This window comes from Azorhizobium oxalatiphilum, assembly GCF_014635325.1.
In the GTDB taxonomy this organism is placed as follows: domain Bacteria; phylum Pseudomonadota; class Alphaproteobacteria; order Rhizobiales; family Xanthobacteraceae; genus Azorhizobium; species Azorhizobium oxalatiphilum.
The window spans coordinates 228,374-284,284 of the sequence record NZ_BMCT01000008.1; the positions used below are offsets into that span (position 1 = coordinate 228,374).

Annotated in this window: 50 protein-coding genes (2 of these 50 only partly in view); 13 read left to right on the forward strand and 37 right to left on the reverse strand. The window is 68.3% G+C overall.

Annotated elements, in window-relative coordinates:
* The 4 genes in view from IEW24_RS22920 to IEW24_RS22935 are tightly spaced (each overlapping or abutting the next) and all read right to left on the reverse strand, a layout consistent with a single transcriptional unit that may run on beyond the window.
* A protein-coding gene (locus IEW24_RS22920; protein ID WP_188583050.1) for an ABC transporter permease crosses the window boundary here: on the reverse strand, nt 1-416 show its 5' portion. It extends 385 nt beyond the left edge of the window; 416 of the gene's 801 nt are visible here — the first part of the coding sequence; it begins with the start codon at nt 414-416; its stop codon lies beyond the left edge, outside the window.
* Complete coding sequence (locus tag IEW24_RS22925) at nt 413-1,282, reverse strand: ABC transporter permease (protein WP_188583052.1); 870 nt, start codon at nt 1,280-1,282, stop codon at nt 413-415. Before IEW24_RS22925 ends, IEW24_RS22920 begins: the two co-directional genes overlap by 4 nt.
* Complete coding sequence (locus tag IEW24_RS22930; protein ID WP_188583054.1) at nt 1,279-2,370, reverse strand: ABC transporter ATP-binding protein; 1,092 nt, start codon at nt 2,368-2,370, stop codon at nt 1,279-1,281. The genes IEW24_RS22925 and IEW24_RS22930 overlap by 4 nt, the downstream gene beginning before the upstream one ends.
* Nucleotides 2,367-3,410 (reverse strand): extracellular solute-binding protein, encoded by a 1,044-nt coding sequence (locus IEW24_RS22935; RefSeq protein ID WP_188583056.1) that lies wholly within the window; start codon nt 3,408-3,410, stop codon nt 2,367-2,369. Before IEW24_RS22935 ends, IEW24_RS22930 begins: the two co-directional genes overlap by 4 nt.
* Before the next feature lie 228 nt (nt 3,411-3,638).
* Here IEW24_RS22935 and IEW24_RS22940 point away from each other — a divergent pair, with 228 nt between their 5' ends.
* On the forward strand, nt 3,639-4,355 hold the full coding sequence (locus IEW24_RS22940; protein WP_188583058.1) for a GntR family transcriptional regulator: 717 nt from the start codon (nt 3,639-3,641) through the stop codon (nt 4,353-4,355).
* Between the two features lie 140 nt (nt 4,356-4,495).
* Here IEW24_RS22940 and IEW24_RS22945 read toward each other — a convergent pair whose 3' ends face one another.
* The 3 genes from IEW24_RS22945 to IEW24_RS22955 all read right to left on the reverse strand — a co-directional run bounded on the left by IEW24_RS22945 (nt 4,496) and on the right by IEW24_RS22955 (nt 11,129).
* On the reverse strand, nt 4,496-7,792 hold the full coding sequence (locus tag IEW24_RS22945; protein ID WP_188583061.1) for a hybrid sensor histidine kinase/response regulator: 3,297 nt from the start codon (nt 7,790-7,792) through the stop codon (nt 4,496-4,498).
* Nucleotides 7,793-7,871: 79 nt separating this feature from the next.
* Nucleotides 7,872-10,184 (reverse strand): putative bifunctional diguanylate cyclase/phosphodiesterase, encoded by a 2,313-nt coding sequence (locus IEW24_RS22950; protein ID WP_188583063.1) that lies wholly within the window; start codon nt 10,182-10,184, stop codon nt 7,872-7,874.
* Nucleotides 10,185-10,331: 147 nt separating this feature from the next.
* Nucleotides 10,332-11,129 carry an SDR family oxidoreductase gene (locus tag IEW24_RS22955; protein WP_188583064.1) on the reverse strand — a complete coding sequence of 266 codons (798 nt, stop codon included), beginning with the start codon at nt 11,127-11,129 and terminating at the stop codon, nt 10,332-10,334.
* Between the two features lie 119 nt (nt 11,130-11,248).
* Here IEW24_RS22955 and IEW24_RS22960 point away from each other — a divergent pair, with 119 nt between their 5' ends.
* Nucleotides 11,249-12,040, forward strand: coding sequence for a hypothetical protein (locus tag IEW24_RS22960; protein ID WP_188583066.1), 792 nt, complete (start codon nt 11,249-11,251; stop codon nt 12,038-12,040).
* Between the two features lie 12 nt (nt 12,041-12,052).
* On the opposite strand, the gene IEW24_RS22965 is transcribed toward IEW24_RS22960, so the two are convergent.
* The 6 genes from IEW24_RS22965 to IEW24_RS22990 form a co-directional block, all read right to left on the reverse strand.
* Nucleotides 12,053-12,817, reverse strand: coding sequence for an SDR family NAD(P)-dependent oxidoreductase (locus IEW24_RS22965; RefSeq protein ID WP_188583069.1), 765 nt, complete (start codon nt 12,815-12,817; stop codon nt 12,053-12,055).
* 132 nt (nt 12,818-12,949) lie between these two features.
* A complete protein-coding gene (locus IEW24_RS22970; protein WP_188583071.1) occupies nt 12,950-13,381 on the reverse strand; it encodes a PCC domain-containing protein in 432 nt (143 codons plus the stop codon).
* Nucleotides 13,371-13,937 carry a PPC domain-containing DNA-binding protein gene (locus IEW24_RS22975; RefSeq protein ID WP_188583073.1) on the reverse strand — a complete coding sequence of 189 codons (567 nt, stop codon included), beginning with the start codon at nt 13,935-13,937 and terminating at the stop codon, nt 13,371-13,373. The genes IEW24_RS22970 and IEW24_RS22975 overlap by 11 nt, the downstream gene beginning before the upstream one ends.
* Nucleotides 13,934-15,571, reverse strand: a complete 1,638-nt coding sequence (locus IEW24_RS22980) for an acyl-CoA synthetase (RefSeq protein ID WP_188583074.1) — start codon at nt 15,569-15,571, stop codon at nt 13,934-13,936. The genes IEW24_RS22975 and IEW24_RS22980 overlap by 4 nt, the downstream gene beginning before the upstream one ends.
* The gene (locus IEW24_RS22985) at nt 15,568-16,737 is read right to left on the reverse strand and encodes an acetyl-CoA acetyltransferase (RefSeq protein ID WP_188583076.1); all 1,170 of its coding nucleotides are present in this window, start codon (nt 16,735-16,737) and stop codon (nt 15,568-15,570) included. The genes IEW24_RS22980 and IEW24_RS22985 overlap by 4 nt, the downstream gene beginning before the upstream one ends.
* Nucleotides 16,734-17,600 (reverse strand): IclR family transcriptional regulator, encoded by an 867-nt coding sequence (locus tag IEW24_RS22990; RefSeq protein WP_244644620.1) that lies wholly within the window; start codon nt 17,598-17,600, stop codon nt 16,734-16,736. The genes IEW24_RS22985 and IEW24_RS22990 overlap by 4 nt, the downstream gene beginning before the upstream one ends.
* 198 nt (nt 17,601-17,798) lie before the next feature.
* Between IEW24_RS22990 and IEW24_RS22995 the strand changes: the two genes are divergently transcribed.
* Together IEW24_RS22995 and IEW24_RS23000 are read left to right on the forward strand one after the other, a co-directional pair.
* Nucleotides 17,799-18,818, forward strand: coding sequence for a TRAP transporter substrate-binding protein (locus IEW24_RS22995; protein ID WP_188583081.1), 1,020 nt, complete (start codon nt 17,799-17,801; stop codon nt 18,816-18,818).
* A 5-nt stretch (nt 18,819-18,823) separates the two neighbouring features.
* On the forward strand, nt 18,824-20,719 hold the full coding sequence (locus tag IEW24_RS23000; RefSeq protein ID WP_188583303.1) for a TRAP transporter large permease: 1,896 nt from the start codon (nt 18,824-18,826) through the stop codon (nt 20,717-20,719).
* A 110-nt stretch (nt 20,720-20,829) separates the two neighbouring features.
* Here the strand turns inward: IEW24_RS23000 and IEW24_RS23005 are convergent, their stop codons facing one another.
* The 15 genes from IEW24_RS23005 to IEW24_RS23075 all read right to left on the reverse strand — a co-directional run bounded on the left by IEW24_RS23005 (nt 20,830) and on the right by IEW24_RS23075 (nt 35,530).
* Nucleotides 20,830-21,954, reverse strand: a complete 1,125-nt coding sequence (locus tag IEW24_RS23005) for an MFS transporter (protein ID WP_188583083.1) — start codon at nt 21,952-21,954, stop codon at nt 20,830-20,832.
* Nucleotides 21,951-22,100, reverse strand: a complete 150-nt coding sequence (ccoS, locus tag IEW24_RS23010) for a cbb3-type cytochrome oxidase assembly protein CcoS (RefSeq protein WP_188583084.1) — start codon at nt 22,098-22,100, stop codon at nt 21,951-21,953. The genes IEW24_RS23005 and ccoS overlap by 4 nt, the downstream gene beginning before the upstream one ends.
* The gene (locus IEW24_RS23015; protein WP_188583086.1) at nt 22,097-24,316 is read right to left on the reverse strand and encodes a heavy metal translocating P-type ATPase; all 2,220 of its coding nucleotides are present in this window, start codon (nt 24,314-24,316) and stop codon (nt 22,097-22,099) included. Before IEW24_RS23015 ends, ccoS begins: the two co-directional genes overlap by 4 nt.
* Before the next feature lie 215 nt (nt 24,317-24,531).
* Nucleotides 24,532-25,062: a FixH family protein gene (locus IEW24_RS23020; RefSeq protein ID WP_188583088.1), complete on the reverse strand. Its 531-nt coding sequence runs from the start codon at nt 25,060-25,062 to the stop codon at nt 24,532-24,534.
* A 106-nt stretch (nt 25,063-25,168) separates the two neighbouring features.
* Complete coding sequence (ccoG, locus tag IEW24_RS23025; RefSeq protein ID WP_188583090.1) at nt 25,169-26,653, reverse strand: cytochrome c oxidase accessory protein CcoG; 1,485 nt, start codon at nt 26,651-26,653, stop codon at nt 25,169-25,171.
* Between the two features lie 221 nt (nt 26,654-26,874).
* Nucleotides 26,875-27,756 carry a cytochrome-c oxidase, cbb3-type subunit III gene (gene ccoP, locus IEW24_RS23030; RefSeq protein WP_373870125.1) on the reverse strand — a complete coding sequence of 294 codons (882 nt, stop codon included), beginning with the start codon at nt 27,754-27,756 and terminating at the stop codon, nt 26,875-26,877.
* Nucleotides 27,756-27,911: a cbb3-type cytochrome c oxidase subunit 3 gene (locus IEW24_RS23035; RefSeq protein WP_188583094.1), complete on the reverse strand. Its 156-nt coding sequence runs from the start codon at nt 27,909-27,911 to the stop codon at nt 27,756-27,758. Before IEW24_RS23035 ends, ccoP begins: the two co-directional genes overlap by 1 nt.
* A 3-nt stretch (nt 27,912-27,914) precedes the next feature.
* A complete protein-coding gene (gene ccoO, locus IEW24_RS23040; RefSeq protein WP_188583096.1) occupies nt 27,915-28,655 on the reverse strand; it encodes a cytochrome-c oxidase, cbb3-type subunit II in 741 nt (246 codons plus the stop codon).
* Nucleotides 28,656-28,666: 11 nt separating this feature from the next.
* Nucleotides 28,667-30,322 (reverse strand): cytochrome-c oxidase, cbb3-type subunit I, encoded by a 1,656-nt coding sequence (gene ccoN / locus IEW24_RS23045; RefSeq protein ID WP_188583098.1) that lies wholly within the window; start codon nt 30,320-30,322, stop codon nt 28,667-28,669.
* A 175-nt stretch (nt 30,323-30,497) separates the two neighbouring features.
* Nucleotides 30,498-31,634 (reverse strand): ABC transporter permease, encoded by a 1,137-nt coding sequence (locus IEW24_RS23050; RefSeq protein WP_188583100.1) that lies wholly within the window; start codon nt 31,632-31,634, stop codon nt 30,498-30,500.
* Nucleotides 31,631-32,590: an ABC transporter ATP-binding protein gene (locus tag IEW24_RS23055; protein WP_188583102.1), complete on the reverse strand. Its 960-nt coding sequence runs from the start codon at nt 32,588-32,590 to the stop codon at nt 31,631-31,633. Before IEW24_RS23055 ends, IEW24_RS23050 begins: the two co-directional genes overlap by 4 nt.
* Nucleotides 32,587-33,570 carry an HlyD family secretion protein gene (locus IEW24_RS23060; protein ID WP_188583104.1) on the reverse strand — a complete coding sequence of 328 codons (984 nt, stop codon included), beginning with the start codon at nt 33,568-33,570 and terminating at the stop codon, nt 32,587-32,589. Before IEW24_RS23060 ends, IEW24_RS23055 begins: the two co-directional genes overlap by 4 nt.
* On the reverse strand, nt 33,570-34,208 hold the full coding sequence (locus tag IEW24_RS23065) for a TetR/AcrR family transcriptional regulator (RefSeq protein WP_188583106.1): 639 nt from the start codon (nt 34,206-34,208) through the stop codon (nt 33,570-33,572). The genes IEW24_RS23060 and IEW24_RS23065 overlap by 1 nt, the downstream gene beginning before the upstream one ends.
* A 96-nt stretch (nt 34,209-34,304) precedes the next feature.
* A complete protein-coding gene (locus IEW24_RS23070; protein ID WP_188583108.1) occupies nt 34,305-34,541 on the reverse strand; it encodes a hypothetical protein in 237 nt (78 codons plus the stop codon).
* Between the two features lie 71 nt (nt 34,542-34,612).
* A complete protein-coding gene (locus IEW24_RS23075) occupies nt 34,613-35,530 on the reverse strand; it encodes a pirin family protein (RefSeq protein WP_188583110.1) in 918 nt (305 codons plus the stop codon).
* Between the two features lie 503 nt (nt 35,531-36,033).
* On the opposite strand from IEW24_RS23075, the gene IEW24_RS23080 reads away from it, so the two are divergent.
* Nucleotides 36,034-38,088 (forward strand): M23 family metallopeptidase, encoded by a 2,055-nt coding sequence (locus tag IEW24_RS23080; protein WP_188583111.1) that lies wholly within the window; start codon nt 36,034-36,036, stop codon nt 38,086-38,088.
* A 171-nt stretch (nt 38,089-38,259) separates the two neighbouring features.
* On the opposite strand, the gene IEW24_RS23085 is transcribed toward IEW24_RS23080, so the two are convergent.
* Complete coding sequence (locus IEW24_RS23085; RefSeq protein ID WP_188583114.1) at nt 38,260-39,258, reverse strand: class I SAM-dependent methyltransferase; 999 nt, start codon at nt 39,256-39,258, stop codon at nt 38,260-38,262.
* Nucleotides 39,259-39,462: 204 nt separating this feature from the next.
* Nucleotides 39,463-40,338, reverse strand: coding sequence for a LysR family transcriptional regulator (locus IEW24_RS23090; protein WP_188583116.1), 876 nt, complete (start codon nt 40,336-40,338; stop codon nt 39,463-39,465).
* Nucleotides 40,339-40,453: 115 nt separating this feature from the next.
* Here IEW24_RS23090 and IEW24_RS23095 point away from each other — a divergent pair, with 115 nt between their 5' ends.
* Complete coding sequence (locus IEW24_RS23095; RefSeq protein ID WP_188583305.1) at nt 40,454-41,467, forward strand: zinc-binding alcohol dehydrogenase family protein; 1,014 nt, start codon at nt 40,454-40,456, stop codon at nt 41,465-41,467.
* Nucleotides 41,468-41,544: 77 nt separating this feature from the next.
* Here IEW24_RS23095 and fdxA read toward each other — a convergent pair whose 3' ends face one another.
* From fdxA to IEW24_RS23110, 3 genes are all read right to left on the reverse strand, one after another.
* On the reverse strand, nt 41,545-41,880 hold the full coding sequence (fdxA, locus tag IEW24_RS23100) for a ferredoxin FdxA (RefSeq protein ID WP_188583118.1): 336 nt from the start codon (nt 41,878-41,880) through the stop codon (nt 41,545-41,547).
* Nucleotides 41,881-41,952: 72 nt separating this feature from the next.
* The gene (locus tag IEW24_RS23105; RefSeq protein WP_188583120.1) at nt 41,953-42,240 is read right to left on the reverse strand and encodes an RNA-binding S4 domain-containing protein; all 288 of its coding nucleotides are present in this window, start codon (nt 42,238-42,240) and stop codon (nt 41,953-41,955) included.
* Between the two features lie 81 nt (nt 42,241-42,321).
* Nucleotides 42,322-45,711, reverse strand: coding sequence for a helicase-related protein (locus IEW24_RS23110; RefSeq protein ID WP_188583122.1), 3,390 nt, complete (start codon nt 45,709-45,711; stop codon nt 42,322-42,324).
* A 342-nt stretch (nt 45,712-46,053) separates the two neighbouring features.
* On the opposite strand from IEW24_RS23110, the gene IEW24_RS23115 reads away from it, so the two are divergent.
* The 3 genes from IEW24_RS23115 to metW are packed head-to-tail and all read left to right on the forward strand — an operon-like array spanning nt 46,054 to nt 48,326.
* Nucleotides 46,054-46,407 (forward strand): hypothetical protein, encoded by a 354-nt coding sequence (locus tag IEW24_RS23115; protein ID WP_188583124.1) that lies wholly within the window; start codon nt 46,054-46,056, stop codon nt 46,405-46,407.
* A 54-nt stretch (nt 46,408-46,461) separates the two neighbouring features.
* Complete coding sequence (gene metX, locus IEW24_RS23120) at nt 46,462-47,673, forward strand: homoserine O-acetyltransferase MetX (protein ID WP_188583126.1); 1,212 nt, start codon at nt 46,462-46,464, stop codon at nt 47,671-47,673.
* Between the two features lie 2 nt (nt 47,674-47,675).
* Nucleotides 47,676-48,326: a methionine biosynthesis protein MetW gene (gene metW, locus IEW24_RS23125; RefSeq protein ID WP_188583128.1), complete on the forward strand. Its 651-nt coding sequence runs from the start codon at nt 47,676-47,678 to the stop codon at nt 48,324-48,326.
* Nucleotides 48,327-48,359: 33 nt separating this feature from the next.
* Here the strand turns inward: metW and IEW24_RS23130 are convergent, their stop codons facing one another.
* Nucleotides 48,360-48,758 carry a RidA family protein gene (locus IEW24_RS23130; protein WP_188583129.1) on the reverse strand — a complete coding sequence of 133 codons (399 nt, stop codon included), beginning with the start codon at nt 48,756-48,758 and terminating at the stop codon, nt 48,360-48,362.
* 188 nt (nt 48,759-48,946) lie between these two features.
* Here IEW24_RS23130 and IEW24_RS23135 point away from each other — a divergent pair, with 188 nt between their 5' ends.
* Nucleotides 48,947-49,588 (forward strand): TetR/AcrR family transcriptional regulator, encoded by a 642-nt coding sequence (locus IEW24_RS23135; RefSeq protein ID WP_188583131.1) that lies wholly within the window; start codon nt 48,947-48,949, stop codon nt 49,586-49,588.
* 7 nt (nt 49,589-49,595) lie between these two features.
* Here IEW24_RS23135 and IEW24_RS23140 read toward each other — a convergent pair whose 3' ends face one another.
* Nucleotides 49,596-50,732 (reverse strand): leucine-rich repeat domain-containing protein, encoded by a 1,137-nt coding sequence (locus tag IEW24_RS23140; protein ID WP_188583132.1) that lies wholly within the window; start codon nt 50,730-50,732, stop codon nt 49,596-49,598.
* A gap of 114 nt (nt 50,733-50,846) precedes the next feature.
* Complete coding sequence (locus IEW24_RS23145) at nt 50,847-51,614, reverse strand: class I SAM-dependent methyltransferase (RefSeq protein WP_188583134.1); 768 nt, start codon at nt 51,612-51,614, stop codon at nt 50,847-50,849.
* Between the two features lie 189 nt (nt 51,615-51,803).
* Here IEW24_RS23145 and gloB point away from each other — a divergent pair, with 189 nt between their 5' ends.
* A complete protein-coding gene (gene gloB / locus IEW24_RS23150; protein ID WP_188583136.1) occupies nt 51,804-52,577 on the forward strand; it encodes a hydroxyacylglutathione hydrolase in 774 nt (257 codons plus the stop codon).
* Between the two features lie 81 nt (nt 52,578-52,658).
* Nucleotides 52,659-53,102: a cupin domain-containing protein gene (locus IEW24_RS23155; protein ID WP_188583138.1), complete on the forward strand. Its 444-nt coding sequence runs from the start codon at nt 52,659-52,661 to the stop codon at nt 53,100-53,102.
* Nucleotides 53,103-53,201: 99 nt separating this feature from the next.
* On the opposite strand, the gene IEW24_RS23160 is transcribed toward IEW24_RS23155, so the two are convergent.
* Complete coding sequence (locus tag IEW24_RS23160) at nt 53,202-54,590, reverse strand: MFS transporter (RefSeq protein WP_188583140.1); 1,389 nt, start codon at nt 54,588-54,590, stop codon at nt 53,202-53,204.
* 272 nt (nt 54,591-54,862) lie between these two features.
* Here IEW24_RS23160 and IEW24_RS23165 point away from each other — a divergent pair, with 272 nt between their 5' ends.
* A protein-coding gene (locus tag IEW24_RS23165) for a lipase family protein (RefSeq protein ID WP_188583142.1) crosses the window boundary here: on the forward strand, nt 54,863-55,911 show its 5' portion. Its footprint extends 292 nt past the window's final position; 1,049 of the gene's 1,341 nt are visible here — the first part of the coding sequence; the start codon lies at nt 54,863-54,865; its stop codon lies beyond the right edge, outside the window.

A 55,911-nucleotide genomic window follows, 5' to 3' on the forward strand; every position in this document is an offset into this window, starting at 1 on the left:
TGCGCCAGCAGCAGCGCGCTCCAGGCGGCGTTGAAGCCGACCATGCGGAAATATTGCAGGAGCGCGATGCCGAGCACGAGGCCGGGCATCATGAGCGGCGACACAAGAAAGGTGCCGATGGCCTCCGCCCCCGGCAGGCGCCCCTGCGCGATGGCGATGGCCGCCAGCGTGCCCAGCACCAGCGCCAGAAGCGTGGAGAAAGCGGCGAGCTGGAGCGAGAGTGAGAGGGCGGGCCAGAAGCCATCCATCTGGCCGATGCGGGTGTACCAGCGCAGGGATGCGCCATCCACCGGCAGGTCGAACACCGGCGTCGGCGAGAAGGAGGCCGCCGCGATGACGATGAGCGGCGCCAGCAGGAACAGGGCGGCGCCGATGGCCATGGCCCAGGCGAAGAGAGTGGCGAGACGATTGATCATTTCGCCCCTCCCAGCTTGGCGAGGCGGGCGCTGACGGCCACCGTGGCGACCGCGATCACCAGGAGCACCACGCCGGCCGCTGCGCCGAAGGCAGGCTGGCGCGCCAGCAGATAGGCCTTGGCGATGGTGGTGGAGAGGGTGGGATAGCGCTCACCGATGAGCAGGGTCGGCACCACATAGGCCGAGACCGCCAGCGAGAAGACGAGGGCCACGCCCGCCACCACGCCGGGAATGGTGAGCGGCACCACCACGCGCACGAAGGCTTCCACCGGCGAGGCGCCGAGCGTCGCGGCTGCATCCGACAGGCGCGGATCGAGCTGGGCCACCACGGTGTAGACGGGCAGGATCATGAAGGGCAGGAATATGTTGACTGAGCCCACGATCAGCGCCGTCTCGGTGAAGATCATGCGGATGGGCTCGGCGGTAATGCCGACCGCCATCAGCAGCGTGTTCACGAGGCCGTCGCTGCGCAGCAGGATGGTCCAGGCGAAGGCTTTCACGATGACGCTGGCCGCCAGCGGCAGGAACAGGCAGGCCAGAAGGAAGCTGCGCACCGGGCCGCGCGCACGGGCCAAAGCGAAGGCGGCGGGATAGCCGATGAGAAGCGCGATGCCGGTGGTGTAGAGGGCGAGGCGCACCGAGTTCCAGATCACGCCGAGATAGAAGGAGGTGCCGAGCAGCTTGCCGTATTCGACGAAGGTGAGCCCTTCCGCGCCGGTGAGGCTGGCGGCCAGCAGCTTCGCCAGCGGCAGCGCGAACAGGAAGATCAGGATGAGCACGGCGGGGGCGGCGAGCGCCACCGCCACCAGCCGCTCGCGACTGGGCCGGGCCGGAGCCTTGGCGAGGGGGAGGGCGGCGTCCGTCATGCCGCCAGCTCCGGGGTGGACAGTTCGGGAGCCGGGAAGGCGAAGGTCTCGCGCACGGGCCAGCCGAGGCGGATCTCCGCGTCCGGTGCCAGATGGGCGGCTTCCTGTCCGGGCAGCTCGGCGAGCAGGGTCTCGCCGCCGGCCCCCACTTCCACGAGGCTGCGCGAGCCCTGGAAAACGATGGAGCGCACCCGGCCGTTCACCGCATTGCCCTCATCGCCCGTGGCGGGGCGCAGATGCTCCGGCCGGGTCGCGACGATGACGCGCGAGCCGGGGATGAAGCCGCCGGTGGCGACCAGCCGGCCCACGGGCGTGTCCACCTCAACGGTGCCGTTGTCTTCCGACACCACGGTGCCGGGGATGCGGGTGGAGAGGCCGACGAAATTCAGCGTGAACAGGCTCGCCGGGCGCTCATAGATGAGGCGTGGCTCAGCCAGCTGCTCGATGCGCCCGCCATTCATCACCGCGACGCGGTCGGACATGGTGAGCGCTTCGTCCTGATCGTGGGTGACGAAGATGGCGGTGGCGTCGATGTCGCGCAGCATGCGGCGCATCTCGCCCTGCATCTCCTCGCGCAGCTTGCGGTCGAGCGCCGAAAGTGCCTCGTCGAACAGCAGCACGTCCGGCTCCACGGCGAGCGCGCGGGCGAGCGCCACGCGCTGCTGCTGACCGCCCGAGAGCGCCGAGATGGGCCGCTCCGCCAGATGGCCGAGATGGACGAGGGCAAGCGCCTTCTCCACGGCGGCGCGCACCTCCGCCTTGGGGCGGCGGCGCACATTGAGGCCGAAGGCGACGTTGCCGGCCACCGAGAGGTGGGGAAACAGCGCGTAATTCTGGAACACTACGCCCACGTTGCGCTTGTGGGGCGGCACGCGGGTGACGTCGCGCCCGGCGATGGAAACGCTGCCCGTGTCGGGCAGCGCGAGGCCGGCGATGAGCCGGAGCAGGGTGGTCTTGCCGCAGCCGGACGGGCCGAGCAGCGTCACCAGTTCGCCCCGCCGGATGGACAGGTCCACCCGGTCGAGGACGGTGGTCGCGCCATAGCGCTTGGAGGCCTGGCGGACGACGAGGTGATCGCGTTCGCTCATGACATCTCCTTGATCCAGCGGTCAACCCAGCCCGCGCGCTCCTTGGCGACGAAGGCCCAGTCGGGGGCGAACAGCGAGGCGGCGCCGGGGAAGCCGGCGGGCGCGGCCACGGTGGCATTGGTGGGGGCGACGAAGGCCTTGGTGGCGAGCACGCTCTGCACCTCGGGGGAGAGGAAGGCGTTGATGACCGCATCGGCCACGTCGCCGGCAGGCGCGCCCTTCACCTTGGCGATGCCGGAGGGCATGGCGAAGCCGCCGTCCTTGGGCACGGAGAGGTCCACGGGGGAGCCGTCCGCCTTGCGGATGAGGGTGTAGGCGGAGAACTGGCCGCCGATCATCCACGCCTCGCCCTGCTCCAGCAGGTTAATGGCCTGCGGGGCGTTGGTGTAGACGTTGAGCAGGTTCGGCTTCAGGCTCTTCAGCTTCCTGAAGGCGGCGTCGATGTCGTACTGCGCTTCCTTGTAGGGCTTGCCGGTCTCGAGGTGCGCGGCGGCGAGCAGGGTCCAGAAGCCTTCGGTGTTCTGGAGCGAGGGCACGATCACCTTCTGCGCGTACTTCGGGTCCCACAGGGCGGTCCAGTCGGCCGGCGGGGTGGGCATGCGCTTGGTGGAATAGGCGATGCCGGCCCACGGCTTCTGGTAGTTCGCCCACAGGCCGTCGCGATGGATGGTGTCCGGCACCAGCTTGCCAAGGTTCGGCACGCCGGAGACCGACATGGGGGTGATCAGCCCCTCGGCGGCGGCCGGCAGCATCACCGGATCGTCCATGATGACCACCGACATCTTCGGGCTCGCCTTGTCCGCCTGCATCTTCTGCAGGTTGGTGAGCGAGTTGGTGCCCTCATAGAGGATGGAGACGTCGAGCATCTTCTGGATGAGGGGGAAGACGTCGGCGTTGAAATACTTCGCGGCGCCCGCCGGGCCGCCGATGACGATTTCCTTGGGCGCGGCGCGGACGATGGCCGGCATGGCCACGCTTCCCACCAGCGCACCGGCGCTGAGCTTCAGGATTGTGCGTCGGGACAGGATGGGATCAGGCATGGCTTCCTCGCGGACTGGCGCTGGCAATGACGGTACAGGTCTATGGGAACGGCTTTGCAAGGCATGGGCCAATTGTGCACATTTTCGGAAAACGTTGGCGGCGAAAGGCTTCGTGCTGTATCTGACGATGAGGGAGCGGGCGTATCAGGTGAATAATGTGCACATTAATTGGAATGAATGTGCACATTTTTGAAGCGATGCAAAAGCGGGTGTGAGCGAGGAGTGGGTGTGAGCGAGAAGCGGCAGCGCGGCGCCAAGGCGGATCCGGCGGCGGACGAGGCGGTCTATCAGGCCATCACCCGCGCCATCATGGACGGACGGCTGAAGGCGGGCACCAAGCTGGTGGAGCAGACGCTGGCGGAAGCCTTCGGCGTCTCGCGCGAGCGCATCCGCAAGGTGTTGCACCGCCTCGGCGCCGAGCGCCGCATCGAGATCGTGCCCAATCGCGGCTCCCGTGTGCCCTCGCCCAGTCCGCAGGAGATCCGTGCCGTCTATGAGGCGCACCGCGTGCTGGAGGCGGGCGTGCTGGTGCAGCTTGCCCACATCCTCACCGACGATATCCTCGCCCGCCTCGACGCCCATCTGCTGGAGGAAAAGGCCGCTGCCGCCCGTGGCGACCGTGCGGCATCGGTGCGGCTGTCGGGCGCCTTCCACATGCATCTGGTCGATGCGCTGGAGAATGAGGAGCTGTCCCGCTTCCTGCGCGATCTGCTCAGCCGCTCATCGGTGATGGTGTCGGTCTATGAGCCGGCGGCGGATTCCGCCTGCGCGGTGGACGAGCACGGCGCGATCGTGGAGGCACTGCGCGCCCGCGACGTGGCGCAGGCGATCCATCTGTCGCGGCACCATTTCCAGCATGTGGAGCAGCGCCTGCGGCTCGACCGTCCGCAAGGCCCGGCCCCGGACCTGCGCGCCCTGTTCAGTCCGGAGGCGCTGGCGGACTGATCGGACGCTCACACTTCTGATCAACCGGACCTTGGAGGCGCAGACCTTCTTCATTCGTCATCCCCGGATCAAGTCCGGGCATGACGATGCTTTGCTGCATCGGCGTCCGGTGCAAATGCGCCCTGCACCTTTTGCAAAACTCAGACCCGGCTCTCGCCACCCGCCAGCATGTCGTCCACCATCCGGGCGAGGGCATCGGTGGTGTAGGGCTTGCCTATGGTCTGCACCTCGGCGCCGAGATCCGTGCCCTGCGCCTCGTTGCGGCCGGTGGCGAACAGGATCGGCAGGGAGGCATTGTTCGCCCGTGCCGCCCGCGCCAGCGCGACGCCGGACATGTCCGGCAGGCCCACGTCGGTGAGCAGAAGATCAATGCGATGCTTGGCCATGATGTCGAGGGCGGTGGCGCCGTCCGCCGCCTCCAGCACCTCGTGGCCGAGCTCTTCCAGCAGGTCGAGCGTGCTGCTGCGCACCAGCCAGTCATCCTCCACCAGAAGGATGGTATGGCCGGTGGCGACCGCCGGCACTGCAACTGATGACACCGGCACCGGCGCGGGGGCGTGCGGTGCCGGAGCTTGTTCCGCCGGGAGCGGTGCGGCGGGGGAGAGGCGAGGGCCTGAGGCCGGGGCGCGGTCCAGCACTTGCCGCAGGCGCCGGGCCAGCGCCTCGCGGGTGTAGGGCTTGCTGAGCAGCTCCACACCATCATCCAGCCGCCCGGAATGGACGATGGAATTCTCCGCATAGCCGGAGGTGAACAGGATCTGCAGGTCCGGCAGGCGCTCGCGGGCCTTGCGGGCCAGTTCCGTGCTCTTCAGCGGCCCCGGCATCACCACGTCGGTGAACAGCAGGTCGATGGGCATGCCGCTCTCGATGATGGTGAGCGCGCTTTCCGCATCGCGCGCCTTGAGCACCCGGTATCCGAGGTCCGCCAGCAGTCCCACCACCGTCTCGCGCACGGCGTCGTCATCCTCGGCCACGAGAATGGTCTCGCTGCCGCCGGAGATGGGGCTCGCCTCCACGTCCACCAGCACGTCCTCGGCCTGCGTGGAACGCGGCAGATAGAGACGCACGGTGGTGCCCTGTCCGGGCTGGCTGTGGATCTTGATGTGCCCGCCGGATTGCTTGACGAAGCCATAGACCATGGAGAGGCCGAGGCCGGTGCCCTTGCCCTCCGGCTTGGTGGTGAAGAAGGGTTCGAACACCTTCTCCAGCGTCGCCGCATCCATGCCGCATCCGGTGTCGGTGACGGCGAGCAGCACATATTGGCCGGGCAACACGTCCGCGTGGCGGGCAGCATAGGCGGCGTCGAGATGGGCGTTGCTGAGCGCCATGGTCAGCCGCCCGCGCGCGTCCATGGCATCGCGGGCGTTGATGGCGAGGTTGAGCAGCGCATTCTCCACATTGCCGGGGTCGATGAGCGTGTTCCACAGGCCGTCGGCCACCAGCGTTTCCACTTCCACCGCCTCGCCCAGCGCGCGGTGCAGCAGGTCGTCCATATTGGTGATGAAGCGGCCGAGATTGACCACCTTGGGCACGAGCGGCTGGCGGCGGCCGAAGGCGAGGAGCTGGGACGCGAGCCGCGCCCCGCGCGACACGCCGGTCATGGCGGAAAGGATGCGCTGCTCGGCGCGCGGATCGCCGGCCATGTCGCGGGCGAGCAGTTGCAGATTGCCGCTGATCACCTGCAGCAGATTGTTGAAATCGTGCGCCACGCCGCCGGTGAGGTTGCCCAGCGCTTCCATTTTCTGGCTCTGGCGCAGGGCATCCTCCGCATGGGCCAGTTCGGCGGTACGTGCCTCGATGCGCGCCTCCAGCGAGGCGGCGAGGTCGGCGAGGGCCGCTTCCGCCTGCTTCTGGTCCTCGATGTCGGTGTTGCTGCCCACCCAGCGCGACACGTTGCCCATGGCATCGAGCACCGGCACGGCGCGGCTGATGTGCCAGCGATAGACGCCGTCATAGCGCTTCAGCCGGAGTTCGGCTTCATAAGGCGCGCTGTCCTGCCGGGATTTCACCCAGCCGAGCATGGCCGGCCCGTAGTCGTCGGGATGCACGATCACAGTCCAGGCGGTGCGGTCCAGCGTGCCGTAGGGGCGGCCGCAATAGGCGTAGGTGCGGTCGTTGAACCAGTCGAGCGTGCCGTCGGGTGTGGCGGTCCACACATGGTCCGGCATGGATTGCGCCAGCAGGCGGAAGCGGTTCTCGCTCAGTTGCAGCGCCTGCTCGGCGGTCTTGCGGGGCGTGATGTCGAGGAACAGCACGGCGATGCGATCGGTGCCGATGGCCCGCGCCCGGCTCTCGAACCAGCGGTTGAGGCTCGGGATATGGATCTCGAACTGCGTCGGCTCGGGCGAGGCGAGGGCCTCCGCATAGCGGGCGATCAGCGCCTCCGGCAGATCGCGGATCACCGCGCGGGCGGTGCGGCCGCGGGCGTGCGCGGCCGGGATGCCGGTCTGCTTCTCGAAGGCGGGATTGACCTCGATGAACAGGAGATCCTGCAAGGCCCCTTCGAAGTCGCGCACAGCCTCGCCGACCACGAAGCCTTCCTGCATCTGCTCGAACAGGCTGCGCCAGCGCGCCTCGCTCTCGCGCAGGTCGTCCTCCACGCGGCGGCGGTCGGTGATGTCCATGGCGATGCCGACGAAGCGGCGGGCGCCCAGCTCCGGGCTGGAGATCGCCTCGCCGCGGCGGGCGATCCAGCGGGTTTCGCCGGTGGCCGGGTCGATGCGCCGGTATTCGGCATATTCCAGCGGGTTTGGCTGGTCGAGCCGGGCCTTGGCTGTATTCGGCCGGTCCTGCGGATGCAGCAGGCCGAGCAGCAGGCTGTCGGTCACGTCCACGTCGGCGGGCAGGCGCCAGATGCGCCGGTATTCGGGCGAGACGTCCATGCGGCCCGTGTCGGGAAACCATTCGAATATGCCGACCCCGCCCGCTTCCTGCGCAATGCGCAGGCGCTGTTCGGCGTGGTGGCGCTCGGTGGTCTCCACAACGATGGCGAACACGCCGGCGGGCCGGCCGGCCTCATCCAGCACCGGGCTGTAGTCGAGGTTCATCCAGACGTCTTCCGGCACGCCGTGCCGGTTGAGGATCAGATGCTGGTCCTTGTAGGACAGCGTCTCGCCCCGCAGCACCGCATCCAGCACATGCCCGTTGAAGGCGGCCACTTCCGGCCAGCCCTCCAGCACCCTGGAGCCGAGCAGGCGCGGATGCCGATGGCCGGCGAACGCCGCATAGGCATCGTTGTAGAGCATCACCCCGTCCGCGTTCCACAGCATGACGATGGGGACGTTGCAGCGCAAAAGCAGCGAGACGGCCGTCTTCAGGCAGGACGGCCAGCCGGATATGGCCCCGAGCGAAGTGGCGCTCCAGTCGAAGCGCGCGATCAACGCTCCGGTTTCGCCCCCTCCGGCGAGGAAGGCATGCGGGGTTTCAGCGTCGGGCATCGACTTCCATGTTGGCGCGGCCGCGCGCAGGCGCACAAGGGCTATAGCACGGCCGGACCGGATTTGGATGAACAGGCCGTCAGGTGGACGCCTTGAGGTCGCGCAGGCGCACGGCAGCCACGGCCTCGCTTTCCCGCACGATGAGATCGCGTGCGTGCGCGGCGGGCATGGGGCGGGCGTAGAGGAAGCCCTGCACCACCTCGCAGCCCTTTCCGGCGAGGAAGCGGGCCTGCCCCATGGTTTCCACGCCCTCGGCCACCACCTGCATGCCGAGCGTATGGCCCAGTTCCAGAACCGAATTGACGATGGCCGCGTCGAACGTGTCGCTCTCGATGTCCTCGACGAAGCTCTGGTCGATCTTGATGGTGTCGATGGGCAGCTGCTTCAGATGGGTGAGGGCGGCGTAGCCGGTGCCGAAATCATCCAGCGCGATGCGGATGCCGGCGTCGTAGAACTGGCGCAGGATGGGGGCCACATGCTCCACCCGGCGGCCGAGGAACACCGTCTCCGTCACCTCCACCTCGAACAGCTCGGGGGCCACCTTCGCCTCCGCGAAGCGGGCCAGCAGGTGGTTCCCGAGGTCGAGATGGGTGAACTGTGCCGGGGAGAGGTTCAGCGCCATGCGGCCGAAATCCAGCCCGGCGCCGTGCCAGTTGCGCACATCGGCGCTCACCTGCCGCACCATGGAATCGCCGATCAGCACCGCCAGGTCCGGATCCTGGAAGGCCTGGTCGAAGGCGCCGGGGGCGAGAAATGCCTGCGGCCCCTGCCGCCAGCGCATCAGCGCCTCGAACCCGACGATGCGTCCGGTGATGAGCGAGATCTTGGGCTGGTAGAAGGGAACGATGGCCTCCGCCGCCGCCGCATCGGTGAGGGCGCGATGGAGGGAGACGCGCTCCTTCATGGCCTGCCGCATGGCGGGGGAATAGACCACCGCGCGGTTGCGGCCCTGCTGCTTGGCGGCATAGAGGGCCAGGTCGGCGTCCTTCATGAGTTCGCCGGGGGGCTGGGTGCCGTCGGGCCGCATGGCGATGCCGACGCTGGCCTTGGTGAACAGCGGCCGGGTGCCGTGGAACATGGGGCGGCGGAAGTCGGCGACGATATCCTGTGCCAGCGCGTGGGCGCGCACCTGATCGACGCCGGTGAGCAGGACCACGAATTCATCGCCACCCAGCCGCGCGACGATCCAGCGGCCGGCCACGAGGGCGCCGAGGCGCTGGCCGCTCTCCCGCAGCAGGGCATCGCCCACGTCGTGCCCAAAGGTGTCGTTGACGTCCTTCAGGCTGTCGAGGTCCATCAGCAGCAGGCAGACGCTGCCGCCCGTGGCGCAGGCCTTTTCCAGTTCCTCCTGGAAGGCGGCGCGGTTGGGCAGGCCGGTGAGCACGTCGTGCAGCGCCGCGTGACGGGCCTTCTGCTCCGCCACCAGCCGGTCGGTGATGTCCACCACGCCGGAAATGACGCAGGCACGCCCGTCCAGATTGACGGCGGTGCCCTCCAGCAGGACGGTGCGCTCCTCCCCCTTGCCGAGACGGATGGTGGTTTCGAAGCCCGTGACCGTACCCTGCTTGCGGATCAGTTCGCGGAACTGCTGCCGCCCGTCCGGATGGACGTAGATCTGCCGGGTGGTGGTGATCTCGAACTCGTCCGGCGTGCCGCCGAAATAGCGCACGCCCGCATCGTTGTAGCGAATGATGGTCCCGGTCTCGAGATCGGAGATCAGAAGCGGGATGGGGGCTGCGAGGAAGGTCTTCTGCAGCAGGTCGCTGGAGCGCAGCGCGGCGGCGAGGGCCTCCCGCTCCGCCTGCCGGGCACTCCAGCTCAGCCGGCTGAGCCGGTTGTCGCGGATGACGATGACCACGAGGGCGGCGTTCATCACCGCTCCCCAGAGCAGCAGGACCAGCAGCCGATCGCGATCCGCATCGACGCTGGAATAGGCCAGCACCAGCATGAGGCTGCTGCCCAGGCCGTTGATGAACCGCCACCGGGTGGCAACGGGCATCACCAGATAATAGCTGACGGGCAGGAAGGCGCTGAGTGCCAGAGGGGCGCCGCTGATGCCGAGGACAAGCAGGGCCACGCAGGCCGCCAGCAGCCATTGCCACACCAGCAGCACGCGTTCGAAGGTCGCCACCTGCCGTACCCGGCCGACCACAAGGAAGGCGGCGATGGCAGAGACCACAATCAAGGCGCGCAGCCAGAAGACCCGCGGGTTCGCAACAGCACTCGACGACTGCTGGTCGAGCAGCATGAACAAAGCGGTGATGAGCACGCAGGCGACCAGGACCAGACGCACGTGCCGTTGCGCATCGCCGAAGCGATCCGCCCGGAATGCGGCTTCCGATCGCTCGTCGCGGAATTCACCCGTCAGCGGTCTCAACCGAGACTCGCCCATGCTTACCCTCACCACACGTCCCGCATGTCTACTCGCAGGACTTGTATAGCGCGAAATCAAACGTCGTTGTGGTTTAATTTTGGCATCATAGTGCCTCCAATCGCGCTCTGGGCAAGGCTTTTGGGGCGCCCGACGTCCTGAGCCGGCTCAGAAATGGGCGAGGTATCCGCCGTCTACCGCCAGCACGTGGCCAGTGACATAGCCAGCGGCGGGTGAGGCGAGGAACACGGCGGCGCCGGCGATTTCCTCCGGCCGGCCCCAGCGACCGAGCGAGGTGCGGCGCTGAAGGACGGCATTCACCTCCGGGTCCGCGACCATGGCCGCATTGGGCGCGGTGGCGAAATAGCCGGGTGCGATGGCGTTGACCGTGATGCCGTGCGGGCCAAAATCGGCGGCAAGGGCGCGGGTCAGCGCGGCCAGTCCGCCCTTGGCGGTGGTGTAGGCCGTGTCCCCGGCCCGCGACAGGGGGCCGGCGATGGAGGTGATGTTGACGATGCGTCCCCAGCCCGCCGCGATCATCGCCGGGGCTGCGAGCCGGCTGAGCAAGGCGGGGGCCACGAGGTCCAGCTCGATCAGGCGGCGGAAATCGTCCGGCTCCATGTGGGCGAGGGACCGGCGGTCGCGGGCGCCGGCATTGTTGATCAGGATGTCCAGCGGCCCGGCGGCGGCCAGCGCCTCGCCCATCTGCGCCTCGTCGGTGGCGTCGAAGCGGCAGGGCAGGGCTGCGCCGCCTTCCGCCTGAATGGCCGCCACCGAGGCGGTCAGCCGCTCCGTATCGCGTCCGTTCACCAGCACCCGCGCCCCCGCGGCGGCGAGGCCGCGCGCGATCTCGAAGCCGAGCCCCGAGACGCCGGCGGTGACGAGGGCGGTGCGTCCGTCCAGCCGGAAGGGCGATTTCTCCCGGTCCGTGGTTGATGACGTTGGGTCAGTATCTTCCGTTGGCATGCGATCTCGTGACAGTGGTGGGGACCTCAAGCGAATCGACCGTGTCCCTCGCGCAATTCCTCACTGTCAGGCTGCACAACGCCCTCAACCCTTGGCAAGCCGCCGCGCGCAAGGGGAGGATGCGGGACCATGCGCTGACGGGTGTGGCGCAGGTGCCGGCGGTGCCAGTTCAGGTCGGGCCGCTGGCGACATGCAGCGATCCCACCTGCGGGTTGTTCGCTGCCGATGCCCGCCGTTTCCATGCCGACAGCGTCCCGCCCACGGGCCTGCGCCGCTGGAGTGGCAGCACCGCAATGATGCTGGACCTCGCCCTGTATCCATCGGCCGACACCTATGTGAAGGCGGTCTCGAAGCGCTCGCGCGGCAATGTCCCCCGCGCGGCGAAGAAGGCGGCCCGCCTCGGCATCACCTGCGCGCGGATCAATCCCGATGGTCATGTGGCGAGCCTTGCCGCCATCCGCGGCTCCAAGCGCTTCCGCTCCGGCGGTCCGGTGCTGGCGGCCTGGTTCGGCGGCCGGGCGCCGGGCGAGGATACATGCGTGGCGCCCGAGGCTCCGGCCTGCCCGGACCACTGGACGCTGGTCTGGGGCGCCTTTCTGGAGACTTCGGGCGGCCCGCGCCTCATCGCCTATCTGGCGCTGCGGCGGGTGGGGGATCTCTGCCGCACCTTCGATCTCATGGCGCACGGCGACCATCTGGGCACCGGCGTGATGAAGCTGCTGTTTCTGGAGGTGGCGCGCTGGCTGCTGGAGCGGCAGGACCGCGAAGCCCAGGGGGTGCGCTGGCTGATGTATGGCGCCATGGAGCATGGCGCGCCCGGCCTGCACGAATGGAAGCGCCTGCTGTGCTTCACGCCCGCGCACCTGCTGTTCGAGGATGTGCCCGCCGCGCCGCCGTCCCGGGCGGCGTGACGGGCGGGACGCTCACAGGCCGATCAGGCCGCCGGCCACGAAACCGCCGTCCACCGCGATGGTCTGGCCGGTGACGAAGCTGGACTTGGTCTCGTCCAGCAGGAAGGCGATGGCGCCGGACACTTCGGAAGGGTCCGCATAGCGCTTCATGGGCACGGTCTTCATCCAGCCGGCTCTCGCCTCGTCCGTGTGCATGGCCTTGACCAGCGGGGTCTCGATGGGGCCGGGAGAGATGGCGTTGACGCGGATTTTTTCCGGCGCCAGTTCCACCGCGAGGATCTGGGTCAGCATGATCACGCCGGCCTTGGACGAGCCATAGGCGGCGCGGCCGAGATTGCCGCGCATGCCCGAGACCGAGGAGATGTTGACGATGGAGCCGCCGCCATGGGCCTTCATGGCCTTGGCCGCCTCACGGGCGATGAGGAAGGTGCCGACGAGGTTCACGTCGAGGATTTTGCGGAAGAAATCGGCGGAGGTTTCCAGCGCCGGCAGATCCTTGCCGATGCCGGCCGAATTCACCACGCCCCACAGCGGGCCGAAATCCCTGTCCACCTCGGCCACGGCCTTCACCACGGCGGCTTCGTCGGACACGTCCACCTGCAGGAAGCGCACCTTGTCGCCATGGCCGGCGAGCCTGGCCTTCGCGCTCTCGATGCTGGCGGGCACCACGTCGGCCGCCGCGACGGTCCAGCCGTCCGCCAGCAGACCCTCCACCAGCGCGAGGCCGATGCCTGAGGCGCCGCCGGTGACGATCACGCTTCCCTTGTCCTTGGACATATCCTTCTCCCTCGATCGGGCCTTCGGCCCTGATTCACTGTGCCGTCCGTAAATCCTGTTGCCCGGACGGCCGAAAGGCTCCGGCCTCCCGTCGCGGGTGGCCGGTCTGGTATCTCGCGACTGAGTGGAGCGTCAGTTCGGTGCGGCGTCCGCGAGCCACTCCTCGAGGGTGATCTCGAAGGTGATGCACACCGGGTTGCGCCCGGCGGCGAAGCGTCCCGCGAAAATCTTGCCCTCGGGATCGGCCACCGTGCCGGACAGCTGCGCGCGCGGCGCGCCATCCACGGTGCGGACCTCGCCCATCAGGGTCAGCATCTCGACGGCCGGTCCCGGCACGTCGATGCGGGCGCCCGTGTGCAGCTCAAGGCAGCACTGGCTGAGGCTGCCGAGGCTGCCGCGCACCACGGCGTCGGCAAATCCGTGCTGGAGGCAAAGCTTCTCCACCGTCTGCACGAGGTCTTCATTGGGACGCACGCGGGCATAGAGAATGCGCCCGGTCTGGCCGCTCTCGGGCGGGGCTACATCACTCTCCGGGGATACGGCATCCTGAGGATCAGCCTGCATGGGGGGCTCCGGGGAAGGGGCCGTCTTCGGCCGGGTGGAACAGCGACATGATGGTTTCGGGGTCGTAGCGCTGGCGGATCGCTTCCCCGGCAAAGGCACGGGCGAACACCACCGGCGGCACCGCGCCGACAATGCTCTCACCCGGCATGATGTGGCCGCCGAACAGTTCGCCGTCCGGCTTCGACAGCAGCGCATGGCAATGCACCATGGGCCGGCCCTTCACATCGAGCCCCAGCGTGGCGCTGGCGCCGATGAGGCCGATGGGCCCGCCCATGCGCTCGGGGTCCGTATAGCCGGCCACCTGCGGCTTTCCGGGGCGGGGCGCCGCGAGGCAGTAATCCACGCGGGAGAAGGTGCCGCCGGTCAGCGTCAGCGCCGCCGCCGAGACGTTCGCTGCCTTCATGGCATTGAAGATGCCGTCGAACAGCGAGCGTCCGGGGATGAGCGAGAAGCGGAAGGCGCGGGCCTTCTCGCAGGAGAGGCTGTCCCACCGCCGGGCCGCGACCGGCCCGGGGTGCTTGAGAAGTCGTACGGGTACGTCGCCGGGAGGGCTCATGCGGACTTCTCCATCTGCTTGTCGAGGGGAAGCAGGCCGCGTTCCTCAAGCGCCTCGCGCACCATCTTCTTGGTGATCTTGCCGTAGGCGGACTTGGGCAGCGCGTCCCAGAAGAACACGCGCTTGGGCAGCTTGTAGCGGGAGACCTTGCCATCGAGGAAGGCGGCGATCTCGGCCTCGTTCACCTGCGCGCCCTCGCGGGCCACGCAGACCGCGACGCCCACCTCGCCCCACATGGGGTCCGGCACGCCGAGGATGGCCACTTCCACCAGCGCGGGATGGGCGAGCAGCTTCTCCTCCACCTCACGCGGATACACGTTCGAGCCGCCGGAGATGTACATGTCCGAGGCGCGGCCGGTGATGTAGAAGAAACCCTGCTCGTCCATGTGGCCGAGGTCGCCGGTGCGGAACCAGCCGTTGCGGAACGACTTGGCGTTGGCTTCCGGGTTCTCGTAATAGCCCGCGAACACCGCCGGGCCGCAGACGCACAGCTCGCCGGTTTCGAACGGGGCGACCTCGTTGCCGGAATCGTCCTGGATCTGGACCTGCATGCCGGTACGTTCGAAGCCGCAGGTACCCACCTTCACATGCGGGCCGTCGTCGGGCTCATGCAAAGCCGGGGGCAGCACGGTGATGTTGCCGGTGACTTCGCCAAGGCCGAAATACTGCACCAGAACCTTGCCGAGCGTATTGAGCGCGCGCTTCTGATCCTCGCGATACATGGGCGCGCCGGCATAGATGACATAGCGCAGCGAAGAGCGGTCGAACTGGTTCACCGAGGGGTGCTCGACCAGCATCTTGGTGATGGTCGGCACGGTGAAGATGTTCGTCACCTTCCACTTTTCCACCAGCCCCCACACCTCGGCCACGTCGAAACGCTCGGAGGGCGGCAGGATGGTCTTCACCGCGCGGGCGGTCTGCACCAGCTGGTGGATGCCGGCGCCGTGCGAGAGCGGCGCCACCACCACCGAAGCGTCGTTCTGCGTGGTGCCCGGCATCAGGTCACACAGATGGTTCGTCACCACGAAGGCCATCTGGCCGTGGGTCAGCACGGCGGCCTTCGGCCGGCCGGTGGTGCCGGAGGTGAAGAAGAACCAGCAGGGGTCGTCATACTCGACGTCCGCCGCAGGCGCAGTGGTGCCGAGATGGGCGGCAACGAGGGCGTCGTAATCCTCGCCGAAGGGGGCGTTGCCGATGCCGATCACCTGCGCGATTGCGGGGCTCTCGGCCTGCGCCACCTTCACATGCTCGGGGAAATCGGCGTGGCAGATCATCAGCGTGGCGCCCGACGCCTTGGCGAGATAGGCCACCTCGTCCGGGGTCTGGCGGAAGTTCGTGGGCACCCACACCGCGCCGATGCGGAAGCAGGCGAACATGCTCTCGAACATCTGCAGGCAGTTCTTGGACTGCACCAGCACGCGATCGCCCTTGGTGACGCCCTTGGCCGTCAGCGCGGCCACCATGGCGTCCACGCGCGTGTCCATGTCCGACCAGGTGGTGGTGGCGGCGCCGTGGACGAAGCCGATCTCCTGCGGGAAGCGGCGGGCCGCCTGACGCAGGAAATGGGACAGGTTCATCACCCGGCGGGTGGCGGGGGCGACCCCGCCTTTCGGTGCCGTGACGGCCACGCTCATTTCAGACGCTCCAGGATCGAGACGTAGTTGGCGACCGCAGCGCCGCCCATGTTGAAGATGCCCGCGACGGAGGCATCCTTGATCTGCATGTCGCCGGCCTCGCCCATGAGCTGCATGGAGGAGAGCACGTGCATGGAGACGCCGGTGGCGCCGATGGGATGGCCCTTGGATTTCAGGCCGCCCGACGGATTGACCGGCAGGCGCCCGTCCTTCCGGGTGATGCCTTCGCGCACCACCTTGTAGCCCTCGCCGGGCTTCGCCAGGCCCATGATCTCGTATTCGATCAGCTCGGCGACGGTGAAGCAGTCATGGGTCTCGACGAAATCGAGATCGTTGAGGGTCATCTCGGCATCGGCGAGCGAGGTCGCCCAGGCGCGGCGGCCGCCCTCGAACGCCGTGGGATCGCGGCGCGACATGGGCAGGATGTCGTTGCGGTGGGTGCGGGCGCGGAAGGCGATGGCGCGCTGGAGATCGCGGGCGATCTCCTCGTCCGCCAGCACGAGGGCGGCGGCGCCGTCGGAGACCAGCGAACAGTCCGTGCGGCGCAGGGGGCCGGCCACCAGCGGGTTCTTCTCCGACACCGTGTTGCAGAACTCGAAGCCGAGATCCTTGCGCATCTGCGCGAAGGGGTTCGAGACGCCGTTGTGGTGGTTCTTGGCGGCGATCATGGCCAGCTCTTCCGAGCGGTCGCCATAACGCTGGAAATAGTTCTGCGCGATGCGGCCGAACTGGCCCGCGAAGCCGCCCTCGATGTCCGCCTCTTCCTTGCGGTAGGAGGCGTTGAGCAGGATGTCACCAACCTCGGAGGTGGGCTTGGCGGTCATCTTCTCGGCGCCCACCACGAGGGCGATGCGGCCGCGGCCGCTCTCGATGAAGTCGAGCGCGGTGTAGATGGCGGCGGAGCCGGTGGCGCAGGCGTTTTCCACGCGCATGGCCGGCACATAGGTGAGGCGCTCGTCGGCGAGCGCCACCAGCGCGCCCTGGAAGTCCTGCTTCTGGAAGCCGGAATTCATGACGCCGACGAAGATGCCGTCCACCTTGTCGGGGGAGACGCCGGCATGCTCCAGCGCGGCGCCGGAGACACGGGCCATCAGGCTCTCGGTGTCGGGATCTTCGAGCTTGCCGAAGGGGGTATGGGCGTATCCTACGATGCAGGCGCGTGTCATGTCTTCACCTTCATGGCGGTGCGCGTCGCGGCGAGGCGGGCGCGGGGTGAGTTGGACGGTACGTCGGGACGCGAAGAGGGGCGGCGCAGCGCCGCCTCCAGAAGCTGCGCCTCGCGGCGCAGGATGGGAACCAGCTCCTGCCGCCGCTCGTCGCCGAGGCGGCTTTCGATGGCGGCGATGGAGAGGGCGCCGGCGGGGGTGCCGTCGGGGCCCATGACGGGCACGCCGATACCCCACGAGCCGGGCATCAGTATGCCCGGATTGAGCGCATAGCCGCGCTGGCGGGCATCCGCCACGCAGCCGCGCAGCAGGGCCTCGGAATAGGCCGGATAGTCCTTGATGAGCGCCTGCGTATTGGATGCGAAGATGCGGTCGATCTCCGCGTCCGGCAGCGCGGCGAGGATGGCGAGGCTACCGGCGCCGATGCCCATGGGGTGGCGATCACCCGCCTTCAGCACATGGGTGCGGATGGGGAAGGGGCCTTCTTCGCGGTGCAAACAGACCACGTAGCTGTCGCGCGGCACCGAGAGGAAGGCGCAGTCGCCGCTCTCCTGCGCGAGGCGCGTGAGGTTGTCGAGCGAGAGGGCGTGGATGCCGAAACGTTCGCTCGCCAATGTTCCTAGAACATAGGTCTCGGGTCCGATATGGTACCGCCGCGTCAGCGCATCCTGATCGAGCAGGCCCGAACGGACCAGCGCCATCAGGACGCGACGGACGGTCGGCTTGGGGAGGCCGGATCGTGCCACCAGATCGGACAAGCGCATGCCGGGCGTGCCTCCACGGCCCACCAGCAGCAGCAAGGCGATTGCGCGTTCAATGCTTTGAGTCCCGCCGCCCGACGGGTCGTCGCCGGTCCTGCTCACGTTTTGCTCCCTATGATCCATCATGTGGACCAATTTTTTTCTTTATCGTCGTCGATAGATTGACGACTGTAGAAGGATGATAGACACCTTGTGCAGATCCCACAAGTGGGTCAGTATAGGTGACGCAATTAAGAGGTCCACATCTTGGACCCATCGAGGAAACAGGTCCAAAAGGACCAAGCCAGGAGGAGCAGGTTCATGTCTGTGTCTCGTCGCGCCTTGTTGAAGGCCACTGCCGCCACTGCTGTCACGGGTGCGGTGTTCGCGCCCTTCGTGGCGCGCGCCCAGCAGGCGGAATTCACTTACAAATACGCCAACAACCTGCCCGATACCCATCCGATGAACGTCCGCGCCCGCGAGATGGCGGCGGCGATCAAGCAGGAGACGAACGGCCGGTTCGAGCTTCAGATCTTCCCCACCAGCCAGCTGGGTTCCGATACCGATACGCTGAGCCAGCTGCGCTCCGGCGGCGTCGAGTTCTTCACCCTCTCGCCGCTCATCCTCTCCACCCTCGTGCCCAATGCCTCGCTCTCGGGCATCGGCTTCGCCTTCCCCGACTATGACAGCGTGTGGAAGGCCATGGACGGCGAGCTCGGCGTCTATGTGCGCGGGCAGATCGCCAAGTTCGGCCTCGTCGCCATGGACAAGATCTGGGACAACGGCTTCCGCCAGACCACCTCGTCCACGCGCCCGATCGCGACCGCCAAGGATCTCGAGGGCTTCAAGATCCGCGTGCCGGTCTCCCCGCTGTGGACCTCCATGTACAAGGCCTTCGGCTCGGCTCCCGCCTCCATCAATTTCGCGGAAGTCTATTCGGCGTTGCAGACCAAGATCGTGGACGGGCAGGAAAACCCGCTCGCCATCATCGCCACGGCCAAGCTTTACGAAGTACAGAAGTACTGCTCGCTGACCAACCACATGTGGGACGGCTTCTGGTTCCTGGCCAATCGCCGCGCCTGGCAGGCCCTGCCGGAAGACATCCGCACCATCGTGGCCAAGAACATCAATGCGGCCGGCGAGAAGGAGCGGGCGGACGTCGCCAAGCTCAACGCCTCGCTGCAGCAGGAACTGGCCTCCAAGGGCATGGCCTTCAACTCCCCCGACCCTGCCCCCTTCCGCGAGAAGCTGCGCGCTGCCGGCTTCTATTCGGAATGGAAGGGCAAGTATGGCGATGAAGCCTGGGCCGTCCTCGAGAAGGCGGTCGGAAAGCTGTCGTGAGCGATATGGCCCGCGCCCCCGTCCTTCAAGGGCATGGCGCGGCGTCTGCTTTGACGTCGCCGCCCATGAGCCGCACAGCCGCCGTGGCTTCCGTCGTGGACCGCGTGCTCGGCCTGATGGTGGAGATCCCCGTCGCCATTCTGGTGGCGGTGGAGATCTGCGTCCTGTTTGCGGGCGTCGTCGCCCGCTACGTCTTCCACGCGCCCATCGTGTGGTCGGACGAACTGGCCTCCATCCTGTTCCTGTGGCTGGCCATGCTGGGCGCGGTGGTGGCGTTCCGCCGCGGTGAGCACATGCGCATGACGGCGGTGGCGGCCAAGGTGAACCCGCGCGCGCGGGCCTTCCTCGACCTCATCGCCATCACCTCGGCTCTGGCCTTCATCGGCATGGTCTTCCCCCATGCCTTGGAATATGCCGAGGAGGAGGTGTTCATCCTCACCCCGGCGCTGGAGATCCCGAACTCCGTGCGTGCGGCGGCGCTGCCCGTGGGCCTCGGCCTCATGATGGTGTTCGCGTTCATCCGGCTGGCGCGGCATTCGGACCTGAAGATGGTGGCGAGCGCGGTCCTGCTCACCGCCGCCATCGTCGCCGCCTTCTGGCTGCTGGGGCCGTTCCTGCGGCCGCTCGGCAACGCCAACCTGCTGATCTTCTTCGTCGGCGTGGTGGCGGTGTGCGTGTTCGCGGGCGTGCCCATCGCCTTTGCCTTCGGCCTTGCCACCTTCGGCTATCTGGCGCTCACCACGCGCACGCCGATGATGGTGCTGGTCGGCCGCATGGACGAGGGCATGAGCCACCTCATCCTGCTGTCCGTGCCGCTGTTCGTGTTCCTCGGCATGCTGATCGAGATGACGGGCATGGCGAAGGCCATGGTGCAGTTCCTCGCCAGCCTGCTCGGCCATGTGAAGGGCGGCCTGCATTACGTGCTGGTCGGCGCCATGTATCTCGTCTCCGGCATCTCAGGTGCCAAGGCGGCGGACATGGCGGCGGTGGCCCCGGTGCTGTTTCCCGAAATGAAGCAGCGCGGCGCCAAGGAGGGCGACCTCGTGGCCCTGCTTTCCGCCACCGGCGCGCAGACCGAGACCATCCCGCCCAGCCTCGTGCTCATCACCATCGGTTCGGTGACGGGCGTGTCCATCTCCGCTCTGTTCACCGGCGGCCTGCTGCCGGGCGTGGTGCTGGCCTTCACGCTGTGCATGGTGGTCTGGTGGCGCTATCGCGGCGAGGACATGAGCCATGTGAAGAAGGCGTCGGGCAGCGAAATCCTGCGCACCTTCGTCATTGCCTTCCCGGCCATCGCGCTGCCGTTCGTCATCCGTGCGGCGGTGATCGAGGGCGTGGCGACGGCCACCGAAGTCTCCACCATCGGCATCGCCTATGCGGTGGCGGCGGGCATCCTCATCTACCGCAAGTTCGACGTGAAGCGCATCGGGCCGATGCTGGTGGACACCGCCTGCCTGTCGGGCGCGATCCTGCTCATCATCGGCACCGCGACGGGCATGGCCTGGGGCCTCACCCAGTCCGGCTTCTCGCGTGAACTGGCGCTCTGGATGACCGGCCTGCCGGGCGGCGCCATGACCTTCATGGCGGTGTCCATCGTGGCCTTCATCGTTCTGGGCAGCGTGCTGGAGGGTATCCCCGCCATCGTGCTGTTCGGGCCGCTGCTGTTCCCCATCGCCAAGGCCGTGGGCATCCACGAGGTGCACTATGCGATGGTGGTCATCCTCGCCATGGGCATCGGCCTGTTCGCCCCGCCCTTCGGCGTGGGCTACTACGCCGCCTGCGCCATCGGCCGGGTGGATCCGGTGGTGGGCATGAAGCCGATCGTGGGCTACCTGATCGCCCTGTTCATCGGCCTCGTGGTGGTGGCGCTGGTGCCGTGGTTCTCCATCGGCTTCCTGTGATCGCCTGACAGGCTTTTACGCATACGCGACGGGCGCCCCGGATCTCCGGCGGCGCCCGTCGTTTTTGGAGCAAGGGGCGCGCTGGGGGAGGGCCCTCTCCGCGCGAGCCCTCAGAACAGCCGCCCCGCCAGCGCCGCGCCCACAATAGCGGCGGAGAACAGCGCGCCGTCATGCAACGCCAGCGCAAGGCGACCGGGCCTGGCGGTCTGATGCAGCCAGCCCGTGGCGCCAATGGTGGCGATGGACCAGCCCGCGCCCACCAGCATGAGTGCGGCGGCCAGAAAACGCGGATCGGTGGAGAATTGCAGCGGGATCGCCGCCAGCACCAGCGCCAGTCCACCGAACGCCATCAGGCGCGCCGGCAGGCGGCGACCCAGCAAGGCGAGCGGGGCCGCCGGCCCGTACATGGCCGCCACGTGCAGCGCGATGAAGCCGAACAGCGCGCCCTCGCCGATGCCGCAATCCATCAGCGCCAGCGGTGCTCCGGCCATGACGAGGCTCATGCCGCCCCAGGCCAGCATGGCAACGAGCGTCGGGCCGAGAATGGCGGTGAGCGGCCCGGCATCGCCGGTCTGTGTCCACGGGCGGGCATCGGGCGCGAGGCGCACGGCCACCGCCAGCGAGGCGGTGTGGGCGAGCGCCGCCAGCACCGCCGAGCCCACCAGAAAGGCGGGCGCGAAGAAGGTCTCGGCAAGGCCGGCGAGAGAAGGCCCGGCCACTGCCGCGAACAGGCCGCCCGCCATCACACCCGCAGCTGCGGCAGCAGGGCGGCCGGCGGAGGCGGCAGCCTCGTGGCGATAGAAGAAGGAGAAGCCCTGCGCCATGCCCAGCCACAGCGCGCCGAGGCAGGCGAAGGCGAACTGGCGCTGAAGAATGCCGAAGGCGAGGATGGCCCCGCCCGCGATGCCCAGCGAGGCGCCGAGCGCGAAGCCGGTGCGCCGCCCGAAGGCATCGCCGAGGAAGGAGGCCGGGAAGGAGGCGAGCGCCGCCCCCAGCATCAGCGCGGCAAACGGCAGGGTGGCAAGATCGGGCCGGGGCGCCAGCTGGGCGCCCGCCAGCGGCAGGATGCCGGAGGCCAGCGTCTGCGCCAGCACGCCGAAGGCAAAGCCGAGCGCCAGCGGCCACGGGCGGGGCCGTGTCCAGCGATTGTCATTGGCGGGGACGTCGAATTCGGGATCGCAGATGCAGGCCAGCATGCCCGCGCGCGGTGCACCCGCCGGGGCAAGGCGGCTCATCTCCTCACGTCCTCGTCCGACAGGATGCGCACGGCGGCCCCGTCCAGATCCTCATACTGGCCGGACCTGAGGCTCCAGAGGAAGCCGCCAAGGCCAAGGAGGCCGAGCCCGAGGGCGGCGGGAACGAGATAGAGCAGAACGGTCATGCATGGGCCTCCACACTGGCGGCGGGCGCGGTGTCTTCGGCCGGCGCGCGGTCCTCGCGGCCCGGCCGGGCGGCCCGCATGGCGTTGAGCGTGACGATAATGGACGAGCCGGACATGGCAAGCGCGGCGACCAGCGGCGTGACATATCCGGAGATGGCCAGCGGCACGGCGATGAAATTGTAGAGCACGGCGATGCCGAGATTCTGGCGCATGAGGCGGGCCGCCACCCGCGCGCCGTCGACGGCGATGCGCACCGGGGCGAGACGCTGGCCGATGAAGACCGCATCCGCCTGCGCCTGCGTGACCGCCACACCCGAGGCGGGCGAGAGCGAGACGTTGGCGGCGGCAAGAGCGGGCGCGTCATTGAGCCCGTCGCCTACCATCAGCACCTTGTGCCCGGCCGCCTTCAGGCGCTCCAGCTCGGCGATCTTGTCGGCGGGGCGCATGGTGGCGGAGTAATGAGAGATGCCGAGCGCGGAGGCCACCGCTTCCACCGGGCCATAGCGATCACCGGAGAGGATGCGCACATCGAGCCCGCGTGCCTTGAGCGCCTCCACCACCTGGGCGGCATCGGCCCTGAGCGCCTGCTCAAGGCCGATCACCAGCACCCGCGCGCCATGGCGCACGGCGATGGGGGTGGCGGTGGGCGGCAGATCGGCGGGCAGCGTGGTCTCGCAGAAGGCGAGGCTGCCGAGGCGCAGCTCCGCCCCGTCCAGCGTGGTGCGCACGCCCGCGCCTGCCACTTCCTCGACCGTCTCGAAGGCCGGTCCCTCCGCATGGCGGGCCAGCGCCGCCGCAAGCGGATGGCGGCTCGACTGGGCGAGCCGGGCGGCCAGCCCCACGAGGTCCGCATCGGCCCCGGCGGGCAGGCGCAAAGCCGGCTCGGGCAAGGTGAGGGTGCCGGTCTTGTCGAACACCACGGTATCGACGCCGGCAAGGCGCTCCAGCATGTCGCCGGCATTCACCAGCAGGCCGGCCCGGAACAGGCGGCCGGTGGCGACCACCTGCACGGCGGGCACGGCCAGCGCCAGCGCGCAGGGGCAGGTGATGATGAGCACGGCCACCGCGATCATCACCGAGCCGTGCAGGCCGAGGCCGTAGATGAGCCAGCCGATCATGGAGAGCAGCGCGGTGGCATGCACCACGGGGGCATAGAGCCGGGCCACCCGGTCGGCGAGGCGCACATAGCCGGCGCGCTGGGTGAGCGCCCCATCCAGCAGGCGCTGCACGTCGTCGATGAGCGTGCCCTCGCCGCCGGCGGTGACGCGCACGGTGAGCGTGCCGGCGCCGTTGAGGCTGCCGGCATAGACCGCATCCCCGGTCTTCACGGCGCGGGGCAGGGTCTCGCCGGTGATCAGCGCCTCATCGAGGCTGGACAGGCCGCCATCCACCACGCCGTCCGCGCCGAGGCGCTCGCCGGCCGCCACCAGAATGCGGTCGCCGGTCTTCAGCGCCTGCACGGGCACGAAGACCGGGGTGCCATCGGCCTCGATGCGCTGGGCCATCTCGCCGCGCAGGGCCGCCAGATTGCCGGCCACGGCGCGGGTGCGGCGGCGGGCCTCGTGGTCGAGATAGCGGCCGGCCAGAAGGAAGAACAGCAGCATGATGGCGCTGTCGAAATAAGCGTGCTCCTGATGGAGAACGGTCTCCATCACCGACATGCCGAGCGCCAGCAGCACGCCGAGCGAGATCGGCACGTCCATGTTGAGCGAGCGGGTGCGCAGCGCTCTGAGCGCGCTGCGGAAGAAGGGCTGGCCCGCATAGGCGCCGCATGGCAGCGCGATGAGCGCGGAGATCCAGTGGAAGAGGTCGCGCGTCTCGGGGGTGATGTCGGTGACGTTGCCGGCCCAGACCGAGACCGAGAGCAGCATGATGTTCATCATGCCGAAGCCGGCGACGCCAAGGCAGCGCAGCAGCCACTGGGCGTGGCGGGCCTCCAACTCCTCGGCCCGGCCGGCGAAGGGGTGGGCGCGATAGCCCATGTCCTCCAGCCGGCGCACCAACTCGTCGGGGGCACCCTCGCCGTTCCATTCCACGGTGAGGCGGTGGGTGGAATAATTGAGGCGGGCCTTCACCACGCCGGGCAAGGTGAGCACGCCATTCTCGATGTCGGAGATACAGGCGGCGCTGTCGATGCCGTCCACGGCGAGGCTCATGCGGGCGGTGCCGTCCGCTTCGCGGGCCATGAAGATGGAATAGTCGATCGCCTGAGACATGGTATGCGCCCTGCCTGGAGCCGGCTATCCGGCCATGCGTGGCGGCACTCGCGTCCCGAGATATGGAGCCACCCAGGGGGATGGCTTTTCCATAGGGTTGACCCGGGGCGGAGGGCCTGCCCGAAAATGTGCCGGCCGAAGCGGTCCGCCCGACCGCCTCGGCCGGCGCTGCGTTCGCCTGATGAACCCAGTTCCCCCCAGAGAACGAGTTCGGCTTAGCGCAGCTGCACTCTGTTCTTGGACCGGAACAGGCGACCCTCGCCTTGAGCCAGATCAACGATCAGCTCCCATTGGCCGCGATGGACGCCGGCCGTGCCCTGATAGCGCCCGCCGCCCAGATCCGTGAGCGGCACCGTGACGTCCTGACGCGCATCGGCGGGATGGGCGAAGCGGGCATCCACCGCATAGCCCGCCAGCGGCTTGCCGGCGGCATCGCGGGCCTCGATGACGAGCAGGCGGGTGCCGTCGGGGCGGTCCGAGACGTCGAGGATCACGCGCCACTGGCGCGCATTCTGGGTGGCGGCGGCATCTTCCTCGGCCTTGAAGGCGAGGCCGGCCTTGTAGGAGCTTTCCGTCTCCACGCCGCCGAAGGTGGCGACGGCATAATGGGCCATCACCACATTGACCGCGATGATGAGGCCGAAGAAGCCGAGCAGGGCGGCCAGCACGTGCCAGCCGGTGAGCTGGCCGGGAACGCGGCCGGGGCGACCTCCCTTGGGGGCGGGGCGGGATTGGACCATGGTCATTGGGGGCTCCTTGGAGCACGTCCGGTTTTGATTGCTCTAAAACCGGAACACGTTCTCCATTAAGGTGTTGGATTGCTTCAGCGTTTCCAGGAAATACTGAAGCACTCTAGGGGCCGATGAAGTTGTCGGTGACGGATGCAGTGGTGCCGTCCGCCAGATCGCGGATGCGGAAGGTGACGGGCACGGAGGCGCCGGGCGGCAGCTTGCCGGCATGGGTCAGGAACACGCGGGCCTCCAGCGTCTGGTCCGGCCCCACCGCGAGCACCTCGCCCTCGGGGCCGGGCTCGGTGCCGACCACGGAGAGGCGGGTGTTCGGCAGGCCGTCCACCGTGAGCACGAAGCGGCGCGGCTCCAGCTTCTTGTTGATCAGCCGCAGCGTATAGGCATTGCGCAGCGTGCCGTCGGAGAGGCGCACATAGACCGGGTTGCGGTCATGGATGGCGGACAGCCCCTCGGTGCTGCGGCCGGCGAGCGTGCCGATCATGATGCCGCCCACCAGCAGGATGAGCGCGGTGTAGAGCACGGTGCGGGCGCGCACGATGCGCCGCACCGGCTGCTTGCCGGCGGCCCGCGCCTCCATATTGGCTTCGGACTCATAGGTGATCAGGCCGCGCGGGCGGTTGATCTTGTCCATGACGTTGTTGCAGGCGTCGATGCACAGGCCGCACTGGATGCAGTCCAGCTGCATGCCCTTGCGGATGTCCACGCCCGTGGGGCAGGTGTTGACGCACAGATTGCAGTCGATGCAGTCGCCCGCCGGCTGGCCGGCGGCGCGGGCCAGCGCCGCCTTCTTCACCGATCCGCGCGGCTCGCCCCGATCGTAGAGATAGGTGACGTTGAGCGCATATTCATCGGTGAGCGCGGCCTGGATGCGCGGCCACGGGCACATGTAGGTGCACACCTGCTCGCGCATATGGCCGGCGAGCGTATAGGTGGTGAAGGTCAGCACCGCGATGGAGCCATAGGCGACAGTGGAGCCCTGGAAGGTGGCCAGTTCCTTCACCAGGGTGGGGGCATCGGCGAAATAGAGCACCCAGGCGCCGCCGGTCCACCACGCGATCAGCAGCCAGATGGCGTGCTTGAGCGTCTTCTTGGCCACCTTTTCCATGGTCCAGGGGCCGGCGTCGGACATCATGTGCTCGCGCCGGTCGCCTTCGACCATACGCTCGATCTTCAGGAACAGGTCGGTCCACACCGTCTGCGGGCAGAGATAGCCGCACCAGACGCGGCCGGCGACCGCATTCATGAGGAACAGGACCAGTGAGGCGAGGATCAGCAGGCCGGCGAGATAATAGAATTCCTGCGGCCAGATCTCGATGAAGAAGAAATAGAAGCGCCGCGCGGGGAAATCGATCAGCACCGCCTGACCGGGTGCATCCGGCCCGCGATCCCAGCGCACGAAGGGCAGGAAGTAATAGATGCCCAGCGTGACGAGCAGCAGCACCCACTTGATGTTGCGCAGGCGGCCGCGCACGCTCTGCGGATAGATGGCGCGGCGGGCGGCGTAAAGCTCGTCCTCTGCAACGGCAACGGTTTCGCCCTTGCGGGGCAGGCGCGGCTTGAGGGCCGCAGGATTGACGGGGGCGGTCATTGGCATGCCTTCGGCCCGACCTTATGCGGGCGCAGACGGGGGATGCGACATGCGCCGTCCTCCGGAACGTATAAGGACACCGGCAGGCCGTGGGGCGACCGCCGGTGCCGGGAGACCGCATCCACCGGCGCGGGGTCGCCGTGTGGATGTCGGGCTCTGTCCTGTCCCGCGCCGGGGCCGCGCCGCGTCTTGCGAGGCGGGATGCGGCCCGGCGCCGGGCCTCACTGGCCGCCGCCCAGAGTGTGGACGTAGACGGTCAGCGCCTTGATGGTGGTGTCCGGCAGGCGACCCGACCAGGCCGGCATCACGCCGCCGCGGCCATTGGTGATCGTCTGCACGATGGTGGCCTTGTCGCCGCCATAGAGCCAGATGCCGGAGGTGAGGTTGCGGGCGCCCAGTTCCTGGTTGCCCTTGCCGTCCTCGCCATGGCAGGCGGAGCAGTTGGTGGCGAAAATCTCCGCCCCCTTCTTCACCGCCGGCGTGTCCTTCGGAACCGAACCCGAGAGGGAGAGCACATAGTCCGCCGTGTCGGAGATCTCGGCCTTGGTCAGCATGGGGCCGAACGGCATCATGTTGCCCTGGTGGCCGGCATCGTCGCCGGAGCGGGCGCCGTGGGTGATGGTGGCGCTGATCTGCTCCAGCGTGCCGCCCCAGATCCAGTCATCGTCATTGAGGTTGGGGTAGCCCTTGGCGCCGGCACCACCCGCCCCGTGACAGGGCGCGCAGTTGTCGGCGAAGGCCACCCGGCCCTCGGCGCGGGCGAGGCTGAGCAGTTCGGGGGTCTTCTCGATCTCCTCCAGCGGCACGCTGGCGAGCTTGGCCGAGGAGACCGCGCGCAGCTTCTGCAGCTCCGCGATCTGCTCCACGACGGCGGAGCGGGCATGCCAGCCGGTGAGGCCGTTGGTGTAATTGGAGACGAGCGGCCAGGCCGGATAGACCACCCAGTAGCCGATCGCCCAGAGGATGGTGGCGTAGAAGGTCCACAGCCACCAGCGCGGAAGCGGGGTGTTCAGTTCCTGGATGCCATCCCACTCATGACCGGTGGTGCCCGGCCCAGAGGACGGATCCACCGCGTTTGGGTTCTTGTGTGCGGTGCTCACGATCAATCCTCCTTCAGGGGAATCTGCGCGGCCGCATCGAAGCCCTTGCGCTTCGATGGCCAGTAGGCATAGGCGCACACGCACAGGAAGGCGCCGAAGAAATAGAGAAGGCCCCAGGTCTGCGCGAATCCTGCGAGCTGCATGTAGATCTCACGCATGGCTCACCTCACGTTGGCCTTGTTGTTGTAGAGCTTGAAGTCGACGTGCGTGCCCAGCTGCTGGAGATAGGCGATCAGCGCATCGGCTTCGGTGAGCACTTCGGGATTGCCGTCGAAGTCGCGGGCCAGCGCCTTGGGATAGCGGGCCTGCAGGGCTTCGGCATCCGCCTCCGGGGTGGCCTGGAGCTTCAGGTCGTCCTGTGCCGAGGTGATCATCTCCTCGGTGTAGGGCACGCCTTCGGCACGGAGCACGCGCATCTCGTCGGCGATGTGCTTGGCGGCGAGCGGGGTCTTCGCCAGCCAGGGGTAGCCCGGCATGATGGAGGCAGGCACCAGCGAACGCGGATTGTTCAGGTGCTCAAGCTGCCACATGTCGGAATACTTGCCGCCGACCCGGGCGAGATCCGGGCCGGTACGCTTGGAGCCCCACTGGAAGGGGTGGTCGTACATGCTCTCGGCGGCCAGCGAATAGTGGCCGTAGCGCTCCACCTCGTCGCGCAGCGGGCGGATCATCTGGCTGTGGCAGGCGTAGCAGCCCTCACGCACATAGATGTTGCGCCCGGCCAGCTCCAGCGGGGTGTAGGGACGGATCCCGTCCACCTTCTCGATGGTGCTCTTCAGGTAGAACAGGGGCACGATTTCCACCAGACCGCCGATGGAGATGACGAGCAGGATGCCAAGCATGAGGATCGTCGAGTGCTTCTCGAAGATGGCGTGCTTGGACCAGATGGATGAAACGGACATTCAGTCCTCCCTCATTCGGCGGGCGCGAGGGCGGCGGCGCTGGTCTGCGACACCGTTTCGGCACGTGTGATGGTCATGAAGATGTTCCAGGCCATGATGAGCGCGCCGGCGAGGAACAGGCCGCCGCCCAGGGCGCGGATGACATAGAGCGGATGCACCGCTTCCACGCTCTCGATGAACGAGTACTCAAGGAAGCCGAGAGCGGTGTAGGCGCGCCACATCAGGCCCTGCATGATGCCCGCCACCCACATGGCGGAGATGTAGAGCACGATGCCGAGCGTGGAGATCCAGAAGTGCCATTCGATGGCCTTCTTGGAGTACATCTCGCGCTTCTCCCAGAGCCAGGGGATGAGGCAGTAGATGGCGCCGAAGGAGATGTAGGCGACCCAGCCCAGCGCGCCGGAATGCACGTGGCCGATGCCCCATTCGGTGTAGTGGCTGAGCGAGTTCACGCTCTTCACCGACATCATCGGGCCTTCGAAGGTGGCCATGCCGTAGAAGGCCACGGCGACCACCATCATGCGGATCACCGGATCGGTGCGCAGCTTGTCCCACGCGCCCGACAGGGTCATCAGGCCGTTGATCATGCCGCCCCACGAGGGCATCCACAGGATGATCGAGAAGGTCATGCCCAGCGTCTGCGCCCAGTCCGGCAGCGCCGTGTAGTGCAGGTGATGCGGGCCGGCCCAGATGTAGAGGAAGATGATCGCCCAGAAGTGGACGATGGACAGCCGGTAGGAATAGACCGGCCGCTCAGCCCGCTTGGGGATGAAGTAGTACATCAGGGCGAGGAAGCCGGCGGTCAGGAAGAAGCCCACCGCGTTGTGGCCGTACCACCACTGCACCATGGCATCCTGCACGCCCGACCAGACGATGTAGGACTTGGGCGAGAAGATGGAGACCGGGATCGTGGCGTTGTTGCCCAGATGCAGCACGGCGATGGTCAGGATGAAGGCGAGATAGAACCAGTTGGCCACATAGATGTGGGGTTCCTTGCGCTTCAGCACCGTGACCAGGAAGACCAGCAGGTACATCACCCAGACCACGGTGAGCCACAGGTCGGCATACCATTCCGGCTCGGCGTATTCCTTGCCCTGGGTGATGCCGAGCAGGTAGCCCGTGCCCGCGATGAGGATGAAGAAATTGTAGCCGAGGACCACGAACCAGGGCGACAGATAGCCGGCGAGGCGAGCCTGGCTGGTGCGCTGGACCACGTAGAAGGAGGTGCCGATGAGCACGTTGCCGCCGAAGGCGAAAATCACCGCCGACGTATGCAGCGGGCGCAGGCGGCCGAACGAGATCCAGGGCAGGTCGAAATTGAGCGCCGGATAGGCCATCTGCAGCGCGATGATGACGCCGATCAGGAAGCCCGCGATGCCCCAGAACATGGCGAGCAGCGTCGCCACCTTGACCGGAGCCATGTTGTAGTTGGGCTTGCCGTCGATGGTCTGCGGCGGCAGCTGCGCCGGGCGGTCCATATAGCGGTTGCCGATGACGAACACGGTGGCGATGCTCGCCGCCGCGAACAGGTAGGCGTGGAACGCATATTCCGGCGTATAGGCCTTGGCGGCGATACACACGGACAGAAAAGCGAGCGCAGCGAACACAAGGATCAAACCGAGTTCGCCCCCGGTCATGCGCTTGGTGGATGTCTGGACTATGGACATTGGCAACCCCTCACGGCGGGGCGGACAGGCCGCTCCCGAGCCTCGCGGGCACCTTGCGTCAGGACGGTCGTTTCACCTTGATACAAGTCAAAGGTAGGCGATGGGTGCTGCGGTGCGGTTGTCGCAGGGGGCGCGCGGGAGGGGTTTTGCGCGGCAGGCATGCGCCGGCCGCGGATCAGTCCAGCGTCTGACGGAAACGGGCCACCGCAATGGCCATGGCGGCCAGCATCAGGCCGATGAGAACGAGAAAGTCCGTTTGCAGGTCGGCGAAGCTGGCGCCCTTCAGCAGGATACCGCGCACCATGCGCAGGTAGTGGGTGAGGGGGAAGGTCTCCGACAGCCACTGCGCCCACACCGGCATGCCGGCAAACGGGAACATGAAGCCCGACAGCAGGATGTTGGGCAGGAAATACATGAAGGTCATCTGCACCGCCTGCAGCTGGTTCTGCGCCAGCGTGGAGAAGGTGTAGCCGGTGGCAAGGTTGGCGGTGATGAACAGCAGGGTCGCCAGCGAGAGCAGCGCGAGGCTGCCCTCCAGCGGCACGTCGAACAGCAGCATGCCGGCACCGAGGATCAGCACCCCCTGGAAGATGCCCACCGCCACATAGGGGATGATCTTGCCGAGCATGATCTCCACCGGGTGGATGGGCATGGAGAGCAGGCTCTCCATGGTGCCGCGCTCGATCTCCCGCGTCACCGAGAGGGCGGTGAAGATGAGCATGGTCATGGTGAGGATGGTGCCGAGCAGGCCGGGCACGATGTTGAGCTGCGATGTGCCGGCGGGATTGTAGCGCCGGTGCTGCACGATCTCGAACGGCTGGCTGCCGGCTTCATCCACGAAGCGTTCGCGTTTCAGCGCAGTGGTGACGATGCCGGAGAGGGAGGAGAGCGCATTGCCCGCCGCCACCGGGTCGGTGGCATCCGCCGCCACCAGCAGTTGCGGCGTCTCGCCGCGCCTGAGCGAGCGTTCGAAGCCGGCGGGGATCTCGACGAGGAACAGCACCTTGCCGCTGCGCACGAGATATTCCGCCTCGGCCTCGCTTTGCGGCTCGTGGTCGATGGTGAAGAACGCGGTGTTCTTCAGCGCCGCGAGGATGGCACGGCTTGCGCCTGTGTTCTCGTGCACGAAGACGGCGGTGGGCAGATGGCGCGGCGTGGTGTTGATGGCATAGCCGAACAGCACCAGTTGCAGCAGCGGGATCATGATCATGGTGGCGAACGTCACCCGGTCGCGGCGGAGCTGGATGAACTCCTTGCGCACCATGGCGGTGACCCGCCGCACAAAGCCGGAGACCTCTGTGGCGGCGCTCATGACATGTTGTCCTTCGAGCGCTGCATCAGGTCGATGAACACGTCTTCCAGCGTGGCCGTTTCCTGTCGCCAGACGACGCCCGCCTCGGTCCGGTGGGGCGAGATGGCTGCCTCCAGCGCGGCCGCGTCATGGCCGGAGACATGCAGGCTGACGCCGAAGGGCGCGACCATCGCCACGGCCGGGTCGTCCGCCAGCGCCTTGCCGATGGCGGCCAGCGTTGCGCCGGGGGTGTGCGCCTCGCGGGTCGCCTCCACCACATAGGTCACGAGGCCGGAGCCGGCGATCACCTCCGCCACCGTGCCCTGCGCCAGCAGGTGGCCATAGGCGATGTACGCGATCTCGTGGCAGCGCTCGGCCTCGTCCATGTAATGGGTGGAGACCAGCACGGTGAGGCCGTCTGCGGCCAGATCGTGGATCTGCGCCCAGAATTCGCGCCGGGCCTGCGGGTCGACGCCCGCCGTGGGCTCATCCAGCAGAAGCAGTTGCGGCGAGGGCAGGATGCAGGCGCCCAGCGCCAGCCGCTGCTTCCAGCCGCCGGACAGATCGCCCGCCAGCTGCTTGCCGCGTCCTTCCAGGCCGAGCCGTTTGATGGCCTCCTGCGCCGCATCCTCAGGGTGCGGCACGCTGTAGAGCCGGGCCACGAACTCCAGGTTCTCGCGCACGGAAAGGTCCGTGTAGAGCGAGAATTTCTGCGTCATGTAGCCCACATGCTGCCGGATCTCGCGCGCCTTGGTCAGGATGTCGAGGCCGAGGCAGGTGCCGCGCCCGGCATCGGGCGTCAGTAGGCCGCAGAGCATGCGGATGGTGGTGGTCTTGCCCGAGCCGTTGGGGCCGAGGAAGCCGTAGATCTGGCCCTTGCGCACCCGCATGGTGAGGTTGTCCACCACCACGTGGTCGCCGAACTTCTTGCTGAGGCCCTCCACCTCGATGGCGACCTCCGGGCCGGGCATGCTCATGGCCGCGCGTCCGGCGGCGCGGCGCCCAGCGAGACCGTGACCGGCTGGCCGGGGCGGGCGAGTGCGGGATCGCGCGGGCGGGCTTCCACCAGATAGACGAGCTTCGCCCGCTCCTCGCGGCTGTAGATCACTGGCGGCGTATATTCCGCGCTGTCGGAGATGAAGGAGATGTCGGCCGTGATGGGCTGGCAGCCGTCGCAGGCGACGGTGACGCTCTGGCCGGGTTTCATCTGCGGCAGCTGCGCTTCGGGTACGAAGAAACGCACCTTCACGAGGCCCGGCGGCAGCACGGAGACGACGGGGCGCCCCTCCGGCACCAGCTCGCCCACGCGGTAATAGAGCGTCTGCACCTGACCATCCTGCGGGGTGAGGAGGGTGCGGCGGGCAAGGCGGATGGCGGCCGCGTCCGCATTGGCGGTCGCGCTGCGCACGCTGGCCTGCGCGGCGGCGATGTCCTCCTCGCGCGAGGCGATGCGGCCGGCGTCGATCTGGCGGCGCACCTCGTCGAGGCTGGCCTGGTTCTGGTCGTAGGTATGCTGGGCGCTGTCGAGATTGGCCTGCGAGGACGCGCCGCGCGGGGCGAGCGCCTTCTGGCGGTCCAGCTCGATGCGCGACAGGTCGAGGGCGGCGGCGGCGCGACGCTCGCCGGCCTGAAGCACGGCGATGTCCTCCGGCCGCTGCACGGCGGCCTTGGCCTTGTCGAGCCGTGCCTGTGCCTCGGCGAGGGACGCCTGCGCGGCGGCGAGGTCCGCTTTCTGGACGTCGTCCTCCAGCAGCGCCAGCACGCTGCCGGCGGGCACGCGGGTGCCCTCCTTCACGTCGAGCCGCGTCACCCGCCCGGCCTCCTGCGGGCCGATATAGAGGAGATCGCCCTCCACATAGCCGGAGAAGGTACGAGGCGTGCTTTCGCCGCAGCCGGCGAGCGCCAGTGCGGCGGCGAGCGACAAGGCGAGGGGGAGGACGCGGAGACGGATACGCATCACGCCTGTTCTCCCGCCCTGAGGCCGCCCAGCAGCAGGGTGATGTAGTCTTCGGCGAACTGGTGTTCGTCGAGCGGCGCGATCTCATGAAAGGTCATGTTCCAGACCACGATGGTCAGGAAAGGGGCGAACAGCATCTGCGGATGGCGCAGGAGCGCCGCGCTCTCCGGCGTATCGCGGATCTCGCCGCGTGCGATGCCGCGTTTCACGATGGCGGTGATGGCCGCGAGGCCGGGCGTGACCACTTCTCGATAATGGAAGGCCACCAGCTCCGGGAAGCGGTAGCCGTCGGCGATCATCAGCTGCATCACCTGCCGCACGTCCGGCGTCTGGATGCGGGCGAGCAGCATGCCGGCGAGCGCGCGGATGAGGTTTTCTGTTGTGTCCTCGAAGATGGAGATCACATCGTCCGCCATGACCGGGATGGGGGCGAGGTTCTCCTTGATGAGCCCTTCGAACAGCGCCTGCTTGTCGGCGAAATAGAGATAGAGCGTGCCCTTGGCGATGCCCGCCTCGCGCGCCACATCGTCCAGTCGCGCGCTGGCGAAGCCGTTGGCGGCGAACACGGTGAGGGCGGCGGCCAGAATGTCGGCGCGGCGCGCCGCCTTGTCGAGCGCGCGTCGGGTCAGGTTCTGCATGCCACATCGTATGACTGACGGGTCAGTCAGTCAATTGATCGAACGCAATGGGGCCTGAAATCGCCACCCTCGGGGCGATTTGCCGCCGGCCGGCCTCTACGATCTCTGCGCGCGGATGACGGCGCTCACCGCCAGCAGGATGGCGGCGGTGGTGATGCCGGCGCAGACAATGCCGGCCGGCGTGCAGCGGGCGCTCGCGCCGATGCGGAAGATGCCGATGCGGAACTCCCACGCCGCCTTCACTTCCTCCGGATGGGTGATCGGCAACAGCTCCTGCCCGCGCGAGGTGTCCGGGGACACGCCGGCAGACAGCTTGATGGGCAGGTCTCGCATGGGTCTCTCCCTCTTGCACATGGCGGCCCCGGACATGCTCTATCAATGAGCTGGAGTGTTTCAGGGATCAGCTATTCCGGCAGCGGGATGAACTCGCTCTCATCAGGCACCTTGCCGAAGCGGCCGGTCTTCCAGTCCTGCTTGGCATCCTCGATCCGCTCCTTGCGGGAGGAGACGAAGTTCCACCAGATGTAGCGCGGCCCCTCCAGCGCGGTGCCGCCCAGCAGCATCAGGCGCGTATAGGTCAGAGCGCGGATGGTGATGCGGTCGCCGGGGCGGAAGATCAGCAGGCGCGGCCCCTCGAACGTTTCGCCCGCGATCTCCACCTGCCCGTCGGCCACATAGACCGCGCGCTCCTCCGTGTCGGCATCGAAGGGGATCTGCGCCGCCGCATCCAGCAGCACTTCCGCATAGAGCCAGTCCGATGTCATGGAGACCGGCGAGCGGGCGCCATAGGCCGAACCTGCGATCAGCCGCGTGGTGATGCCGCAATCCTCGATGATCGGCAGGTCGCCGGCGGCGAAATGCTGGAAGGAGGGGTCGATCTCCTCCTTGTCGCGCGGCAGGGCGATCCAGCTCTGGATGCCGCCCATGGTCTGCGTGCCCGTGCGTGCCTCCACGGGGGAGCGCTCGGAATGGGTGATACCGCGCCCGGCGGTCATGAGGTTCATGGCGCCGGGAGTGATCTCCAGCGCATTGCCCTCGCTGTCGCGATGGAGGATGCGGCCGTCGAACAGATAGGTGACGGTGGCAAGGCCGATATGCGGATGCGGGCGCACGTCGAGCCCGGTGCCGGGCAGGAACTGCACGGGGCCCATGTGATCGAAGAAGATGAAGGGGCCGACCATCTGCCGCTTGCCGTGCGGCAGCGCGCGGCGCACGCGGAAGCCGTCGCCGAGATCGCGCACGCGGGGCACGATCACGAGATCGAGCGCGTCGCAGGAGCGGGCATCGCCAAGGACGGGGTCGGAGGAGGGCATCCAGCTCATGGCGGGCTCCACGCTGCAAAGTGGCTGCACTCTAGCCCATGCGGGGCCGGGACGGGAGCGGCCGGTGCGGGGCGGGGCCGGAACCTTGCAAAACCTTGCGGCAGAAGGGCGGATGCCCCTGCGGATGCCGCTAGGGAGGCCCCACGGACGCCACATTGCAATGGCGCCTTGCGCCCCGGCTGAGCTTTCGGGCTGGCCAGGGGGCGGCTCCAGCGATGAAGGACGTGGACGCAATGGACAGGCAGCGGACAGCCATGCCGATGCGCTTCGCCCCGTCGCGCACCCGCGCCGCCGCCCGACCGCGTGTGACTTTCAGCCGGCCCGATGCGGGCCGGATTTCAGGGCGATGGTCCGCCTCCTTCCGGGCGTGCCTGCCCTCCCGGCGTTCCGGCGTGCCATCACCGATGGCGCGACAGAGCCCCTCTCCCGCCTGCGGGGAAGGGTTGGGGAAGGGGCACAACGGCCCGTCTCGCATGGGCCCTCTCACCATGACGGCCCTCTAGATGGCGGTGCGCACCCGTCTCGTTGCCCCGGTCCTTGCGGGCGCGTCGCCGCTCGGCCTGCTGGGCGATGGCGCGCCGCTGGGGCTCGACGGGCAGGAGCACAGCGAGGCCGGCAGCCGGCCGCAGCGTAGCCGCTTCAACCGGCGCTGGCTCTCCGCCACGGGGCTTATGGGCACGGTGGCGGTGGCGCTGATGTGCGGCGCTCTGTTCGCCGCCATCGACCGTCAGAGCCGCCACGTCTCCCGCCCCATCCTCGCCGCGCGCCTCATGAACCACAGGTCAGGAGGCGACAAGCCGCGCGGCGACCGCCTGCATACGGCGGCGGCCCGCGAGACGCGGCGCGACCTCAAGCGCGAGCTGAAGGTGGAGCAGCTCACCGCCTCCGGCATGCACGCCTTCACCCATGTGGCGGCCAGGCTCGGCGCGGTGGTGGCGGCCACCGCCGATCTGCCCGCAGGCAACCGCCCGCCGCCGCCCGCCGATGCCGGGCCGCCGGATGCGGACGACGTGCCTCCGCCCATGGCGGACGCCATGCCTTCCCGCGCCGAGGTGGCGCAGGCCCGGCGCGTCGGGCATCGGGGCGCGCACACGCAGGTGGCGGCTGCGCAGGCGGTGGCCGATGCCGCGCTCGGCGCCATGGCCCACCGGCAGCCCGCGCCGCCGCCGCCCTCTCCCGCGCTGGGCTTCGCCCCGCCGCCTGTGCCAGCCCACGGCCTGCCGCCGGAAATCCTGCATGGCGCCTCGGTGTCCGCCCCGCTCGCGGTGCCGGCCCCGCCGCCACCCTCCAGCTTCCCCATGTTCGAGAACGACACCAGCGCCATTGGTGAGCCGGTGAACATCTCCGTGCTGGAGAAGGCGGAAAGCCGGCCTCAGGTGGCCGAGCGGGTGCTGGTGGCGAAATCCGGCGACACGCCGGAGGATATGCTGCGCGCCGCCGGCATCGACACCGAGGACGCCCAGCTTCTCGCCACCGGCCTGCGCCGGGCGGCGGGACGCGCGCGCACCGCGCTGGCGGGGGGCGAGGAGATCGTCCTCTCCGAGCCCACCGAAGGCGAAGCGCACGCGCCCACGTCCGGCATCGTCGCGCATCCGCGCCCGCTCAAGGTGCGCCTTGCGCGCGGCGGTGCGACGCTGGCGGCGCTGGTAGCCACCGATGCCGGCGCCTATGTGCCGCTCGCCGCCGCCGCGCCCATCCCCGCCGCTGCCGCCGGTGATCCCGAGGCCGTGGACCCGGCGGTGCTGGACGGCGTGTCGGTGCGCGATGCGCTCTACCGGCTCGCCGACGCCCATGTGCTGGACGAAGAACTGGTGGACGAGCTGGTGCGCCTCGCCGGCAACGACATGGATCTTGATACGTCGCTCAGCGCCGCCGATGGCCTCGATCTGGTCTATGCCCCGCCCGAGCCCGGCGACAGCCGCGCCGAGGCGTTCCGGCAGGAGGTGGTGTTCGCGGCGCTCACCGTGGATGGCAGGGTCCGCCGCTATTATCGCTTCAGGACACCCGACGACGGTGCGGTGGATTATTACGATGCCACCGGCCATTCGGTGACGAAGCTGCTGCTGCGCAAGCCTTTCGCCAAGGGCCGGCTCAATGACGGCTTCGGCTGGCGCATCCATCCCATCCTGCACGATCGCCGCTTCCACAATGGCGTGGATTACACCGGGCCGGCGGGCTCGCCCATCGTGGCGGCGGGCGACGGGGTGGTGGAGAAGATCGACTATGAGGGCGGCTACGGAAAATATGTCCGCGTGAAGCATGACGGCGGCTACGAGACCACCTATGCCCATGTGGAGGGCTTTCCCTCAGGCCTGAAGGTCGGCCAGCGGGTGCGGCAGGGGCAGACGGTGGCCTTCGTGGGCTCCACAGGCCTCTCCACCGGACCGCATCTTTATTATGAGCTTCGGATCAACGGCCATTATGCCGATCCCACCCGCGTGAAGCTGGCGGGCGGGCGCATGCTCTCCGGCGACATGGCCGGCGCCTTCCAGAAGGAGCGGGCGCGCATGGATGCGCTGGCCGCCGCTCGCCCCCTGCCCGAACCGGCGCAGCCCTGAGAGCCCGTTTGGAAAAGTCGGACGGGTCGGTCCGCCGGGTCTTTCCGGCGCCCGGTGCGTCGCAAACTTGCCCCGATGCGCGGCATCGGGGCTGCATTTTCTCCTGCCGGATCACCGAAAATCCCGCGACGGCCCTCCGCCGCCGATTTCCCAAACGGGCTCTGAGCCGCCTCAGAGGTCTTTCTGCAGCAGCAGCGCGTGGGTGGCGAGGGGAGAGGCGAGCGCCTGCGGCGCTTCCAGAACCCGCTGCCGGAGGCCGGCGAGAAGTCGCCCGGAGAAGGCGCGGGCGAAGGCATCGGTGCGGCCGGGATCCAGCGCCCGCAGCAGCGAGGGCATGAAGGCGGTCTGCACGAAGCTGATGTAACCCGCCGACAGCGCCTGCACGTCGGACGTGCCGGCATAGGCGGCCCAATAGGGGTCGGGCAGGTCGCGGGTTTCCTCGGCGAGGATGGTGAGGGACCGGAAGCGGCCCTCGGTGAAGGCGCTCAGTATGTCCTGCGCGGTGCGGTCATGCACCGGGATGGTCATGCCGGAGAATTCGGTGGCGCCGATCATGCCGTCCGCCGCCATGTCCTCCAGCTCGCGCTGCAGCCAGCCCATGAGCACGCGCAGGTTGGGCTCGCCATTGCCCTGGGTGATGGGCTGGACCACCACGAGGCAGCCACCAGGCACCAGTTCGCGCGCGCGATGGAGCAGGAAGGCCTGCCAGTCTTCCGCCGACCGCTGGGCGAAGGCCCGCCGCATGGCCGGTGCCGCCATGTCGCCCCACACGTGCCCGATGGGGCCCTTCGGCAGGGCGCTGAGCCAGTGCACGGCAAAGGACGACCAGCCGATGGTGGCGGTGTCCGGCGACAGCAGGGGGCCGAACAGAGAGCGCCCCACCGCGAACGGATAGACCTCCGGGTCGGTCTGCATCTGGGCGTCCGGATGGTCGCGCAGCAGGGTGAAGAGATGCGAGAAGTCGGTTTCCGGCTGGTCCGCATGGATCACGGCGATGGGCGCCCCCGGCCCGATGCGGTCCCGCAGGGTGCCGATGGCCTGGCCGATGGGAGCCAGCGTGTGGGTGCCGTGGGCGGAGCCGTAATTGACGATGACCGGCGGCATCCGCACCAGCGGCACACGCGTGAGGGCATCCGCCAGCATGTCGTGACCGGCGGCAGCGGCCAGCATGCGCAGGCCGCTGTCGAAGCCCCGGGGAGAATGCGCGGAAGAGGGCAGGGATTGAAACCGTGGCGGTATGGACGTCACAAGCGGCATCCTGCAAAAAACGGAACCTGTCAGCGATATATTAGACACGCCATGGCGCAAGAGTAAGGCGCTCGACTGCGCAAGTTCCGGGCAAGCTTCCTGCTCCGCGCAGTCAGTTGCTCCTGATCAGGCAACCACCCGCAGGCGCGGCACCGCCAGCGTCTCGGTGAGGAACGTCACCAGCGGCTCGGCGAGGTCGGCGGGGGTATCGTCCTCGCCCAGAAGGGCGATCTCCATGTCCGGCAATGCCGGCCAGCCCTCGGCCGGGGTGAACATGTCGAGCCCGTCGATGGCGAAGGAGCGGCCGAGCACGGTCACGCCCAGCCCGCCGCGCACCGCGCCCTGAATGCCCATGAGGCTGCTGGCGGTGCAGGTGACGGTTGCGCTCCAGCCGTGGCCGGCCAGCGCCTCCTCGGCGATGCCCCGGTAGGAGCAGGGTGGCGGCAGCACCACCAGCGGGATGGGGCGGCTGGTATCCGGCGTGAAGCCTTCGGGCGCGATCCACACCATGGGCTCGCGCCACAGCAGGCGCCCGTCCGGCGCCGCCGTGCCGCGCTTGATGATGGCAAGGTCCAACTGGCCCTCGCTGCGGGCGGCGATGAGATCGCAGCTCATGCCCGTGGTCAGCGCGATATGGATGCCGGGATGCTGCCGGCCGAAGCGGGCGAGCAGGCCGGGCAGCTGGTGGGGCATGAAGTCGTCCGCCACGCCGAGGCGGATGGTGCCTTCCACCTGCGGCGTGCGGAACAGGCGCACCGTCTCGTCATTCAGCGACAGCAGCGCGCGGGCGGAAGGCATCAGCCGATGGCCGTCCTGCGTCAGGGAGAGGGTGCGGCTGGTGCGCGAGAACACGCGCACGCCCAACTGCTCCTCCAGCCGCAATATCTTCTGGCTGACGGCGGACTGGGTGCGGCCCACCACCTCGGCGGCGGCGGTGAAGCTGCCCGTATCGGCCACGGCCACGAAGGCCCGCATGAGGTCCATGTCGAGATCGAGACGCATCTATTAGCCCATCAGCTAGATGCGATTAGAACTATGCGTTTCTCATTTTGATCGCAAGGGGCGAGTGTCCGGCCATGCAGGCGGCACCGCGCCGCCGGAGCGAGGAGATGAGAACGTGAAGGCCATCGGCTACGCGACCCCCGGCCCGCTGACTGCGGACGGCCCCTTCCTGGCGTTCGACGCCCCCACCCCGACCCTGCGCCCGCGGGACCTGCTGGTGCGCGTGAAGGCGCTGTCCGTGAACCCGGTGGACATGAAGCTGCGCGCGGGCGCCGCGCCCGAGGCCGGCCAGACCCGCATCCTGGGCTTCGACGCCGCCGGCGTGGTGGAGGCCGTGGGGCCGGACGTCACCGGCTACAAGGTGGGCGACGAAGTGGCCTATGCCGGCGTCATCGACCGGGCGGGCAGCAATGCGGAACTGCAGGCGGTGGACGAACGCATCGTCGGCCGCAAGCCGAAGACGCTGGGCTTTGCGGATGCGGCGGCGCTGCCGCTGACCTCCATCACCGCCTGGGAACTGCTGTTCGACCGTCTGCGCGTGCCCTTCGGCGACAAGTCGGCCTCCGGCTCCCTGCTCATCGTCAGCGGGGCGGGTGGTGTCGGCTCCATCCTCACCCAGCTCGCCCGTCGGCTCACCGGCCTTACGGTCATTTCCACCGCCTCGCGGCCGGAGAGCGTGGAGTGGTGCCTCAAGCAGGGCGCGCATCATGTGATCGACCATCGCCAGCCTTTGGACGAGGGCCTGAAAGCCATCGGCATTCCCGAGGTGGACTATGTGGCTGCGCTCGGCGGCACCGAGGGGCACCTGCCGGCCATCGTGCGATCCCTGAAGCCGCAGGGCGCCATGGCGGTGATCGACGATCCCAAAACGCTGGACATCATGCCCTTCAAGCGCAAGGCGCTGTCGGTGCACTGGGAGCTGATGTTCACCCGCCCGCTGTTCAATACACCCGACATCGAGGAACAGCGCCGCCTCCTGAACACGGTGGCGGATCTGGTGGACGACGGCGTCCTGAAGACCACCGCCACCGCCCATCTCGGGGCTTTGTCGGTTGAGACGCTGACCGAGGCCCATCGCCGCATCGAGAGCGGCCGCACCATCGGCAAGGTGGTGCTGGACGGCTTCTGACCGGCGAGCTGAACGCAAAACAGCCCGGACGGCGCGTGCCATCCGGGCTGTTTCTCAATCTCGATGACAGCGGGCGATCAGTCGCCGGTGCCGGGCTCGGGGGAGAACAGGGGCTCCTTGTCCGGCTTGCCGTCCCATTCCTTCGCGTCCGGCAGAGCGTCGCGCTTGATGGTCATGTTCGGCCACACCTTCGCGTATTCCGCGTTCAGCGACAGCCACTTCTCAAGGCCCGGCTCGGTGTCCGGCTTGATCGCCTCGGCCGGGCATTCCGGTTCGCACACGCCGCAGTCGATGCACTCATCCGGATGGATGACGAGCATGTTTTCACCCTCGTAGAAGCAATCCACGGGGCACACGGCGACACAGTCCGTGTACTTGCAGAGGATGCAGTTCTCGGTGACGACGTAGGCCATGGGAGTCCCTTTCGCGCGCCGGACTAGCCCAGACGCCCTGAGGACGCAAGCAAAGCCGCTACCGTACGCACGCTATTTACCGATATCATCTGTGATATCGTCCAATAACTCGGATGCTGACGTAGCATCTCCGCGCCGCTCCGCAAAGCCGCGGATACGCAGTACGCGCACACCTGCATTGAGCGAAACGGTGAGCACCTGTCCGGCCCGCACCATATGGCCGGCGCCGGTGATGCGCTGGCCGTCCAGCCGCACATGGCCGGAGCGCACCAGATCGGCAGCGTCGGCGCGGGTGCGAACCACCCGCGCGTGCCAGAGCCAGCGGTCGATCCGCTGACGCCCGGAAGCGTCAGCGGACACGGAGCCGGGCTCCGGATTTGTGACAGAGCACGTTTTCCGGCTTCGATCGCGAAGCCATCAAGCCCGGACGTGCTCTCGGCCTCACTTGCCCTTCTTGTCCGCTTCCAGCTGCGCCTTCAGCGCAGCCAGCTTGGCGAAGGGGCTGTCGGGATCGGCCTGCTTCTCACGGCGGGGGGCCTGATGCTGCGGCGGACGGTCGCCGCTGCGCTCGGGCCGAGGGCCGCGATGCTCGCCGCCCTCGCGCTGCGGACCCCGGAAGGGGCGGTCGCCGCGCGGCGGACGGTTGCCATGGCGCTCGCCGTTGGGACGCTCGCCCTGTTCGCCCGACTGGCCTTCGCCGGTCTGGGGACGGCCGCCGCCCGGGAAGTGGCCCCGGCGCTGCTGGCCGCCGGGACGACCCTGACGTTCGCCCTCTCGACGCTCGCCGCCGGCACCCTGTCCACGACCCTCGCCACGGCCTTCGCCGCGATGATCGCCACCGCGATTTTCGCCGCCACGGCCGCGATGGCCGGGGGCGCCGTCACGGCGCGGGGCACCCGGCGGACGGCCGGGACGCCACACTTCGATGAGGGCTTCTTCCGCAGAGACGGCATCGCCCGCAGGGATGGCATCGCCCGCAGGGGCAGCCTCTTCCGCAGGGGTGGCGTCGCCGATGGCAGGCGCCTCTTCGGCACCCACTTCGGCCGCGCTCTCGGCGGCGGTGGGATCGACGGTTTCCGCCGAAGCGGCTTCCGCCGTGTCCTCGGTAACGACGGTCTCGGCCGGCGCTTCCGCTTCGACGGCGGCAGCTTCCTCGGTCTCGACGCTCGGGGCCTCGGCGGCCTGCGCGGGCGCTTCCGCCTCGGGCGCATCCGCTTCAGGGGCGTCAGCCGCCTCGGCCACGTCCAGCAGCAGGTCGGCCTCGATGGCGCCTTCCGGCGCCGGCGCAAGGTCCTGCGGCGCAGCGGTGGCCTCGGCGGGGGCGACCACCTCGGACACCGGGGCGATCTCGGCTTCCGGCGGCGGGGCCGCGCGGCGCTCCATGCGATAGCCCAGCGACTTCAGGATGGAGGCGAAATCCTCACCCGAGCAGCCGGCCAGCGAGGTCATGCCGACCGTCACCGTGAAGCCGCGCCCGTCCACCGCGCCGGCCGGCTTGGGGCCGGGGGCGTTGGGCCGCCAGGCCAGAGCCGGGCGGATGAGATCGGCGAGGCGCTCCAGAATGTCCACGCGCACCGCCCGCTCGCCGCACACGCGGAAGCCGACGGCCCGGTACAGGCCCTTCTGGATGTCGTGGTCCACCGGAATGGAGGTGCGGCCGGAGGAGGCCAGATGGGGCAGCTCGTCCAGCCCCTTCTGCTGCAGGCCGCCGTGCTTGAGGGCGTACAGCTCCGCCGCCAGCGTGCGCGGGGCGGGCTTCAGCAGGCCGGGCAGATAGATGTGATGGGCGCCGAACCGCACGCCATAGCCGCGAAGCGCGGCACGGGCGGTCTGGTCGAGGGTCTTCATCTCCTCGGCCACCTTGGTGCGCTCCAGCACGCCGAGCGATTCGACGATCTGGAAGGCGATGCCACGGGCGATGCCGGTGATGTCCTCGGCTTCGCCCAGCTTCAGCAGCGGGCCGAGCAGCTTCTCGATATGGGCCTTCACCCACAGCGTGAGGCGGGCTTCCACCTGCTCGCGGGGCGTGCCCGTGAGATGCTCGTCGGCGATGATCTTGAAGCGGGGCTTGAGCACCTCGTCGCCGGGGATCAGCTTGGCAACGGCCTCGCCGGTCCAGCGGATGGTGCCGTCGTGGGTGAGCACGAACGCCTCGTCCACCGCCTGCGACAGGCGGTTGGCGCGGCTTTCGATCTCACCGGCCAGCGCCTTCTGCGCGGCGGCACGCAGTGCCTTGGCCTCTTCCCCGCCGGCGGAGGGATCGGGTGCGAACTGAAAACCCTGGAGGTGGCCGATCACATGGCCTTCCACGGTGACATCGCCGGTCTTGCTGATCTCAGTCTCGAGCATCGTATTCTCTCGCAGGCGCCGCATGAGCATGCTGGTCCGCCGGTCCACGAAACGTTGTGCCAACCGCTCGTGCAGCGCGTCGGACAGCTTGTCCTCGACCCCTCTTGTGACGCCTTGCCAGTGCTCCGGGTCATTCAACCAGTCAGGGCGGTTGGCCACGTAGGTGAGAGTCCTCACCTGCGCAATCCGACCCGACAGGGTGTCGATGTCTCCTTCCGGGCGATCGGTCAAGGCGATTTGACGCGCAAACCACTCATCAGGGATGCGACCACCCGTCCCGACATGCTGAAAAAGCGTGGAAATCAGCTCCGCATGGGCACCTGGGGAAACTTTGCGATAATCCGGCACCTGGCACACGTCCCACAGCCGCTCCACCACCGCAGGGGTGGTCGCGCGGCCAAGAACCTCGGGCTCCCGGCTCATGATTTCCAGCACCTGGACATCATCGCCGGTGGGTGCGCGGGTCAGTCCTTCCTCGCGCGGGGGTAGAGCCAGACTGTCCAGCAACGTCTTTACGTTGCGATAGTCTGGCACCGCGTTGCGCCATTGCAACACACGCGCGTTCTCGAAATCGTGACCCTCCAGCTGCTCCACCAGTTCCTGATCGAGCGGCGGGCAGCGGCCGGTGGTGCCGAAGGTGCCATCGCGCTGCGCGCGGCCGGCCCGGCCGGCGATCTGCGCCATCTCGCCCGGATTGAGCTTGCGGAACTGCCAGCCGTCGAACTTGCGGTCGGAGGCGAAGGCGACGTGATCCACGTCGAGATTGAGCCCCATGCCGATGGCATCGGTGGCGATGAGGTAATCCACATCGCCGCTCTGGTAGAGCTCCACCTGCGCGTTGCGGGTGCGCGGCGAGAGCGCGCCCATCACCACCGCCGCCCCGCCGTGCTGGCGGCGGATGAATTCGGCGATGGCGTAAACGTCCTCAGCCGAGAAGGCGACGATGGCCGAGCGCCGGGGCAGGCGGGAGATTTTCCTCTCGCCCGCGAACGTCAGCGTGGAGAGGCGGGGGCGCTCCGTCACCACGGCGCCGGGCATCAGCTTCTGGATCAGCGGCCGCATGGTGGCCGAGCCCAGCAGCATGGTCTCGTGCCGGCCGCGCCGGTTGAGGAGGCGGTTGGTGAAGACGTGGCCGCGATCGAGATCGGTGGCCAGCTGCACCTCGTCGATGGCGACGAAGCTCACTTCCACGTCGCGCGGCATGGCCTCCACGGTGGCCACCCAGTAGCGCGGGTTCTTCGGCTTGATCTTCTCCTCGCCGGTGATGAGCGCTACGTTCTTGGCACCCACCCGCTCCACCACGCGCTGATAGACCTCGCGCGCCAGCAGGCGCAGCGGCAGGCCGATCAGCCCGCTCTCGTGCCCGAGCATGCGCTCGATGGCCAGATGGGTCTTGCCGGTGTTGGTGGGGCCGAGCACGGCCGTGACCCCGCGCGCCCGGACCTGGGGCGGCAGCACGGCGAGCTTGGTGACGTCATCCATTCAGGCGGCGGGTCCGGAGATGGGGGGGAAGGTTCTGTACCATATCGGGACGCCACGGCGACACGTCCAGTGGGGTCATCACTCTGGCCATGAACATGGGCGGAACAAAGGACGCCCGAATCGCTGATGCCGGCAGGATCGGGCTTTGTTCACCGGTGTGCCGTTCCGGGACGGACGTGGGCCAAGGGCTGGAACGGGCATGGAACGAAGGGCGCCCGAATCGGATGAGCCCGCGTCTTCCCGTTCCGTTCTCCGTCTTGCAGGCGGGAACAATCCGGCCTGCCTCCGTGTTGGCTTGATATTGGCGGCGTGCCGCCGGGATTTTGCAAAGGGGAGGGCGCCATGGGGCAGCACTCAACCATGCGGCATCTGTCGCGACACTCCACCATCCTGCTCATCGGCCTCGCCGCTGGCGTGCTGATGACGCCGGCGCTCGTGCGCCCGGCCGCCGCACAGGCGGTGATGGGGCCGGACATGCGGCAGAACGGTCTGATGGAGACCAGTCCCAGCAGCGGCACGGTGCGCACCTATTCCAACGGCGCGCGCGTTCCGGTGCCGCAGAACCCGCCGACCGAGGCCGAGCGGATGGATGGCGACACCACCGGCAGCGTCACCACGCGCCGGGTGCCCAATCCCCATACCACCCGCAATTCGCTGGGCTGCCCGGAGATCGACCCGCTCTGTCAGGGCCGTTAAGCCTGCCTCCCGCGCCCGCTTGACAGCGGACGGCCGCCATAGCTTCGATGCGGCATGGGAGAAACGCTCCACCAAGAGGCGGGACTGCTGACGCCGGATGATGTGAAGGCGCGGCGCGAGGCGGATGATCCGCACTCGCCCGTGGTGCGCTTCGGCGCCGACAAGCCGCTCCGCCTCGATGCCGGCGTGGATTTGCGCCACCTTCAGGTGGCCTACCAGACCTACGGCCAACCCAATGCCGACCGCACCAACGCCATCCTCGTCTGCCACGCGCTGACGGGCGACCAGCATGTGGCGAGCCTCAATCCCGTGACCGGCAAGCCGGGCTGGTGGGAGACGCTGGTGGGGCCGGGCAAGCCCATCGACACCGAGCGCTTCTTCATCATCTGCGCCAATGTGCTCGGCGGCTGCATGGGCACCACCGGGCCGTCCTCCACCGATCCCGCCACCGGCCGGCCTTATGGGCTCGAGATGCCCATCGTCACCATCCGCGACATGGTGAATGCGCAGGCCATGCTGCTGGATCATCTCGGGATCGAGCGCCTGTTCTGCGTGGCCGGCGGCTCCATGGGCGGCATGCAGGTGCTGCAATGGGCGGCGAGCTATCCCGAGCGGGTGTTCTGCGCCCTTCCCATCGCCACCGCCGCGCGCCATTCGGCGCAGAACATCGCCTTCCACGAGGTCGGCCGGCAGGCGGTGATGGCGGACCCGGACTGGTGCGGCGGCGCCTATCTGGCGCAGGGCCTCGCCCCTCATCGCGGCCTCGCGGTGGCGCGCATGGCGGCGCACATCACCTACATGTCCGATCAGGGCCTGCACCGGAAATTCGGGCGGCGGCTACAGGATCGCGTGCTGCCCACCTTCGGCTTCGACGCCGACTTTCAGGTGGAGAGCTATCTGCGCCATCAGGGCGAGAGTTTCGTGCAGCGCTTCGACGCCAATTCGTATCTCTATGTCACCCGCGCCATGGATTATTTCGATCTGGCGGCGGACTATGACGGCGTGCTCGCCAATGCCTTCCGGGGGTCGAAGACGCGCTTCTGCGTGGCCTCCTTCACCTCCGACTGGCTGTTCACCAGCGCCGATTCCCGCGCCATCGTGCATGCGCTCAACGCCTCCGGCGCCAGCGTCTCCTATGCGGAGATCGAGAGCGACAAGGGGCATGACGCCTTCCTGCTGGAGGAGCCGGTGCTGTTCGACATTGCCCGCGGCTTCCTCGACAGCGCCGCCCGCGCGGCCGGTCTGCCCGCGGCGAAGGTGCGCTGAGCATGGCCTTTCGCGACCGGGTTCTGGATGAAAGCGCGGTGCGCTCGCAGGGCGGGCGCGTCGATCTGGTGGTGGTGGCCGAGATGGTCGCCCCCGGCTCGCGCGTGCTCGACGTGGGCTCGGGCGATGGCGAACTCCTCGACCTGCTCGCCACCACGCGCGGCTGCGATGCGCGGGGCATCGAGCTGTCCCGCGAGGGCGTGAATGCCGGCGTGGCGCGCGGGCTCGCCATCGTGCAGGGCGATGCGGACGTGGACCTTGCCCATTACCCCGACGACAGCTTCGACTATGTGATCCTGTCCCAGACCCTTCAGGCCACCCGCCGCCCGCGCTGGGTGCTGGAGCAGATGCTGCGCATCGGCCGCCATGCGGTGGTCTCGTTTCCGAACTTCGGCCACTGGCGCTCGCGCATCGACATATTGGTCAACGGCCGCATGCCTGTGACCGACAACATGCCCTATGCTTGGTACGAGACGCCCAACATCCACTTCTGCACCATCCGCGATTTCGTCGGGCTGGTGGAGACGGTGGACGCGCGCATCGAGCGCGCCGTGGCGCTGGACTCATCCGGCCACCGGGTGCGGGTGAACCTGCCGTGGTGGGTGTGGAACCTGCTCGGCGAACAGGCGGTGTTTTTGCTGTCGCGCAAGTGAGGGGCGGAGGCAGCTCCGCCCCTGTGCGCCCGGTTACGCCGCCTGCGGCAGGCGGGCGATGACCTTGATCTCGAAATCGAAGCCCGCCAGCCAGTTCACGCCCACCGCCGTCCAGTTGGGATAGGGCGCCTGCGGGAAGATCCTGCTGCGCACGGCGCTGACCGCCCCGAACTGCTTCTGCGGATCGGTGTGGAAGGTGGTCACGTCCACGATGTCGTCGAGCGTGGCTCCGGCGGCCTTGAGTACGGCGGCGAGATTGGCGAAGGCCAGCTCAACCTGCGTCTCGAACACCGGCTCCGGCGAGCCATCCTCACGGCTGCCGACCTGACCCGAGACGAACAGCAGATCGCCCGAGCGGATGGCTGCCGAATAGCGGTTGATCTCATAGAGGGCCTGACGGCCGGCGGGGAAAATCGCGTCGCGCTTGGTCATTCTCGATCCTTCCAGACATGACGGGGCATTCGCCCCGAAGGGCGTTGCTGAGGTGGAGCGGATGGTGTCATCCGGCGATGGGGTGCGTGGAGGCGTGTTGAAATACGCTCCGTATGCGAACATATTCGGGCATACGATGCGTATGTCAAGTTCACATACGCGGCGTATGTGATTTGGAGGGTGCGGCGATGGCTGCCGGCAAGCGCGCGCAGATGATGGAAGAGACACGGGCCAAGCTCATCCGGGCGGCCCGCAAAGCCTTTGCGGAGAAGGGCTATGCGGCGGCGTCCATGGACGAGCTGACCGCCGAGGCCGGGCTGACGCGCGGCGCGCTCTATCACAATTTCGGTGACAAGAAGGGTCTTCTCCAGGCGGTCATCGATCAGATGGACGCGGAGATGCTGCTGCGCATGCAGGTGGCGCAGGAGCAGGCGGAAACACCGTGGCAGGCGTTCGTGGCCGAGGGCGTCGCCTATATCGAGATGTCGCTGGAGCCGGAGATCCAGCGGATCATGCTGCTGGATGGCCCGGCGGTGCTGGGCGATCCCTCGCAATGGCCCAACCAGACCGCCTGCCTGCGCCGGACCACCGATGCCGTTCAGGCGATGATCGACGATGGCATCGTCCGGCCCATGGATGCGGAAGCAGCGGCCCGTCTGGTCAATGGCGCGGCGCTCAATGCCGCGCTCTGGATCGCGGCGGCGGAGGATCCGCGCGGCGTGCTGGAAAAGGCGGTGGAGGCCTTCCGGTATCTGGTGTCGGGGCTACGGACGGCCGATGCTTCCGGGGACATGAACACGGTCGGCCGCATGGCCCGGCGCGGCCTCTGAGCAGGCGTCATCGCCCCGCTGCTCCCGCCAGAAACCGCTCCACCTCCGCCCGCCCGCGATAGCGCGTCCAGTCGAGGCCGAGGTCCGTGACCGGCACCGGGTCCAGCGCCCGGTATTTCTCCTTCGAAAGCGGCTGGCCCACGGCCAGTTCCTCCAGCGCCGGCAAGCTGCGCAGAGGTGAAAGATCGCTCACCGGGGCGCCGGTCAGGCTGACCATGCGCAGCAGCGGCAATCCTCTCAGCGGCGAGATGTCCCGCACCTCCGTGCGCCCGAGGCCGAGCACGCGCAGGCCCTTCAGCCCGGCCAGCGGCGCGATATCAGCCACGTCGGTGAAGCTGATCTCCAGATTCACCATGCCGGTCATGCTGCCGAGGGGGGCGATGTCGGCGACGTGCGTGCCCGTCAACTCCAGCCGCTCCAGCGCGGCGAGGCCCGTCAGCGGGGCGATGTCCTGTACCTGCGTATAGGAGGCATTCAGCCACTTGAGTCCCCGCGCAGTGGCAAGCGGAGAGAGATCCCGCACCGGGCTCTGTTGCAGGCTCACCTTCTCCAGCGCGGTCATGCCGGCGAGGGCCGGGAGATCGCGGACCTGCGTGCGCACGAGGTCCAGCTTCCTGAGGCCGGTCATGCCCTTCAGCGGCGTGATGTCGGCGATGGGGGCATCGGAGATGCGCAGGTCCCGCAGCCGGGTGAGGGCGGCCAGCGGCGCCAGATCGCGCACCGGCGCTTCCGCCATGTCCAGGAGCTCAAGCTCTGTCAGGCCGGCGAGCGGGGACAGGTCTTCCACCGGCGTGCGGGTGGCGCGCAGCACCTTCAGGTCGGTCAGGCCCTTGAGCGGGGCGAGATCGCCGACCTGTGTGTCGGAGATGTCCAGATCCTCCAGCGTGGCGAGGCCGGCGAGCGGCGTAAGGTTCGCGACCGCCAGATCATTGAGATAGATGGTTTTCACGCGGGTGAGGCGGCTGAGCGGGGCGAGGTCCACGGGGCCGGGGAGGTTTGCTCCGGCAAGGTCCACCGTCTCCGCATCACGGGCGAAGGTCTGCCCGCCCAGCGTGATGGTGTCCGCCGCCTGCACGGGCGTGACGGCCAGCGCCAGCGCCGCGATCAGCCGTCCGGCGAAGCCCTTGCGCCTGTCTGCCGTCATGCCTTTCGCTCCCGCTCCGTCCCAGCTTCAGACCGGGAACCTCGCAGGGGACTATCCCGTTCCCCGGCCGCCTGTCGAGGGCGCGAAAAATTCGAAAATGTTTGCGGATTTCAACTATTTGGCGGGCAGGACCAGATCGCGGGCGCGGCCATAGCCGCCGGGCATAGCGGCAGGCACGAGGCCGGGCTCCAGTGCCGGCGAGAGGCGGCCGCGCCGGATGGGAGCCGGGCGATAGAGCTGCTTGGTGGCCTCCACCACATGCACGCCCGCGAACGGCAGCGACAGCCGCCCGCCCACCCGCTCCCACGGAATGGCGGTGCGCAGCAGCCACTTGCCGGAGAAGGGCGGCACATAGAGCGCCTCGCCCCAGCCGATGGGGGTGAACAGCGCCTCGCGCAGCAGGCGCACCACCTGCCCGCGCGAGAACGGGCTGCCGTTGCCGAAGGGCGTCGTATCCACCCGCGCCCACACGCTGCGGCGGTTGGGCACCACCGCCAGCAGCCGCCCGCCCGGCGCCAGCACGCGCCACACCTCGCGCAGCACCTCGGCGGCGTTGGGGGTCATCTCCAGCAGGTGGACGGCGAGCACGCGATCCATGGAGGAATTGGGCAGCGGCAGTTCCAGTTCGTCGGCCAGCGCCGCCAGCGTCGGCGCGGCGGAGGGCCAGCGCACCACGCCCTGCGCGGCGGGCATGACGGCGATGCAGCGCTCCGCCTCCTCGCGGAACACGCCGAGATAGGGCGTGGCATAGCCGAGCCCGAGGACGGAGAGCCCGCGCACGTCATCGAACCGCGACCGCACCGCACGGCCGATCAGGCGGCGCGTCACCACGCCCAGCGGCTGGGCGTAGAAACTGCGCAGGTCCACCACGTCCAGAAACATCGCCGGCCTCCTCAGGGGGCTCTTATAGCAGAGCTGCGGGGTTGAGGTGGAAGGGCTGGCGGAAGCCCGCGTTCCGCCACATCTCAGTGCGACGTGAGGCGGGGGTGGCTTGCTCTCCCCGGCGTGCTACTCAATGAGGCCAAGCTGCCCATGTGCGCGCCCCACCTGTCCGCCCCAGGAGGATGTTTCATGCCGCTCGAAATCCGCGTCATTCCCTGCCTGAGCGACAATTATGCGGTGCTGCTGCATGATCCGCTCACCGAGGCGACAGCCGTGGTGGACGTGCCCGAGGCAACCCCGGTGCTGGAGGCGCTCGACCGGGAGGGCTGGGATCTCACCCATATCCTCATCACCCATCACCATTCCGATCATGTGGACGGCGTGCTGGCGGTGAAGGCGCAATATGGCGCCACCGTCGTAGGGCCGAAGGCGGAGGCCGACGGCATCCCCGGTATCGACGTGCAGGTGGTGGACGGCGATCCGGTGGCGGTGGGCTCGCTGATCGGCCGCGTGATGGAGACCCCCGGCCACACCGCCGGCCATGTGGTCTATATCTTCGGCGAGGAGCGGCTGCTGTTTTCCGGCGACACGCTGTTCGTCATGGGCTGCGGCCGCCCCATCGAGTGCGATCCGCCGGTGCTGTGGCAATCGCTCCAGCGCCTGCGCGCGCTGCCCGACGACTTTTCCGTCTATTGCGGCCATGAATACACGGTGGCCAACGGCCGCTTCGCGCTCAGCGTCGATCCCGACAATGGCGCCCTGCGCGGCCGGGTGGCGGAGGCGGAAGCCGCGCGCCGCGAGGGCAAGCCCACCATCCCCGCCTTGTTCGGCGATGAACGCCTGACCAATCCCTTCCTGCGCGCCGACGATCCGGACATGGCCGAGCGCCTTGGCCTTGCCGGTGCCGACCCCGCCGCCGTCTTCACCGAGCTGCGCGCCCGCAAGAATGTGTTCCGGGGCTGACGTCGCCAGGCGGGCCTTTTTCCCAAGCGAGCGTCAGCTCGCCGTCCTTCCCATCCTCTCTCCAGCCAGCAGGGGCCTGTCATGGCCGACCTTTCCACCCTCTCCGCGGACGAGGTGATCGCGGCGCTCGACCTCCAGCCCCATCCGGAGGGCGGCCATTATCGCGAGACCTTCCGCGACATGGCGCCGGAGGGCACGCGCGCTGCCTCCACCGCCATCTATTTCCTGCTGAAGGCGGATGAGCGCTCGCACTGGCATCGGGTGGATGCCAGCGAGACCTGGCACCACTATGCCGGTGCCCCGCTGGCACTGCATCTGGCCAATGATGGCGAGGCAGCCCGGACGCTCACGCTCGGCATCGATCTGGCGGCCGGTCAGCAGCCGCAGGGCGTAGTGCCGCCCTTCGTCTGGCAGGCGGCGGAAACGCTGGGCGACTGGACCCTGGTGGGCTGCACGGTGGCCCCCGCCTTCCTGTTCTCCGGCTTCCAGCTCGCCCCGCCGGACTGGACGCCCGGGCAGGGGTGAGGCGGTTCAGTCGCCAGCTTCCTTCAGGTGTCGGACGGCAGGAGGACGATCGCGGTCCTGTCGGGGCTTTGGAAGCCCTGCCGCCGATCCCCGATCCCCTCAGCGCCCCGGTGTGCGCACGCCCTTCAGCAGCACGGCGCCCAGCGCGAAGAACACCACCAGCACGGCGATGCCCGCCTTCTGGCTGGCGGCCAGCGCCGTCACCAGCGCCACCAGCATGGGCGCGGCGAAGGAGGTGAGGCGGCCGGACAAGGAGAACAGGCCGAAATATTCGGTCAGATGCTCCGGAGGCGCGAGACGGGCGAGCAGGGTGCGCGAGGCCGCCTGCAGCGGCCCGGCGACGAGGCCGATGATCAGCCCTAGCCCCAGATAGGCCTTTTCCGGCGCGGTGCCGAACAGGCCGCTGCCCGGCGCCGTGGGCACGAGGCCGAACAGCAGCGCATCCTTCGACAGGCTGAGAATGCCCAGCGCCGCGAAGGTGAGCGCGCCGAGGCAAAGCAGCACCACCCGCCGCCCGCCGATCACATCATCCAGAAAGCCGCCGGCGAGCGCGCCGAAGATGCCGGAGATGAGCAGCAATATGCCGAAGGTGCCGATCTCCACCGAGCCCCAGCCGAAGGTGCCCGCCGCATAGATGCCACCGAGCGCGAACAGGCCCACCAGTCCGTCATTGTAGACCATGTTGGCGAGCAGGAAGCGGGCGAGGTTCGGCTCCCCCTTCAGGCGTGCGAACAGGCGGGCGATATCCTTCACGCCGCTGCGCACGGCGGCGGCCAGCGGCAGGCCGCGCGGCCGGTCCGGCGTGAACAGGAACATGGGCAGCACCAGCACCACGAACCACAACGCGCTGAGCGGCCCGGCGATGCGGTCCCCCTCCCTTAGCGCCGCATCGAGCCCGAAGGCGGGCGGGTGGCCGAGCAGGGTGAGCCCGGTCTCCGCGTTGGTGGCGAACAGGGCCAGCACGAGGGCCAGCGCGATCAGCCCGCCCGCATAGCCCGCTGCCCACCCCAGTCCGGACAGGCGGCCCAGCCGCTCCGGCGGTACGAGGCCGGGCATCATGGCGTTGTTGAAGGTGACGGCGCATTCCGCCCCGATGGTGGCCAGTGCGAAGGCGGCGAGGATGAGCGGCGCCCGGCTCTCGTCTCCCGGCAGGGCGAACCACAAAGCGGCGCTGCCGAGCGTCAGCATCACGCCGCACACGGCGATCCACGGCTTGCGCCGCCCGCCCGCGTCCGCAATGGCGCCGAGCACCGGGGAGGCAAGCGCGATGACGAGCCCGGCGAGCCCGGTGGCAAATCCCCAGGCGGCCTGTCCCTGCGCCGGATCGTGCATCACGGCGGAGACGAAGTAGGGGCCGAAGATGAAGGTGGTGACGACGCTGAAGAAGGGCTGGCAGGCCGGATCGAACAGCACCCAGCCGATCACCGCCCGGCGCGAGGCGGGCGGGCGGGTGGATAGAGGCTCGGGCGGGGGCGAAACGGCGTACATGGCCGGACAGTGGCATTGCGCGCGGGCGCGCGGAAGCCGTCATCGCGCGGCGGGGCGGCCGTGCCCACAGGGCGTTGTGGGCGGTGGGGGATTACATCTTGCTGAGGTAGCGACTTCCCAACGTCACATGGACGCGGTACTACTATCCCTGCAATTGCATCTTTACTTTTTTCAACCGCAAGCATTGGGAGTCGACATTGCCAAACGATGCCACATCCGCGTCCGCGGACAGCGCAAACCTGTCACCCTTCGCCCTTCCCCAGAGCGTGTTCATGCTCAGCCTGGCCTCGAACATCCTGTTCGGACAGAAGGGCAGCCAGGCTGAGCTCACCAAGCAGATTCAGGAGTATGTGGGCGTGCCCGGTGGCGCGCAGGGCACATTCTTCGGCCTGCTGAATACGCCGAGCCCGGACTATCAGTGCCTGACCGCGCCCACGGCCGGCGGCACGCCGGACTGGAAGGTCGCCTGGGGGCCTGCCGTGTTCGAGGCCCCGCTCAACAAGGGCGCCACCAACACGATGTTCGCGGCCTATAGCGCAGGCCTGAAGACCTATGTTGTGGCCATCGCCGGCACCAATCCGATCGGCTTCAATGCCCTGCTGTTCCAGGATCTGGACGTCAATCCCGCGCACATGAAGGCATGGCCGCCGGCTCAGAATGCGCAGGATCCGACCAAGCTGACCTGGACCCTCCTCGCAAACCCGGCGAAGACCGCGCCGGCCCTGGCCGAGGGCACCTCGGAGGGGTTGGACAACCTGTTCGCGTTCAAGGCCACCAGCATCACCAGCCCCGACACGCCGGTGACGTTGCAGGCGTTCCTGAAGACGGTGGAGGATGAGGCCGCAACGCTGATCTTCACCGGCCACAGCCTCGGCGGCGCCCTGTCGCCCACGCTGGCGCTCCTGCTCTATCCGCAGCCCTCCGCGTCGCGCTGGCAGAATGTCCACATCCTCCCGACCGCCGGCCCCACGCCGGGCAATGAGGGCCTCGCCAATCTGTTCACGCAGGCCTATCGCCCGAAGCCCATCCCCGCCTACACGCCGGGCGGCAAGCAGGGTGGCACGGCCCTCTTCACGCAATGGAACTCCAACTACGCCAATGTGAATGATGTGGTGCCCCGGGCCTGGGATCATCTCAACGGCGTGGTGATTGCGGCGATCAGCAAGCCCTTCAAGATCTTCTACGAGGGTGGCATTCCGCTGACGCCGCTGGCGTTCGGCGCGGCAACCGACGGCGCGGTTTTCCTCCTGCGACAGCGGGCGGGCTATCAGAGCGGCAAGACGGACTACTATGCGCCGGCGGTGCCGCAGGTGGTGTTCAC

Excerpts from the sequence above, each read along its gene's own strand:
- IEW24_RS23060 (WP_188583104.1), bottom strand. The coding sequence starts at position 33,570 with ATGCGTATCCGTCTCCGCGTCCTCCCCCTCGCCTTGTCGCTCGCCGCC.
- IEW24_RS22955 (WP_188583064.1), bottom strand. The coding sequence starts at position 11,129 with ATGCCAACGGAAGATACTGACCCAACGTCATCAACCACGGACCGGGAG.
- gloB (WP_188583136.1), top strand. The coding sequence starts at position 51,804 with ATGCCGCTCGAAATCCGCGTCATTCCCTGCCTGAGCGACAATTATGCG.
- IEW24_RS22925 (WP_188583052.1), bottom strand. The coding sequence starts at position 1,282 with ATGACGGACGCCGCCCTCCCCCTCGCCAAGGCTCCGGCCCGGCCCAGT.
- IEW24_RS22980 (WP_188583074.1), bottom strand. The coding sequence starts at position 15,571 with ATGAGCGTGGCCGTCACGGCACCGAAAGGCGGGGTCGCCCCCGCCACC.
- IEW24_RS22985 (WP_188583076.1), bottom strand. The coding sequence starts at position 16,737 with ATGACACGCGCCTGCATCGTAGGATACGCCCATACCCCCTTCGGCAAG.
- IEW24_RS22975 (WP_188583073.1), bottom strand. The coding sequence starts at position 13,937 with ATGAGCCCTCCCGGCGACGTACCCGTACGACTTCTCAAGCACCCCGGG.
- IEW24_RS23085 (WP_188583114.1), bottom strand. The coding sequence starts at position 39,258 with ATGCTGGCCGCTGCCGCCGGTCACGACATGCTGGCGGATGCCCTCACG.
- IEW24_RS22950 (WP_188583063.1), bottom strand. The coding sequence starts at position 10,184 with ATGGGCGAGTCTCGGTTGAGACCGCTGACGGGTGAATTCCGCGACGAG.
- ccoO (WP_188583096.1), bottom strand. The coding sequence starts at position 28,655 with ATGTCCGTTTCATCCATCTGGTCCAAGCACGCCATCTTCGAGAAGCAC.
- IEW24_RS23110 (WP_188583122.1), bottom strand. The coding sequence starts at position 45,711 with ATGGATGACGTCACCAAGCTCGCCGTGCTGCCGCCCCAGGTCCGGGCG.
- IEW24_RS22945 (WP_188583061.1), bottom strand. The coding sequence starts at position 7,792 with ATGCCCGACGCTGAAACCCCGCATGCCTTCCTCGCCGGAGGGGGCGAA.
- IEW24_RS22995 (WP_188583081.1), top strand. The coding sequence starts at position 17,799 with ATGTCTGTGTCTCGTCGCGCCTTGTTGAAGGCCACTGCCGCCACTGCT.
- IEW24_RS23090 (WP_188583116.1), bottom strand. The coding sequence starts at position 40,338 with ATGCGTCTCGATCTCGACATGGACCTCATGCGGGCCTTCGTGGCCGTG.
- IEW24_RS23035 (WP_188583094.1), bottom strand. The coding sequence starts at position 27,911 with ATGCGTGAGATCTACATGCAGCTCGCAGGATTCGCGCAGACCTGGGGC.
- IEW24_RS23155 (WP_188583138.1), top strand. The coding sequence starts at position 52,659 with ATGGCCGACCTTTCCACCCTCTCCGCGGACGAGGTGATCGCGGCGCTC.
- metW (WP_188583128.1), top strand. The coding sequence starts at position 47,676 with ATGGCCTTTCGCGACCGGGTTCTGGATGAAAGCGCGGTGCGCTCGCAG.
- IEW24_RS23075 (WP_188583110.1), bottom strand. The coding sequence starts at position 35,530 with ATGAGCTGGATGCCCTCCTCCGACCCCGTCCTTGGCGATGCCCGCTCC.
- ccoG (WP_188583090.1), bottom strand. The coding sequence starts at position 26,653 with ATGACCGCCCCCGTCAATCCTGCGGCCCTCAAGCCGCGCCTGCCCCGC.
- IEW24_RS23070 (WP_188583108.1), bottom strand. The coding sequence starts at position 34,541 with ATGCGAGACCTGCCCATCAAGCTGTCTGCCGGCGTGTCCCCGGACACC.
- IEW24_RS23135 (WP_188583131.1), top strand. The coding sequence starts at position 48,947 with ATGGCTGCCGGCAAGCGCGCGCAGATGATGGAAGAGACACGGGCCAAG.
- fdxA (WP_188583118.1), bottom strand. The coding sequence starts at position 41,880 with ATGGCCTACGTCGTCACCGAGAACTGCATCCTCTGCAAGTACACGGAC.
- IEW24_RS23005 (WP_188583083.1), bottom strand. The coding sequence starts at position 21,954 with ATGAGCCGCCTTGCCCCGGCGGGTGCACCGCGCGCGGGCATGCTGGCC.
- IEW24_RS23000 (WP_188583303.1), top strand. The coding sequence starts at position 18,824 with ATGGCCCGCGCCCCCGTCCTTCAAGGGCATGGCGCGGCGTCTGCTTTG.
- ccoS (WP_188583084.1), bottom strand. The coding sequence starts at position 22,100 with ATGACCGTTCTGCTCTATCTCGTTCCCGCCGCCCTCGGGCTCGGCCTC.
- IEW24_RS23055 (WP_188583102.1), bottom strand. The coding sequence starts at position 32,590 with ATGAGCATGCCCGGCCCGGAGGTCGCCATCGAGGTGGAGGGCCTCAGC.
- metX (WP_188583126.1), top strand. The coding sequence starts at position 46,462 with ATGGGAGAAACGCTCCACCAAGAGGCGGGACTGCTGACGCCGGATGAT.
- IEW24_RS23160 (WP_188583140.1), bottom strand. The coding sequence starts at position 54,590 with ATGTACGCCGTTTCGCCCCCGCCCGAGCCTCTATCCACCCGCCCGCCC.
- IEW24_RS22960 (WP_188583066.1), top strand. The coding sequence starts at position 11,249 with ATGCGGGACCATGCGCTGACGGGTGTGGCGCAGGTGCCGGCGGTGCCA.
- IEW24_RS23065 (WP_188583106.1), bottom strand. The coding sequence starts at position 34,208 with ATGCAGAACCTGACCCGACGCGCGCTCGACAAGGCGGCGCGCCGCGCC.
- IEW24_RS23115 (WP_188583124.1), top strand. The coding sequence starts at position 46,054 with ATGGGGCAGCACTCAACCATGCGGCATCTGTCGCGACACTCCACCATC.
- IEW24_RS22935 (WP_188583056.1), bottom strand. The coding sequence starts at position 3,410 with ATGCCTGATCCCATCCTGTCCCGACGCACAATCCTGAAGCTCAGCGCC.
- IEW24_RS22930 (WP_188583054.1), bottom strand. The coding sequence starts at position 2,370 with ATGAGCGAACGCGATCACCTCGTCGTCCGCCAGGCCTCCAAGCGCTAT.
- IEW24_RS23050 (WP_188583100.1), bottom strand. The coding sequence starts at position 31,634 with ATGAGCGCCGCCACAGAGGTCTCCGGCTTTGTGCGGCGGGTCACCGCC.
- IEW24_RS23130 (WP_188583129.1), bottom strand. The coding sequence starts at position 48,758 with ATGACCAAGCGCGACGCGATTTTCCCCGCCGGCCGTCAGGCCCTCTAT.
- IEW24_RS23020 (WP_188583088.1), bottom strand. The coding sequence starts at position 25,062 with ATGACCATGGTCCAATCCCGCCCCGCCCCCAAGGGAGGTCGCCCCGGC.
- IEW24_RS22970 (WP_188583071.1), bottom strand. The coding sequence starts at position 13,381 with ATGCAGGCTGATCCTCAGGATGCCGTATCCCCGGAGAGTGATGTAGCC.
- IEW24_RS22965 (WP_188583069.1), bottom strand. The coding sequence starts at position 12,817 with ATGTCCAAGGACAAGGGAAGCGTGATCGTCACCGGCGGCGCCTCAGGC.
- IEW24_RS23080 (WP_188583111.1), top strand. The coding sequence starts at position 36,034 with ATGGCGGTGCGCACCCGTCTCGTTGCCCCGGTCCTTGCGGGCGCGTCG.
- IEW24_RS23140 (WP_188583132.1), bottom strand. The coding sequence starts at position 50,732 with ATGACGGCAGACAGGCGCAAGGGCTTCGCCGGACGGCTGATCGCGGCG.
- ccoN (WP_188583098.1), bottom strand. The coding sequence starts at position 30,322 with ATGTCCATAGTCCAGACATCCACCAAGCGCATGACCGGGGGCGAACTC.
- IEW24_RS23145 (WP_188583134.1), bottom strand. The coding sequence starts at position 51,614 with ATGTTTCTGGACGTGGTGGACCTGCGCAGTTTCTACGCCCAGCCGCTG.
- IEW24_RS23015 (WP_188583086.1), bottom strand. The coding sequence starts at position 24,316 with ATGTCTCAGGCGATCGACTATTCCATCTTCATGGCCCGCGAAGCGGAC.